Raw genomic sequence first — 53,512 nt, forward strand, 5'->3', positions numbered from 1 at the left:
GCTCGGACCATCTGGTACGCGCCTGGAGCCGAACCTACGGACTGCCAACCCTGGTAACCAACTGCTCGAACAACTACGGCCCGTGCCACTTCCCTGAGAAGCTCATTCCACTGATCATTCTCAATGCACTGGAAGGCAAGCCACTGCCCATCTATGGCAAAGGCGATCAGGTACGTGACTGGCTGTATGTCGAAGACCACGCTCGCGCGCTCTACAAAGTCGTGACCGAAGGCGAGATCGGCGAGACCTACAACATCGGCGGTCATAACGAAAAGCAGAACATCGAAGTAGTGCACACCGTTTGCGCCCTGCTCGACCAATTGCGTCCGGACTCGGCCTACCGCCCGCACGCGGACCTGATTACTTATGTACAGGACCGCCCCGGCCACGACCTGCGTTACGCCATCGATGCGAGCAAGATCCAGCGCGAGCTGGGCTGGGTCCCGGAAGAAAGCTTCGAATCCGGCATCCGTAAAACCGTCCAGTGGTACCTCGATAATCCTGAATGGGTGGCGCATGTGAAAAGCGGCAGCTATCAACAATGGATCGACAAGAACTACGCAGGACGCTCGGATAAATAATGAAAATTCTTCTGCTGGGTAAAAACGGTCAGGTGGGCTGGGAGCTGCAACGCTCGCTCACCGTATTGGGCGAAGTCATCGCTCTGGATCGCCATACCGTGGCAACGGCCTACGGTGAGCTTTCAGGCGACCTTTCGGATCTGGACGGGCTGCGGAACACGATACGTCGCGTCCAACCGCAAATCATCGTCAACGCTGCGGCCTACACAGCCGTTGATAAAGCCGAGACCGATCGGGAACTTGCACGTACGGTCAACGCCCTAGCCTCCCAAGTTCTGGCAGAAGAAGCATTGAAACTGGACGCCCTGCTGGTCCACTACTCCACGGACTATGTATTTGACGGTACGGGGACTACAGCCTGGAAGGAAACCGACAACGTGGCGCCGGGCAATTACTATGGCGCGACCAAGCTTGAAGGCGAGCAGCTCATCATTGCGACGGGCTGCAAACACCTGATCTTCCGCACCAGCTGGGTCTATGCAGCGCGCGGCAACAACTTCGCCAAAACCATGCTGCGCCTGGCCAGGGATCGCACCTCACTTAACGTGATCGCCGACCAGATCGGCGCGCCAACCGGTGCCGACCTGCTGGCAGATATCGCGACAGCCGCCTTGCAACAGGCGCTGGTTCGCCCTGAGCTCTGCGGTGTTTATCACCTTGCGCCAGCCGGCGAAGTGTCGTGGCATGCCTACGCGGAGTTCGCCATCAACTTTGCTCGCGCGCATGGGGAACCGCTGGCGGTCGAAACGATCAATCCTATCCCCACCACCGAATATCCCACTCCGGCTCAGCGTCCGTTGAACTCTCGTTTGAACACAGAGAAGCTGCGCCGTAATTTTTCCCTGCACTTGCCGGACTGGCAAAGTGGTGTAACCCGTATGCTCATGGAAGTTCTGAATAAATGACCACCATCAATCGTAAAGGCATCATCCTGGCCGGCGGCTCGGGCACTCGTCTGCATCCGCTGACCCTTGGCGTTTCCAAGCAAATGCTGCCCATCTACGACAAGCCGATGATTTTCTATCCGCTTTCGGTATTGATGCTGGCCGGTATGCGGGAAATTCTGATTATTTCCACGCCGGAAGACCTGCCATGTTTCCGTAAGCTGTTGGGCGACGGCAGCCAGTACGGGATTGAACTGACTTACGCCGAGCAGCCGAGCCCGGATGGCCTGGCGCAGGCTTTCATCATCGGCGAAGAGTTCATCGGCGACGATCCTTGCTGCCTGATCCTCGGCGACAACATTTTCTACGGTCAGCACTTCTCCGAAAACCTGCGCTCGGCCAGTCAACAGGCCAGCGGTGCGACCGTCTTCGGCTATCACGTGTCGGATCCCGAGCGTTTTGGGGTTGTCGAGTTCGATGAGACCGGTCGTGCGCTGAGCATCGAAGAAAAGCCTGCCGCTCCAAAGTCGAGCTACGCGGTGACCGGCCTGTATTTCTACGACAACCACGTCGTTGAGATCGCCAAGAGCATCAAGCCTTCCGAGCGCGGCGAACTGGAGATCACGGACGTAAACCGTGTGTATCTGGAACAAAAGAGCCTGAACGTTGAGATACTGGGCCGCGGCTTTGCCTGGCTCGATACCGGTACCCACGAGTCGCTGCTCGAAGCCAGCCACTTCGTGCATACCATCGAACAGCGTCAAGGCTGGAAGGTCGCGTGCCTGGAAGAGATCGCATACACCAACGGTTGGATCACACCGGAGCAGCTGGGTGAGCAGGCTGAGAAGCTGAAGAAGACGGGCTATGGCCAGTATCTGAAGAAGTTGCTGGATCTGGGCTCGTTCTGACATTGAGCGAAGTCATGCTGCCGGGCTGTCAACCGTATGAGCCTCCCAAGGTCGCCGTACTGTTGGCGGCTTTCAACGGTACATCCTGGATAGAAGAACAGCTCGACTCGATCCTGGCACAGGCCAGGGTCGAAGTCAGCGTATTCATCAGTGTCGATCCATCTACCGATGGAACCGAAGTCTGCTGTGCCTCTTACGCCCAGCGGCATGAAAACGTAACTCTGCTGCCACCATCGGGCCGCTTCGGCGGTGCCGCACGTAATTTTTTCCGGCTGATCCGGGATGTCGATTTATCCCCTTTCGATTACGTAGCCTTTTCCGATCAGGATGACATCTGGCTCCCTGACAAACTGGAGCGCGCCACCACTAGACTGGGGACGAAAGAATTCGATGCTTACTCGAGCAACGTCACCGCATTCTGGCCTGACGGCAAGCGGCTTCTAGTCGACAAGGCACAGCCTCAGGTTCGCTGGGATCATCTCTTCGAGGCTGCCGGCCCTGGCTGTACCTATGTGCTCAGCCAACGTCTAGCGGCTGCGTTCAAAACATCATTGCTCGAACGATGGGATGCCGCGCAGCAAGTCACACTCCATGACTGGTATTGCTACGCCTTCGCGCGCAATCATGACTTCCGCTGGTTCATCGATCCGGTTCCCACTATGGATTATCGGCAACACGCCGGTAATCAGGTTGGAGCAAACACGGGAATCGCAGCATTTGCGGCACGTTTGAAAACGATAACAAACGGCTGGTGGCCAGCTCAGGTGTTGTTGATTGCTCGACTGACCGAAGCACCCCATGGGCAGCCGCTTAAATCGAACGGGTCAACACGACTGCTGTTTCTTCAGTTGATATTCAAAGCAAATGCATGCCGAAGGAGAAGAAGGGATAAAGTCCTGTTTGTCATCGCATGCCTGGCGGCCAGCCTAAGCGTGCCAAGACACGCCGTTTCCGGTTGAACTTTCTGCATTCCAACCATCCAATCAGCGTGGCGTTAATCCTATGCTTTTCAACGGCCTTGCCCTCACTATCAGCATTTTCCTACACGCCGTTCAATGTTCGTGTGGAGCGGCTTATGTTAATGTGCGGCCTTTGTTTTTTGCGCCTTAAGGCCGCGAGCAGCCGGCCGTTGGACAGATAACCCGGTACCCAGCAAATACGTGTCCCCTAGATGGGATCGGCCTGTGATCCGCGATAAAAATGCTGCAGCGACGCAGGACCGCTCATTTCGCGAAGAGCACTCGACGATTCTGGGTCATCTCCCGGAGACGCTAGAACACTTATTAAGCAGGCTTCGCTGTAGCGGCTTGTCTGGGCTGATGCCATGCCCGCCCGCCCCGATCAGCATTTCGGAGATACGTACATATGAATGCTACACGCCTTGCAATCCCAGACGTCATCGTATTCGAGCCCAAGGTTTTCGGCGACGACCGTGGATTTTTCTTCGAGAGCTTCAACGAACGGGTGTTCGAGGAAACCGTTGGCCACCCGGTGCATTTCGTACAGGATAATCACTCTCGCTCAGTGAAAGGCGTTCTGCGTGGCATGCACTATCAGATCCAGCAGCCGCAGGGAAAGCTCGTCAGAGTGACTCAGGGAGAGGTATTCGACGTCGCAGTCGACTTGCGCAAAAGCTCGGCCACCTTTGGAAAATGGGTCGGTGTCCACCTCAGCGCTCAAAACAGAAAACAGCTTTGGATACCTGAGGGCTTCGCTCACGGGTTTGTTGTGTTGTCAGAGACCGCTGAATTTCTTTACAAGACCACCGACTACTGGGCACCACAGCATGAGCGGAGCCTGGCATGGAACGATCCGACTGTGGGAATCAGCTGGCCGTTCGAAGAAGCGCCAGCTTTGTCTGCTAAAGACCAGAAGGCCGTCAGCTTCGAAGATGCAGAGGTGTTCGCGTAGTGAATCCTCATTCAACGCCATCCGCCGGTCCCATCAGACTAGCGTCCAGCTTGTGGACCAACCGTTCACTTATCATGCAGATGACTAAGCGCGAAGTCATCGGACGTTATCGTGGTTCAGTGATGGGCTTGACTTGGTCGTTCTTCAATCCAGTCTTGATGCTTGCGGTCTATACCTTCGTGTTCTCGGAAATCTTCAGCGCACGTTGGGTGGGTGTGGACACAGGCAAAGGCGGCTTCGCCATTTTGCTCTTCGTGGGAATGATCGTGCATGGCCTCTTCGCGGAGTGCGCGAACCGAGCCCCATCCCTCGTGATGACCAACAGTAATTACGTGAAGAAGGTAGTGTTCCCGCTGGAAATTCTTCCTGTCATTACGCTCGGTTCAGCGCTGTTCCACAGCTGTATAAGCCTGCTGGTACTTGTCGCGGCGCAGTTGTTGATACTGAACACGCTGTACTGGACGGCGTTGCTCTTCCCCCTGATTCTGCTGCCACTGATTTTCGGCACCCTTGGGATCTGCTGGCTTCTTGCCTCATTAGGGGTATATCTGCGAGACGTGGGCCAAGTCATCACAGTCCTGACAACCGTCCTTCTATTTCTCTCACCTGTGCTCTACCCCATGGCTGCGCTCCCTGAAGCGTATCGTCCATGGCTACAGCTGAACCCGTTGACTTATATCATCGAAGAAAGCCGCAATGTGCTGCTGTTCGGTGGTACGCCTGACTGGTCAGATTGGGGAGTCGCATTGCTGATAAGCCTCGTAATAGCCGTTATAGGTTTCTGGTTCTTCCAAAAGACGCGCAAGGGTTTCGCTGATGTCATCTGATCAACCGGTTATCAGCGTCAAGAACGTCTCGAAGTGCTTTTACACGTATGACAAGCCGCGCGATCGTCTCAAGCAGGCGATCGTTCCTCGTCTTCAGCGCTGGTCAGGCCAGGATCCGACCACTTACGGTCGCGAGTTCTGGGCGTTGCGCGACATAAACTTTGATGTCAATAAAGGTGAAACAGTCGGCATCGTAGGCCGCAACGGATCAGGCAAGTCGACTCTGCTGCAAATTATTTGCGGAACACTGACCCCGACAATAGGCCAGATTGAAACGCGTGGTCGCGTGGCTGCATTGCTGGAACTAGGCTCTGGCTTCAACCCGGAGTTTACCGGGCGTGAAAACGTTTACCTGAACGCCGCAGTGCTAGGGCTGAGTCGCGACGAGGTTGATGACCGATTCGACGCGATTGCCGGTTTCGCCGACATCGGCGAGTTTCTCGATCAGCCGGTCAAAGCTTACTCAAGCGGCATGGCAGTACGCTTGGCTTTTGCCGTTCAGGCGCAGGTCGATCCCGAGATTCTGGTGGTCGATGAAGCGCTTTCAGTAGGCGATGCACGCTTTCAGGCCAAGTGTTTCGAGCGTCTTAGACAGCTGAAAGACAACGGCACCAGCATCCTGCTGGTGACGCACTCGAGCGAACAGGTAGTTACCCACTGCTCGCGTGCAATATTGCTGGAGAAAAGCCGGATAGAAATGATCGGCGAGTCACGCCCGGTGATCAATCGCTATACAGATATATTGTTCGGGCGTGAGAAAAGTCCTGTTACCGACAAAAGTCTGGACCTTGCTGAAGCTGAGCGCGTGGAGCTTCAGCCTTCGGCGCCTGACAACGTCGTGTTGCGTTTTGACGCAGACGCCTACGCTGAACGGTTCGGGTACAACTCGCATGAGTATCGCTGGGGAGACGGTGCCGCTACTCTTCTCGACTTTCATTTGAGCGCTTCGGGGCGCGAGTACCCTCCAAGCGTCGAGTCCGGCGAGCACATCACGCTCCAGGTGGCGATGCTGTTCAATCGGACGGTTATCAATCCGATCATCGGCTTCACGATTAAAACCAAGGAAGGCGTTACTGTTTACGGGACAAATTCTTACATGCTCGACTGCCGCGAGACTGACTTGATCGGTCTGGCGGGCTCCCGGGCGAAAGCCCTCTTGACATTCAAAAACGCACTCGCAACTGGTGATTATTTCATCTCCGTGGGAATCGCTTCTCGCCAGGGAGAAGATATTGTGCCCCATGACAGGCGGTACGACTCGATACACTTCGTGGTAGAGCCGACTCCAAAGCTTCTCGGCCTAGTTGATCTCGGCGCCTCTATAGACATTGAACCGGTAACCGTTGATGTTTGAACTGGATAAGTACGGCTACACCTTTGATTCAGACACGGCAGTTTGGGTTCGCTCTGACTACCAAGGCATTGCCTACAGTGACGGTGATAAGTCGGAGAACGAGCTGGCCGAGATCGTACGCAAAGCTCAGGACGTCTCGGTGTTTTCCAGTGAGCTTTCACTTAATTGCACGGATTGGCCAAAGCTCTATCACCTGAGTGCCAGCCGTGGAAATATATTCCGCCCCTTCGAGCACATGTTGAAAGACAGCTCAATCCTTGAAATCGGTGCTGGTTGCGGGGCAATAAGTCGATACCTTGGCGAAGCCGGCGCCCAAGTACTTTCTCTGGAGGGCAGCCCTCGCAGAGCGGCTATAGCTTCAAACCGAACTCGTGATCTGGCTAACGTCACAGTGCTTGCTGAAAGATTCGACGATTTCAAAGTCGATCAGCAGTTTGATATGGTTACCCTGATTGGTGTGCTTGAGTACGCCAGCATGTTTAGCAACGATGCGGACCCCGCATATGCCATGCTGGCTCGAATTCGCAAACTACTGAAGCCTGATGGCCGCTTGTTCATCGCCATTGAAAACCAGCTAGGGCTGAAATATTTCGCTGGTGCCCCGGAGGACCACGTCGGGGTCGCGATGTATGGGATCGAAGGCCGCTACGCAGATGGTCAGCCGAAAACCTTCGGCCGTAGGGACCTGGAACAACTGATTGCTCGGGCAGGATTTGAAACGTCCAGTTTTCTCGCTCCCTATCCAGACTATAAAATCCCTAACTCCATCATCACTGAGCGCGGATTCCACTCTGAAGAGTTTGACGCCGCCGCGTTGGCATGCCAGAACACTCGCAAAGATCCTCAGCTCCCGGCTAACACGACTTTTAATCTCGAAAAAGCATGGCCTGTTGTCATAAATAATCGTTTAGGCATGGATCTCGCCAACTCGTTTTTGGTCGTTGCCTCTCTTAACCAAGACAATCCTGTTCCTGAGTCTGCACTGGCATACCACTACAGCACCGGCCGTAGCGCTGAATACTGCAAAGGTGCTGTATTCGTCGAAACGGCAGAAGGCATCAAGGTGCGGTACCACCGTCTGTCAGGCACAACCACAACGGAGAGCGAAAGCGATCAGTTTAATTTCATTCTTCCGGCTGCTCATGACTACAGCCAAGGAGCTCTGCTAAGCCAGAAATTCCTGGAAGCCTCGACAACTGAAGGTTGGACGGTAGAAACATTCGAGCCGTTCATGCGTCTTTACCTAGACACGCTAGCACAGCTCCTCGCCGGGGAAGGTTACGCCGTGGCGCTGGATCGAGCCGATGAATGCTTGCCTGGTCATTACATTGATGCTGTTGCGCAGAACATCATCATCGACGGAAAGGGAAAACCTCACCTCATAGATATCGAGTGGGAAATGAAGGACGGGGTTGAGCTGGGACATCTGCTCATGCGCGGCCTCCTGCTGTTGATCGCTTCCGCGACGCCCTTTTATCCGACCGCTACGATGGTAAATAAACGCGATTTCATCACGCGCTTGCTAGCCAGCATCGGGATTACGGTCACCGACCACGAGCTGAACCGCTATGCAGTGCTGGAAGCTATGTTCCAGGTCAAAGTTACAGGTCGTGAAGCCACCAGCTTTTTAAACTGGTCTCCAGAAGCCACGCTTCAAAAACTGGGCTCACTAGGGAACGAACGGCCTCAGATCGCAACGCTGTACGTGGGCAACGCGGACGGCGCCTTCTCAGAGGAGCGGACCGAGAATCGCTTCGTGCATGACGGGCAGCAAACCCTTGCATTCACGGTCCCTGCAACATCGAAGTGCGGAGCGTTACGCTTCGACCCTGTGAACGCTCGACAAGCATTTTCCATTGATGCTATCAAGATTTATGTTGCCGACTCGGTCGTATGGCTCTGGCAAGACGGCATCGACCCACAACTCGACGCCGTTAAGACCACTTCACTGCACGACCCTGTTGACAACACTACGATGTTCATGGCGTTAGATGAAGATCCGTATGTGCTTCTGCCTCATGATATCAATTCGCTTATAGCTGAGAACTCGTTCAAAATACAGATCGCGTTTACTCTCTATACGGAAATGCAGATGGCTGACAGAATCCTTCAACAGGAAGAAGAACTCAAGCAAGCTCTTGAGTCCATATCGGATTTGAACCTCAAAGATCGTTCTGCCCTGAAAGCAATAGACGAAGCCCATGATGCGGCTCAGGAAAGCCGCCGTGTGGCATTGCAGGAGCTCGAGGCTGCCAACTTGGCATCTCAAGAAAGCCATCGCGTCGCGCTAGAAGAATTTGAAGCGGCCAATCTGACGGTTCAGGAGAATCACCGCCTCGCATTGGCAGAACTTGAGGCCGCCACCTTAATTGTTCAAGACAGCCACCGTCTTGCACTGGCGGAGCTGCAAGCTGCCAGCATCACAGCTCAGGAAAGCCATCGCTTGGCGTTAGCAGAACTTGAAGCCGCTAGCGTCGCTGCTCAGGAAAGCCATCGTATCGCATTGGCTGAACTTGAGTCGGCAAGCTCAGCAGCGCAAGAAAATCACCGCCGCGCGTTGATAGAGAAGGACACACATGTCCACAATTTGAATCTGCATATCATAGCTATGCAGTCGTCCTATAGCTGGAAAGTCACTGCTCCGCTAAGGAGGATGACCAGAGCATTTTTCCGAGCCAAACGCGCTGCCGCCGCTTTACCTCAGATCATTCGCCGTGGCGGGGGCATCTCCAGTACCGCGCGTAAAGCTTTCCGAGTCTGGCGACTAAGGGGCCTATCCGGCGTCATTGCCCAAGCTCGCTGGATTAAGAGCGACGCGCAGCACGTTTTCGTCGGGCAAGAAACTCGTGAGATCCCTGACCGCCACGACTATTCCCGCTGGGTCGAATATTACGACACGTTGGACGAGGTCGAGATAAAGCGGATCAACGAACATATGAATCGCTGGGTTGAATACCCGGTGATCTCTATCATTATGCCCGTTTACAACCCACCCCTGGATCTACTCAGGGAGGCGATCGACAGCGTTCGCGCTCAGCTCTATACACACTGGGAACTGTGCCTGGCTGATGATGCATCGACCAACCCGGCGGTCATTGAGTATCTGAAGTCACTTCGAACCCAGGACAAACGCATCAAGGTTGTCTTTCGAGATAGCAATGGCCATATATCTCAGGCCAGCAATTCGGCGCTGGCAGTCGCCAAAGGAGAGTTCGTCGCTCTCATGGATAATGACGACTTGTTGCCTCGTCATGCCCTGTACTGGATCGCGCGCACAATTCGCGAGAACCCTGAGGCGGGCCTGATCTATTCCGATGAAGACAAAATAGATACCGAAGGCGTTCGTAGCGCTCCTTACTTCAAGTCCGACTGGAACGAGTTTCTGTTCCGCTCCCAAAATATGATCTGCCACCTGGCTGCTTATCGTCGAGATCTAGTAAACAAGGTCGGGCAGTTTAGAGTCGGTTACGAGGGCGCGCAGGACTACGATCTTGCCTTACGCTGTGTAGACAGTCTTGAACGGAACCAGATCATCCACATCCCGCGTGTGCTCTACCATTGGCGGATCCATGCCGGAAGTACCGCAATGGCCGGCGACGAAAAACCCTACGCGGCACTCGCAGGAGTGAAGGCTCTTGACGACCACCTGCACCGCAAAGGGGACATCGGCTCGACCGAGTTGCTTCCTACCGGAATGTACAGGGTCCATTACAAGCTGCCAGAAAACCTGCCGCTGGTGAGCCTGATCATACCAACCCGAAATGCCCATGCATTGGTGAAGCAGTGTATAGACAGCATCAAAGCACTCACGACCTATCCCCATTATGAAATTATCCTGATTGATAATGGTTCGGACGAGCAGGAGTCACTGGAATATTTCGCTCAGATCGATCAGGAAGACAACATCCGTGTGCTGCGGGACAACGGCCCGTTTAACTACTCTGCGCTGAATAACGGTGCGGTGAAGATCGCAAAGGGCGAGTTGATCGGATTGATCAACAACGACATTGAAGTAATTACGCCGGACTGGTTGAGCGAGATGGTGTCAATCGCACTTCAACCCAAGGTCGGGGCGGTGGGCGCGCGGTTGTGGTACCCCGATGGCCGGCTGCAGCACGGTGGCGTCGTGGTCGGTGTGGGGGGCGTCGCAGGGCACTCCCATAAGTATCTTCCGAAAGGCGCTCATGGGTACTTCTGCAGAGCAGAGCTGATTCAGGAGTTTTCTGCTGTCACCGCAGCGTGTTTAATTATCAAGAAATCAATCTTCGACGAGGTTAGCGGCCTTAATGAAGAGAATTTGAAGATCGCTTTCAACGACGTGGATTTCTGCCTCAGAGTGCAAGAGGCTGGCTATCTGAACATTTGGACGCCGTTTGCAGAGCTTTACCATCACGAGTCTGCTACCCGCGGCCTTGAAGACACGCCACAGAAGCAGGAGAGATTCTCGCAGGAAATACAGTACATTAAGACTCGCTGGCCAAATATTCAGGTGGACTATACCTACAATCCTAACTTGACGCTGGATCACGAGGACTTTGGACTGGCTTGGCCTCCAAGAATTACAATTTAATGATAAATCTCTATCTGTCATGCAGGACATTCGACATGTATCGCAAGGGTATGCAATGAACGCCGCATATAAACGCGCCGAAAAGATAAAGGCGGCATCAAGACTGATACTGATAATTCTACCTGTCTTGAGCTTCCTAATAAGTGTCTGGTCGTGGCTACGATACGGAGTTGATATTCCGGTTTATGATGACTGGCGTCAATACAACGCGAACGATATGGGCCGCCTAGATTTAGCCTACCTGTTCACACCGCACAATGACACCTTGTATACGTTCGGATTACTGCTGGATTCTCTGGCGTTTCGTTTTCTCGACGGAAATACTGTTGCGTATCAATTTATCAGCATGATATTGGTGCTGGGAGGGCTATTGCTTCTGCAATGGAAGCTCTTGAAAAGATATGCCGGCGACACTACTTCCCTTGCAATAGCATTTTCCTTCACACTTCTGATGCTTCAGCCTGATACATACTGGGGTTGGCAGAACCTAGCTTACCATCAAGCCATACCGCTTCTGTGTGCCCTGGGAATATTCGTTATTGCCACAAGCCGAAGCCTTAACAAAATCTTGGGTCTAGCGGCGGTAATGGCATTAGGGTGCGTTTCAGGGCTATCTTACATAAGCGGTGCATTCTCAATGTTTGCGCTGAGCGCCGTTTGCATCGCGTATGGGCTGGTTACGGACAGACAGAATCGCAAAAACGTTCTGAATGTAGGCTGTGTGCTTATCATCCCCGCCGTGCTAACTACTGCGGCTCAGTTATGGGTAATCGTGGCAGTCCAACACGGCACGCACCGAGCTGACGCGCCTATGGCCTTCCCATGGGAAAGCGACTTTTGGCTGTTCATGCTTGGTAAAGTAGGAAGATCGCTGATGCTTCCCATGGCGCATCCGACTTTTTCGTTCCTAATAACGGTCGCTGCAACATGCCTGCTGGCATTTATTTGCTTTAAAAGTGTGCTCGCAGTGTCGCGAGAAAACAATTCACGTCCAACCGAGCCGCTATTCGTTTTCATCAGCCTTTGTGCGATTGTTTTCATTTATCTGCTATTGATCTCAGCGGGCCGTACAAACTTGCGCCCTGATACCACTGATGCGCCATTGGAAATTTTCACCTATGGATTTTATAGATTCCATTTTTTCTGGCTGACATTGTTATGGCCATGGATGGTGCTTTTACTACTTAACTGGCTGAAGGATGCAAAGAAAGCTGGATATCTGATTTTGCCTGCGGCGGTATTGTCTGCATGCCTATGGGCCGGAATGTGTTACTACACAAACATTATCGACAATAGCAGCTTTTATCGCGCGACAATGAAGCAGCGTACGGACGGCATTCAATGCATCCTGAATAAGATCCAACAGCCCGGACCTATCCAGTGCTCAAATATCGACCTCGGCAACATACAGAGCGGTATCAAAAATGCGCGTAATGCGGACGCGTCCTTTGCAAGAATTATTCGCCCGTTACCCATACCGATTGGCACTAACAATCCTGAGCCTGACTACCGATTGTCCGCCAACCTGGACAAGGCCGCACTGCATAACGCAGAAATATCGCACCGAGATCAAACTGGAATTAAATTGCTAACGCAGAGCGACCCGAGTCTCACATTCAAGACGACTAAAGACATCTCCAGATGTGAAATGCTGAATATCTCAGCCTCTCTCGTCACAGCCAATAGCAGCGTGGCCCAAATCTTCTACCTGGTTCCCGGTGACAACGGCTACAACGAGGTCCACTCTGTAACGACCGGAGTTGCAGCCTCTCTCGCCCCCCAGCAACTTGACTTTACAATTAGCAGCTCCACCGGCTTTGAAAATCAGATCAGGTTCGACCCGGTCACTGGAGCGCAAACACTAAATATTCTTGACTTGGAAGTTCGCTGCCGTTCCTTCCTTAACGCGAACTAACTAGGCTTTTGGAGCACGTAACAATATGAACCCGATTCCTTTATTCTCAGCGGTAGCTGCCAACGATGGCTTGGATTTCGTTACACCCATCCAAAAGGTTCTAGATAGTCATTGGTATGTTTTAGGCCAGGAAGTCGGTCTCTTTGAGGAAGAATTCGCCGCGTATGTGGGCGTAGACCACTGCATCAGCGTGGCGAACGGCTCCGATGCGCTCGAGCTGGCGCTGAAAGGCTTAGGCGTCATTCCTGAGAATCGTGTGATCGCGGTCGCGAACGCTGGCTTCTACGGCAGCACGGCGATTCATGCTGTAGGAGCACAGCCCATCTATGCGGACATCGACCCAGTTACACTGACCCTCTGCCCCACTTCACTGGCAGCCATGATTTCCGACGTAAAACCGGCCGCCATCATCGCAACTCACCTATACGGCCAACTGGCAAACATAGAAGAAATCGTGCGTGTCGCCGAGACTGCTGGCATTCCAGTTCTGGAGGACTGCGCTCAGTCCCATGGCGCACGGCGGAACGGCAAACAAGCCGGTAGCTTCGGGACGGTGGCATGCTTCAGCTTTTACCCCACCAAAAACCTAGGAGCGCTTGGTGATGGGGGTGCAGTTGTGACCGCTGACTCGGTACTCGCAGCCCGTATTCGCCAGCTTCGGCAGTATGGCTGGGACCAGAAGTATCGCGTGGCGGTACCCGGCGGACGCAACAGCCGTCTTGACGAGATGCAGGCCGCGATTCTGCGCGTCAAGCTGCCTCTGCTTGATACCTGGAATGAGCAGCGTCGTTCAATCGCCCAGCGTTACAATGCAGCGTTTGCGGGTCTAGGTCTCATCCTCCCGGCTTCTGTGGGTGATGACTACGTCGCACATCTATACGTGGTGCGTGTAAACGACAGGGCAGCGTTCAGCGCGGCCATGAAAGCTGAATCAATCAGCACGGATATTCACTATCCGATCGCCGACCACAAACAGCCGGCTTACCTCCATACCGCGCGTGCCACCCTAAGCGTCACCGAACGCGCCTGCGACACCGTTATCTCGCTGCCGTGCTTCCCCGGCCTGAGCGACGAAGAAGTCAACCGCGTCATCAGGGCCGTGACTGCGTATTTTTCCAAGGAGATGTAATTTTGCTGACATTGGTCATTCCGGTATATCGCAACGAGAGCAATCTCCCGGATTTGCTTAAGGCAGTCGCTGCTCTTGACGTGCAGCTTGAGCACGCCCTGGAAGTGGTATTCGTTGTCGACGGCAGTCCTGACCGCTGTTACGAAATTCTTCGGGAGCAGCTACCTGCCCAGCCGTTCACGTCGAAGTTAATTCTGCTTTCAAGAAACTTTGGATCGTTCATGGCTATTCGGACCGGTCTTCAACACGGTAGCGGCGATCGTTATGCGGTAATGGCTGCAGACCTGCAGGAACCGCCCGAACTCGTCCTGAGGATGAATCAGGTATTGAACGGGGGGGACGCCGACGTGGTGGTAGGCGTGCGTGAAGCTCGCCAAGACCCTTGGGCGACGCGCACCGCTTCCAGAATATTCTGGGGTTTTTACCGACGATATGTCATACCAGAGCTGCCACCCGGCGGCGTGGATATGTTCGCTTGCAACAAAGCCTTCCGAGATACACTTCTGACGCTAGAAGAGCGGCACAGCTCCTTGATTGCGCAGATTTTCTGGATGGGTTATCGCCGAGAAGTTGTAACCTATACCCGACAGGAAAGGATGCACGGCACCTCTGCATGGACCTTCCGTAAGAAAGTCAATTACCTCATGGACAGCGTGTTTTCGTTTACGGACATGCCGATCAGGCTGCTGACCAGAGTCGGCGCTTTCGGTTCTGGCCTGGCGGCGCTTTTCGGAGTAATAACGCTGATAGCGAAACTGGAAGGCATGATTGATGTGCCGGGTTACGCCATGATCATGCTCACCATAACCTTCCTCGGATGCTTGAATTTGCTAGGCTTGGGAATCGTCGGGTCCTACGCATGGCGTACCTACGAAAATACAAAGAACAGACCCTTGGCCATCCCCATGCGCGTCGAAAGATTCGGAGATACCGATGAGCACCTTTAAGGAATTTTTTGTCCATAGTCATGCTCTGTGTGAGTCCGAGAAAATCGGGAAAGACTCGCGGGTATGGGCGTTCGCGCACATTCTGCCGGGCGCAGAGCTGGGTAGTGAATGTAATGTGTGCGACAACGTATTCATCGAAAACGATGTAATCATTGGTAACCGAGTGACGCTGAAATGCGGAGTTCAGGTGTGGGACGGCATAACGATCGAGGACGATGTATTCATAGGCCCGAATGCCACTTTTACCAACGACCTGTTTCCGCGCAGTAAGGTCTACCCACAGACGTTCGCCCGCACCATTATCAGGAAGGGGGCTTCTCTGGGGGCCAATTGCACCATTCTGCCTGGCATCACCATTGGCATCAACGCTATGGTGGGCGCCGGTGCAGTAGTAACAAGGTCCGTGCCTCCCAACGCAATTGTGGTAGGTAACCCTGCAAAAATCATCGGCTATGTAAACGCCAAGCCTGTGAGCGCGAGCAATGAGGCGGCTGCTGATCCCTCTGCACCTAGTGTGACGCCGACCTCAGTGCGTAACGTCACTCTCCACAGGCTGAATGAAGTCACCGATATTCGAGGCAGCCTGTCTGCGGGTGAGTTTGAAAGATCGATCCCGTTCAAGTCCGAAAGATACTTTCTGGTGTACGACGTTCCCACTGCGGAGACACGGGGCGAGCATGCCCACCGGCTTTGCCATCAGTTTCTCGTCGCCGTAAAAGGCTCCGTTCATGTGGTGGCCGATGATGGTATAACTCGCGAAGAATTTGTTCTCGACAAGCCTAATCAAGGCATCCATCTTCCGCCGATGACGTGGGGCATTCAATATCGCTATTCCCCTGATGCAGTGCTATTGGTCTTTGCTTCACACTATTACGACTCGGCGGATTACATACGTGACTATGACGAATTCAAATCTTTGATTACCGAACAGGGGTCGCGCTGAAATTGAATCAGGCGATCTCGAAACTATTGAACAAAGGCTTTGCCCGATTCCTGATGTCAGGCGGTGTGAACACCGCCCTGACCTACGGGCTGTACCTTTTACTTTTGCTGTATTTCCCCTATGCGGTGAGTTACACCATTTCTTACATAAGCGGAATTCTGCTCGCTTACGTGTTGAATCGTTTTTTCGTTTTCAAGAGCCATAGGGGAATCCGTTCTATCCTGTTGCTTCCTCTCATTTACCTTGTCCAATACCTGTTGAGCCTTGTCATACTTTGGTGGTGGGTTGAGCAGTTGCACTTTGACGCAAGAGTAGCGCCCTTGATTGCCATTGCAATCACGCTGCCTGTTACTTTTGTTCTGTCAAAGCTGGCGTTCTCCGATAAGAATTCAGTCCAAGGGTGAACGTGCTCAGTCAAACTCAGGGGCGGGACTCCGCCATTATGGCAACAGAGCCGTTCAATGCTCCGATGGCCACCGCTGTGAATGCGTGACACTCGAACCTTACAGCCCGAGGATGCCCCTAGCGCCTGACTTTCCAACGGACCGATGTTCAGCGTTGCCGGTACCAGATATGACATATGGCTGACGCCTCAAGCGCGATGACGCTGACAGGCAGGACGAAGAGGCAGAAGGCAGCGAACCGGATGAGTCCCGCCGTAAGAAGGGCAGCGAAAGAAGCGACTAACAGGTACGGCCTACAAAAGGCATAGTGCACGCCATTGTGATACGACGCGGAATACACCATGAATCATGCAGCGCACAAACATGGAGCGAATGGACTCCTGCTCTGGTCCATAGCGGCCATTTCGTTGCGGGGAATTTCCTCTGGCAGGGCCATGACGGCTTCAATCTTTGGGACGAAGGATACCTCTGGTACGGCGCCCGACAATTACTCGCAGGCGAGATTCCGATTAGGGACTTCATGGCATATGATCCGGGACGGCACTACTGGTCAGCCGGATTTTTTTTGCTTTTCGGTGACAACGGAATCATCCCTTTACGCATAGCAGTAGCAGCCTTTCAAACATCGGGCGTATATGCGGGCTTATGGACTATTTCCGTCGGACTGCGAGAGACCACCGCAAAAAACGTTCTTTACCTGTGCATTGCCGCCATCACTCTTATGACCTGGATGTACCCACGCCATAAGATTTTTGATATCTCGATTTCAATGATGATTGTCGCAGGGATTACTTACTTACTGATCAACCCTGTAACAGTACGATATTTCTTGCTCGGCGCCCTTGTAGGCCTTGCCGCAGTATTCGGCCGCAATCACGGCGTTTATGGCGTGGCGGCCAGCTTGCTCGCCATTATCTGGCTAATGATCCGAACAGCTCAAACGTGTCATATCTGGAGGGGCCTTGCGGTCTGGGCAACGGGCGTCATCATAGGCTATACGCCAGTTTTGATTATGTGCCTGCTCATACCAGGCTATTTTGGTGCGTTTGTCGAAACCATTATTTTCATGTTTCAACAAGGTAACACCAACCTCCCCCTTCCTATACCCTGGCCATGGACGGTTGGATTTGGTGGTGCAGGCTACATCATGGAAACAAGGTGGTTCCTGATAGGGGTCTGCTTCATGGCTCTGGTAGCATTCGGCGTAGGAACACTAGGATGGATATTCAGGCAGCGACTTCGAGGTAATTATGTACGGCCCGAACTAATCGCGGCGGCCTGCACCGCACTCCCCTACGCTCACTTCGCTTTCGCCCGAGCGGATTTGGGCCATCTGGCACAAGCAATTTATCCTCTACTGCTCGGACTGCTGATCTCCTTGGCGGCACTCAGATCGTGGTTCGCACGATTGGGACTGAGCGCGCTTACCGGATCAGTGAGCCTATTCATACTGGCTGCTTGGCAGCCTGGCGTTCTGGCGCGCACTCAGGACGGATGGAGGCAACTAGATGTATCAGGCTCGACCCTGTCCATGGATGCTAGCACCGCTGAAGCAGTAGAGCTTTTGCGAGGCTTGACTGCCCGCTATGCTGCAACGGGACGGTCGGTACTTGTGGCGCCTTTTTGGCCAGGCGCCTACGCTCTGCTGGACAGGCGCGCGCCACTATGGGAAATCTATGCACTATCGCCTCGCGCTGAAAAATTCCAGCAAGCAGAAATCGAGCGTATAAAAAAAGCAGATCCAGGCTTTGCTTTGGTCATGAACGTGGCAATGGACGGGCGGGAAGAATTAAGATTTTCCAACTCTCACCGGCAGATTAACGACTACATTCGCACCCATTTTGAAATCGTTCCAGGCTCCCCAAATCCTGCGTACGAGATATATAAAGCTCCAATGAGCGCAAAGGCAGCGCCCTGAACGCGGCATACCATTTCACAACGTGTTGGGCGCGAATGCTATTTCGTGTTCGAACGCCCTAACCATATAGCGATGCCATCGCGCAGCTCCACTGACAGCACCAGAGACTGCGCGAACCATAATCCACGATATTGAAGAAAACAGGCTACTCACCTAACATTCCTACTCGCCAAACTGATCCAACCAGCTATGGCAGCTATACAGCGCAACACACCTACAGATCACCACTCTCTTTCTCACCACAAAAAGACTAAACTTTTCCTAAAAAAACTGCTAAAAGAAGGCTAACATCACCCTGGATAGTCTGTCTGTAAACTCCCGACTTTCGAAAACTCAGAACCCGCTTTATCAGCTTCTCCTTCCTACCGCGGTCAAAAAACATTAATGCCTTTACGCTACCCTCTGTCAGCAACGGATGCATCATTTTCAATATGTGGACGTTTGCATCATTCCACTTAACGAAGCGCCCTTGAAGCATTCTCCTCAACCGCATCACGCGTGCTTTAGCAGAGGAATTGGCACCGATTAAATTACTTGGATGCTGTCGATAATCAAGACTTGGCTCGCGATCATAAACCACATGACCGCCACACCCCGTAACGAGCAAGTATGTCAACCAATCGTGCGCTACCAATGATGCTTGCCCTGGTAACTTGAGAAGCAGGGTACGTGCAGACTGGTTGACAAGCATTGTATTGGCGCCCGCAATGCTCTGAACCAAAGCATTTTGAAACGAAGGCGGCCTGACGAACAGCGGCGAAAAGCCAATGACTTTGTTGTTTGCGTCTACAAGGCGGGTTCTCGAACAATACAGCGCTGGCTTTGTCTCTCCGAGCGGCAGCAGACGGGCAATACTTCGTTCCAGCTTATCAGGAAACCAAATGTCATCCTGATCGCTGAAGGCAAAGAAGTTCCCTACTACTTCCGGCCTGCGAACCAGTGAAATGAAGTTTTCTGCAAAACCAAGGCAAGGCCCTTCGAAGATAGTTAGACGGCCTTCCCCCCACAGGTTCTGATAATCGCTCAGAATCTGTCGCGTCGCGTCTGTTGACCCATCGTCGGATACATAGAGGGTCCAGTTCCTAAACGTCTGAGCGCCAAACGATTCCAGCTGTTCTCTTAGATAGGGCGCACCGTTATAAGTACACATCAGGATGGCAACGTGCGTCGGCAGCTTGAACGCGTCGGGTATTGAAGGACCACACCCTGGCGCCAGGGTCACGCTGCCTGTCATGTTCGTCCTGGTTAACCGCATTCTCAAGGAAACCTTCGTATAAAGCCCTCGAGTTTACCCGCTTGTCATATCCCAGTCAGCATAATGGAGGCACCCTCGTTGCCAATGTTAAAAAATAGCCTTTTCCTACAAAATAAAATGAACTTTTTGGTTCTCGCCCAGCACATCTGGCCCTCAGCCTCGACTCATAATGGGGAACAAACCAAAGGTTGCTTCGCTTGTTTAGGGAACTGCCCCATCACCCCAACCTAAACCGCGCCGTGTTCTCATTCAAAGCCCGGCTCCCCTGACTCAAGGTATCCGCCGCACGGTTCACCGCCCTGGCGCCGTCCAGCAGTCGCCCGGCTGCCTGGTCCACCTGCTGGATGTTGCTGCTCACTTCATCCGCGGTATATGCCTGCTCTTCGACGGCGGTGGATATCTGGGTCAAGGTATCGGTCACGCCTTGCACCGCTGTCGCGATCTCGCCCAGGCGGATGCCGAGACCGGCGACGGATTGGGCGTCCGTGACTGCCTGGCCGCACGCGGCTTCCATCAGGTTGACGGCCTGGGTCACGGTGGAGCGCAGGCTGTCTACCGTTCCGGCGATTTGTGCGGTGGACGCCTGGGTGCGTTGCGACAGGCTGCGCACTTCGTCCGCGACCACAGCGAAGCCCCGACCTTGCTCGCCGGCACGCGCGGCTTCGATGGCAGCGTTCAGCGCCAGCAGGTTGGTTTGTTCGGCGATGCCCCGGATGGCGTCGACCACGGACTGGATCTGCTGGCCTTGCTCGCTGACTCGCCCCAGTGCGGCGGCGGTGTCGGTCAGGCGCTGGTTGAGCTGTTGAATGCTGTCGGTCGTGCGCTGGCTGTCGCGACTGCTTTGCTCGGCGATCTGCCGCGTCTGGCGAGCACTGTCCGACGCCTGTTCGCAACTGCGTGCCACGCCTTGCGAAGTGGCAGCCAACTGGGTCGCGGCCGCCGCGATCTGGCTGATCTGCTGTTGCTGCTCTTCCACTTCGTTGAGCGTCCCGCTGGACTGGGCATTGAGCGTGGTGACGGCCTCCCCTACGCGCAGGGTCTCTTGATTGACGCCCAACAAACTGGTGCGCAGTTGCACGACCGCGACGTTGAGCGCCTTGCTGATGGAGGCGAGTTCGTCGCGCCCTTGCACCGACACTTCCACGCACAGGTTTCCGTCGCGCAGCGATTCGGCAAGCGTGGTGATACCGCTCGCGCTGCGGCGAATCGACGCCTGCAGGCAGGCAAACAGGTACAGGGCGGCGAGCAACAGCACGCCAAAGACAATCGCCAGTGGAATGAACGCCATGTTCGCGGCGTTGCGATGGTAATCAAGCCGCTCGTTCAGTGATGCCAGCGATTGTTTGCGCAGGTCTGCCATGCCCCCGAGGAGCGTGTCGATGCTGCGCTCGAATTCCTGCGGCTTGAGTTTGATCGTGCCACCGAAAACGCCATCGTCGAGCACTTTGAGTTCTGCATCCAGCATCGCAGCCGAAGCCTTGTACTTGTCTGCCCAGTGCGCGAGTTCAGGAGGAAGCCTGGAGAGCAGCAGATCACCGGCCTTGTGCATTTGCTCTTTGGCGTCATCGATACGGCTGCGCAAGTCGCGCATCTGCAGGCGGCTCTGCAAGCTGAACTGGCCGGAAACCACGGAAGTCTGGCCGATGCTGGAGGTCCGACCGATGCGCTCGACCAGATCCGGGATCTGCTGCGTCGACAGCTGCATCAGCAGGTAGGTTTCAAGCCAGGGATCGAGCATCAGGCCGCTGTCCATGCCAATCTGCTCGCGCAGACTCTGAACCTGACTCAAGGCTGAGGTAAAGCGATCGTAGCCATCAGGCCACCAGCCGACAGTTCGCAGTGCGGCCGTATCCATGCCAGTAACAGCCGCTTGAACGGCTTTATAACGGGCCATGGTGTCGGCGCTCGCGCCTTCATGCGCCAACACGGTGCCCAGCGACGCCAGCGCCTGCGCCATTTTGGGGCCGCCAGCGTCCACGCGCTCTATGGCGGCTTTGGCTTCGGGGGTCGGCTCACGGAGGATATCGACGGCCTTCCAGCGCGCGGCGCGATCGCGCTGCGCGGACAGTTCTGCGTCCAGGTCATCAAGCGCCCTCAGCTGTCGCGTGCCCGACTGCTCGCCGGAGATCACCGCCAGCTTGCTGCGGTAATCCTGCGAGATTACCCAGATGCTGCCCAGTAAAGGCAGCATGAATAACAGGAACAAGACCTGAAACTTGCGAGCAAACCCGAAGCGCCCCATAAGGCGCATGCCCGGCGACAAAAGACTGTTCATGTCCTGCAACTCCTTTGAGCCCGCGCTGGCGACTGACTGCGCGAGTATCATCTGACCCGAAAAGATTACCGGCAAAATGCCATACCACTACTCCCATCCAAGCAAGAACCGGACCCGTCAGGCCAGCAGGCAACATAAGCGTTTCAGAAGCGGCTACAGCCGTCTGGCGCACCACTTTGCGGCAAAGGGCTTTGAGCGAGGCAGGACTGACATACAGGCGAGGTGGGATGTTGGCGCGTAACCGGGCTGCAAAGCGTCACCTCCGGAAACAGAAGCGCGGTGCCAGGCCCGCGTCATTACCGACCTGCAGACGCCGGCGGAATGGCTTCAGAACCTAACCGATTGATCACACGCAAATATTTTTCAGAACAACGCTTGACAGGTATCCGTTATCCACGAATAATGCGCGCCACTTGGCTACATAGCTCAGTTGGTTAGAGCATAGCATTCATAATGCTGGGGTCCGGGGTTCAAGTCCCTGTGTAGCCACCAAGTACCTGCCACTAGATGCATAGCGTCTTGTGGCAAATCAAGAAGCCCGCCTTGTGCGGGCTTTCTTGTTTCTGGCAGAAGCAAATGCTGGCAACAAGCCGAGGCCCGTTTCAGCGCCGCACTCAGCCAGCTATCCCCCCAATCCTGTCGAGCGCCTGTTTAAGCTCAGCAGGGCTCAGCATCTTCAGATCAAGCGCGAACAGAGCATCAAAGCGTCGACGGATGTGCTCGACAGTAGCGTCGAAGGCTGCCTGGACCTGCTCGTCACTACCTGTGACCTCAGACGGATCCGCCAGCCCCCAATGGCTTTTTACCGCTGGCCCGAAGTACACCGGGCAGGGTTCGCCACCCGCCTTGTCACATACAGTGATGACGATGTCAGGTGGATTATCTGCAAAGCTTTCCGACCCTTTGCTGTGCAGCGTCGAGGTGTCCACTCCCAGACTTTGAAGCGTGCTGACCGCACGAGGGTTCAAGCGACCACTTGGGAAGCTGCCGGAGCTCACTGCGGTGAAACCGGCTGGGGCGATGTGATTGAACAGCCCCTCGGAAAGCACGCTGCGACAGCTGTTGGCTGTACACATGAACAGAATCTTCATCGTTTCTCCTACACAGAAAGGCTCAGTCGCACAGCCAGCGCGGCCAGCGTTGCGAGCAGGATGGGCAAAGTGATGATGCTTCCGACCTTGAAGTAGTAGCCCCACGTGATGCGGATATTCTTCTGTGCCAGAACATGCAGCCAGAGCAGCGTCGCCAGACTGCCTATCGGTGTGATTTTCGGACCCAGGTCACAGCCGATCACGTTGGCGTAGATCATTGCCTGCTGGATCAGCCCGGTCGCCTCGCTGCTCTGGATGGACAGCGCGCCGATGAGCACGCTGGGCATGTTGTTCATCACCGAAGACAGCAGCGCCGCGGTCATGCCAGTGCCAAGCGTCGCCGCCCACAGGCCATGGCTGGCAAACACGTCGAACAGCGAAGTCAGGGCATCGGTGAGTCCCGCATTGCGCAGCCCGTAGACAACCAGGTACATCCCCAGTGAAAACACGACCACTTGCCAAGGGGCGTGCGTGATGACTTTGCGCGTGGAGATCACATGCCCGCGACCGGCAATGACCAGCAGGATGATTGCGCAGGCCGCCGCTACAACGCTGATCGGAACCCCAAGCGGTTCGAGGGCGAACAGTCCCACGAGTAATAGCGACAGGACCCACCAGCCCGCGATAAACGTGGCGCGATCACGAATGGCTTCGTCCGGCATTTCCAGTTGCTGCGGCTCATACCGGGCAGGAACGTCCTTGCGATAGAACCACCAGAGCATCAGCAGCGTCGCAAGCACGCTGACCAGATTCACCGGCCACATGATCGAGGCGTATTCGCCGAAGCCCACCTTGAAAAAGTCGGCGGAAACGATGTTGACCAGATTCGACACCACCATTGGCAGGCTGGCCGTATCGGCAATGAAACCGGCCGCCATGACGAACGCCAGGGTTGAAGCAGGACCGAAGCGCAGAGCCGTAAGCATCGCAATCACGATTGGCGTCATGATCAGCGCCGCGCCATCGTTCGCGAACAGCGCCGACACCGCAGCCCCAAGCAGGATCAGCAGAACGAATAACCGCCCGCCGCTGCCGCGCCCCCAACGCGCAACATGAAGGGCTGCCCACTTGAAGAATCCAGCCTCATCCAGCAGGAGGCTGATGATGATTACAGCAATGAACGTCGCGGTGGCATTCCACACGATGTGCCACACCGTCGGAACATCGCCCAGGCTTACAACGCCCGTCAGCAGCGCAAGCCCGGCGCCGCCCGCCGCGCTCCAGCCGACCCCGAGGCCCCTGGGTTGCCAGATCACGAGTATCAGGGTGAAAACGAAAATCGCGGCAGCTGTGAGCATCGATAACCTCTGTTTGAAAATTCAGCAGCAGGCCGCCTGACGAACAGGCCGGCCGTCCATGCCTGCAAGGCGGCCGAGATCGGCATCGACCCAGCCTTGATTGGCCTTGAGCGTCAGCTCAAGAACTTCCGTCACCCAGGCCGGCAAGTCAGGATGCACGCGGTAGTAGATCCACTGGCCTTGACGGCGGTCCTGCAGTAACCCGCTGGTGCGCAACTGGGCAAGATGACGCGAAACCTTCGGCTGGTTGTCATCCAGCGCCCAGATCAGTTCACAGACACAGAGCTCACCTTCCGAGCTGAGCATCAGCATGATCCGCGCGCGGGTTTCGTCTCCCAGACACTTGAAGAGCGCAGAGGGGGAAAGAGTCATCGGAATCTCTCGCATGTGTATCGGTTGAAATACGTACATACAGATATGCGGATTAGCACATATACAGGGCAAAATGTGAAGGCTGGAGAGCCACCAAAACGGGTCCGAATAGTGCCTGACACATCTGTCGCCCACCTCGCACCGCTCTAGTCCGGGCCTGCGACATCTCAACGCGTTGACATAAAGTTAGAAATAATTTGTCTCACTATTTTCAAACCTGTTAGCATCAGAGCCCCGTGATGAGCAGACGATACCCGAGTATCGCACCTCAATGCTGTGCTGAATGAACGCTGTTCATACAGCCGCCCGTTGCAAACGATCACAATTAGAGCAGCCTTCGAGGCCTGCCAGCCCTGTTCCAGATTGCGCGCCCGCGCCCGAAAGCGGTTCCAGGTCGAACGCTGTGCCAGCCTGATGCTGGCGCGCACACGACAGGTCGAAGAACCAGCCCTCCGCTTTTGTTGAAACGATCCGGAACCTGAAAAGCCGCCGCTCATGTCCCTTTTACTCAGGGTGTATTCGGCTGCCCGCTATTCACGTTCGCTCAAGGTTTGCACAGCGTTTCAGGCTACTTGCATCGCCCCGGGGTTTTTCTTGTGAGCAGTCATAGGGGCCTCAAATGTTACTGAACAAACCTACGTCACGAAGGAAGTTCCTGCTTTCCTCGCTGATTGCCTTGCCTGCGATTGGCGTTGCCATCAAAGGTCTGAGCGCCGCTGAAGCTGCCGAGATGGTGGCGCCGAAGCTCGACGAGTACCGACCAACCTTCCTCACGCCCGAAGAGTGGGCGTTCGTCATGGCGGCCTGCGACCGCATGATCCCTGCCGGCGGCCGCGGACCTGGCGCGCTGGAAACCAACGTTCCGGTGTTCATCGACCAGCAATTGGCCAGCGACCTGGGTAGCGATATCTACCTGGAAGGCCCCTTCGAGATCAATGCGTCGCCTGACATGGGCTACCAGATCCCGTACACCCCGCAGCAGATCTACCGCAACGGCATCAAAGCGGCCGACGCCTGGTGTCAGGAGCAGCATCGCGCCGTCTTCGCCAAACTCGACGCGGCGACCCAGGACACCGTGCTGAAGAAGCTGCAATCCGGCGAAGTGAATTTCAAGGCGTATGGCGAGGACATCCTCAAGTCCAAGCTGTTCTTCGGCGAAATGCTGGCCCATGCCCAACAGGGCTATCTGTCCGACCCGATCTACGGCGGCAACAAGGGCATGAAGGCGTGGATCGCCATCGGCTTTCCGGGCGCTCGCGCCAGCTACCTGGAATGGGTCGCGCAGCACAACGTCAAGTACCCACTCGGGCCGGTCAGTCTCAGCGGCCAACGCGGCTGACACTCCATTCGCCAAGCATTCAGCAAAGGTTTTTTATGGCAACTATTACCAATGACGAAGTCGATGTCGTCGTCGTCGGCCTGGGTTGGGCTGGCTCTCTGATGAGCATCGAACTGGCCCAGGCCGGTTTGAAAGTCCGCGCCCTGGAGCGCGGTGAAGATCGCAACAACGCCGATTTCGCCTACCCGAAGCCGGCCGACCAGTACGCCTACGGCGTGCGCAACAAGATCATGGTCACACCCAAAGATGGCGCGCTGACCGTTCGCCACAATATGCAGGCCACTGCGCTACCGACCCGCAAATGGGGCGCCTTCGTGCCTGGCACAGGCGTAGGCGGTTCCGGTCTGCACTGGACCGGCGTGCTGATCCGCCCGACCGAGACCGACATCAAGCTCAAGACTTATGCGGACCAGGCCTACAAGCCCGGCATCCTGCAGGAAGACATGCGCATCGGTGACTACCCGTTCACCTGGGACGAAATCGAGCCGTACCTCGACAAGTTCGACAAGATCTGTGGGCTGTCCGGCAACACCGGCAACCTGAACGGTCGCATCATCGAAGGCGGTGATCCGTTCGAAGGCCGCCGTTCCAACCCCTACCCGCTGCCTGCGCTGGAAGACACGCTTAACAACAAGATGTTTGCCGACGTCGCGCGCAAGCTCGGTTACCACCCGTTCCCAAACCCATCGGCGAACGTGTCCCGCGCCTGGACCAACCCTTACGGTAACCAGATCGCGCCGTGCAACTACTGCGGCTATTGCAGCAAGTATCCGTGCCTGAACTATTCGAAGGCTTCGCCGCAGACTGCGGTGATGGATTCGCTCAAGCGCATGAAGAACTTCGATTACAAGTGCAACGCCAACGTTCTGAAGGTCGAGCTGCACCCGGACGGCAAGACCGCCCGTGGCGTGACCTACGCCGATCAGGACGGCAACCTGGTGTTCCAGCCTGCCGGCATCGTCGTCCTTGCCGGTTTCCAGTTCGTCAACGTGCGCCTGATGCTGCTGTCCGGCATCGGCAAGCCTTACGACCCGATCACCGAAACCGGCACTGTGGGCCGCAACTACGCGTTCCTAAGCAACGGTGGTTCGACCCTGTTCTTCAAGGACAAGGAGTTCAACCCGTTCGCCACCGCAGGCGCCACGGGCCAGATGTTCAATGACGTCTCGCCGGGCAACTTCGACGGCCCTTCGCTGGGTTTCATCGGCGGCGCGAAAATCCACAGCTCGCAAGCCACCGGCACGCCGATCGGCACGTCTCTGCCAGCCGGGACACCGGCGTGGGGCCAGGGCTGGAAAGACGGCATGCAGGACTGGTACGGACGCTCGATGAAAGTCAGCATCTCCACCGGCTGCATGTCGTATCGCGGCCATTACGTGGACCTGGATCCGACCTACAAGGACCCATGGGGCCAGCCGCTGCTGCGCATCACATTCGACTGGAAACAGAACGAACTGAAGCTCCAGCAGCACCTGCGCAAGATCGTGCTGGATATCACCAAGGAACTGAACCCGGACAGCTACAGCGAAAGCTTCCTGGGGATGGATTCGCACTGGGACATCACCAAGTACGTTTCTACCCACAACGTGGGCGGCGCGGTCATGGGCGATTCACCCAAGACCAGCGCACTGAACCGCTACCTGCAGAGCTGGGACGTGCATAACGTCTTCGTACCTGGCGGCAACGCTTTCCCGCAGAACTTCCAGGCCAACCCGACCGCGCTTATCGGCGCACTGACTCTGTTCTCGGCTCAGGCCATCAAGGAACAGTACCTGAAAAACCCTGGCCCGCTGGTTCAGGCATGAGGAGCGCGAACATGAAATCGAAAACCCGCTCTCCCCTGCTGATCCTGCTTGTTGCCTGTTTGGTGCTCGCGCTGCTGGCGTGGCTGGTCAGTGTCTTTCTGAACCGCTCAGGTGATGCTTCGGCGCAGCTGACTCAGGAAGTCACGCCAGAGCTGATCAGCAAAGGTGCCTACCTGGCGCGCGCCGGTGACTGCGTGGCGTGCCACACCAGCCACGATGGCAAACCTTTTGCCGGTGGCCATGGTATCGCGTCGCCTATCGGCACGATCTACGCGACCAACATCACCCCGGACAAAGACACCGGTATCGGTGGCTGGACCTATGGCGATTTCGAACGCGCAGTACGTCGCGGCGTAGGTCACGATGGCAGCGCGCTGTATCCCGCGATGCCGTTCCCGTCCTATGCCAAGGTGACCGACGAAGACACGCAAGCGCTGTATGCGTACTTCATGAATGGCGTGGAGCCGGTCAAGCAAGCGAACAAGGCCAATGATATTCCGTGGCCACTGTCGATTCGCTGGCCATTGGCTTACTGGCGTACGCTGTTCTCGCCGTCGCCGGAGTCGGTCGCCGTTCCGTTGGCTGCGGCCAAGTCCGGCGCGGATGCGCAGATCGCGCGTGGTGCCTACCTGGTTCAGGGTCTGGGCCACTGCGGCTCGTGCCACACGCCACGTGCGCTGACCATGCAGGAAAAAGGGCTCGACGAGAAATCCTCGGACTACCTGACCGGCGCTGTGCTCAACGATTGGTCCGTGCCTGCGCTGCGCGGCATCAAGCACTGGTCGCAGGACGAGATCGTCGACTATCTGGGCTCGGGCCGTAACGCCAAGGCCTCTGTGGCCGGTGAAATGACTGACGTGGTCGCCAACAGCACTTCGCACATGAGCGATGAAGATCTGCATGCGATGGCTGCCTACCTGAAGTCTCTCGCCGCCAGCGGTGAAGGGGTCTATCAGCATCAGGCTCAGCGCAGCGAGGCCACCACTCGCAAGCTGACCGCCGCCAAAGACCTGACCCTGGGTGAGCGGCTGTACCTGGACAACTGCGGCGCGTGCCACTTCGTAGCCGGTGACGGTGCTTCGCGGATCTTCCCGCGCCTGGACGGCGCCTCGGTGATCAACGCGGAAAACCCGACGGCGCTGATCCACGTGATCCTGGCTGGTGCCCAAACGCCATCCACCGAGCGCTCGCCATCGGTCCTGCCGATGCCAGGTTTCGCCGAGCGACTGGACGACACCGAGGTTGCGGTACTGGCGACGTTCCTGCGCCAGGGCTGGTCGAACAAGGCGCCTGCCGTGTCCGACAAGCAGGTGCATGAAGTTCGCTCGACGCTGAATGAAGGTCACCAGCAGGTGACGAAGAAGCTGGAATCGAGCAACGAGCAGTAACCACTCGACTCAAGCCCGCTCCAAACAACAAAGCCCGCGCAATGCGGGCTTTGTTGTTTCTGCTGTCGGGAGATTGATTTACGACGGCTACGCAGCCGGTCGCGGGCAAGCGCGCTCCTACGAGCAAGCGCCGCTGTTTTTGCTCTGCAATAAGGAGTTTCTGCTGGATGAGAGCCGGGCAGGAGCGTTGGTGATATCCGTCGCTGGAACAATGCATGGAACGGCTGCGGCCTGATGCTTACTAACGAAATTCATGGCCCGCTCCGGCATAGCAGATCCGAAGCGACGAGGGCCACCATTCACGAGCGCAGAGACGCCACATGTCGGGCCAGAGGATGCCTGCGAGTCTCTGCGGCGCAAGTGAGGTGAACGACGTATGGAACACGGCTTCATAGGTTTTCTGTCAGACACGACAGTGCTCGGTATTTCCATCCTCAACCTGATGCTCGCGCTATGCGCCACGGTGCTGAGCTTCATCATCGCAAGGACGGCCATTGGCTTCGTGCTCAGGCGGATCCGGGCGCGCGCCAACAAGGCGGACAATCATTTCAGCCAGATCGCGATGGAGGTGCTCTCCGGCACCAGCAACACCCTTTTGCTGCTTGCCTCGCTGCTGATCGGCGTGGGCATGCTTGATCTGCCAGAGCGTTGGCTCACCCGGGTCAGCAGTCTGTGGTTCGTGGTCGCCGCGCTTCAGGTCGGCCTGTGGGCCAACCGGGCGCTGGCACTGGCGCTGATGCGCTATTTCTACCGGCACAGCAGCAACAGCGTTTACCGCGGCAGCGCCTTGGCGACCTTGTCGCTCTGGGGCACTCGTGTACTGCTCTGGGCGGTCGTGCTGCTGGCGATGCTGTCCAATCTGGGCGTGAACATCACGGCCTTCGTCGCCAGCCTCGGTGTTGGCGGTATCGCGGTCGCTCTGGCAGTGCAGAACGTACTGGGCGACTTGTTCGCCTCGCTGTCGATTGCCGTGGATAAACCATTCGAGGTCGGCGACTTCATCGTCGTTGGATCGCTGGCAGGCACCGTCGAGCACATCGGCCTCAAGACCACGCGTATCCGCAGCCTGGGTGGCGAGCAGATCGTCATGGCTAACGCCCAGATGATCGGCACTACGATTCAGAACTACAAACGGCTGCAAGAGCGCAGGATCGTCTTCGAATTCGGTCTGACCTACGACTGCTCGCCCGAGCAGATCAGGCAGGTGCCCGAACTGGTGGAGCAGATCATTCGCCAGCAGCCTCTGGCACGCTTCGACCGGGCGCATTTCCGCGGCTTTGGCGAGAACGCGCTCGAATTCGAGAACGTCTACATCGTGCTCGACCCCGGGTACAACGTTTACATGGATATTCAGCAAGCCATCAACCTGGCCATGCTGGAAGCTTTCAACAAGCTTGGCGTGAGATTCGCGCTGCCATCGCGCACGTTGTACATGACTACCCCGCCGCCCCGCCCCGGTACCGATCCGGAAGCACAGCCGAACGCTCGTCACACGTGGCAAAACGAGCGGGTCTCACAAGCGCGCTAAAGGGTACGCCATTCAGGAGCGGACTTGTTCGAGAACACGCGGGTACATCCGATAGGCCTGTATCGGATGTACCTAGATCTTCGCGAACAGCCGGGGAATGCGCCCGCTCGGCCCTGTAACCGAAGCGCCGTCAGATCCTGAACTTGCCCACCAGGCTGTTGAACGACACGGCCAGACGTGAGAGTTCCTGACTTGAAGCGCTGGTCTGATGCGCGCCGGCGGCGGTCTGGGTCGACAGGTCCTGGATGTTGATCAGGTTGCGGTCAACCTCGCGGGCGACGTGCGATTGCTCTTCCGACGCTGTAGCGATGAGCATGTTCCGGTCGTTGATTTCGGCGATGCTCTGGGCGATTCGTTCCAGCGACTGGCCGGTGGCCTGGGCCAGCGACTGGGTGTTGCTCGCCAGCGTACGACTGTTGCCCATGGCGCGCACACCATGGTCGGCGCTGTTCTGCACGGTGCCAATCATCGCTTCGATCTCACCGGTAGACGCTTGAGTACGCGCGGCCAGTGCCCGTACTTCGTCGGCCACAACCGCAAAGCCACGACCCTGTTCGCCAGCCCGAGCTGCCTCGATTGCCGCGTTCAGCGCCAGCAGGTTGGTCTGTTCGGCAATTCCGCGAATCACGTCCAGCACTTGCCCTATGTCGCGCACCTTCCCGGCCAGTTCTTCGACCATAGTGGTCGACGAGCTGATTTCGTTACTGACGTTGTTGATGGCCTTCACCGCCTCACGCGCCTGATCCCGGCCGCTGGCCGCTTCAGTGCTTGTCAGCTTCGACGCTTCGGAGGTCGACAGCGCGTTTCGCGCCACCTCTTCCACCGCAGCGGTCATCTCCGTGACAGCGGTCGCGGCCTGTTGAATTTCGTCGTTCTGGCGGTTCAGGCCACGACTGCTTTCTTCAGTTACGGCGTTGAGTTCCTCAGCGGCCGAAGCGAGCTGATCGGCAGCGCTGGCGATCTGCTGAATGGTGTTCTTGAGGCTGTTCTGCATGTCGCCCAGTGCCGAAAGCAGCTGGCCGGCTTCATCACGGCGGGTGCTGACGATAGGCTGAGTCAAGTCACCGCTGGCCACGCGCTGGGCACTGACCACGGCTTCCGCGATCGGGCGGCTGATCGTACGGCTGATGAACATGCCAAGCACGAACGCGGCCACAAAGGCCAGGCCTACGCCGACATACAGGTTCAGGCGGGCGGTGGCTTCGGTCTTGGCGGCCGCCATTGCGCCCTCGTTGGCCTGACGGCCATTGGACGCGACGATAGTGTTGAGCTGGCTCATGATCTGGCCATAGCTCTGGTGCATGTCGCTGCTGATCAGCGCCCGCGCGCCGTCAATATCGCCGGAATCGATCCGCGCAACGATACGGTCCAGCAACGCCTGGTAGGCGGGCCAGTCGCGATCCATCTGTTCGGCCGCCGCCCGTTCATCATCGGCCAGCGGAGTGACGCGGTACTGAGCATAGGATTTTTCCGCGCTCGCCCGGTTGTCGCGCATGCTGACCAGGATTTCGTCTTTCGATGACTGGGGCGCCTTGGCAGCCGCAGCACTCAGATAGCGATAGAGATCGCGGTTCTGCGCGATAGTGTTGCTTTTGGCGTCTGCCGTTTTGGACACCGATACCAGATTGTTGGAAAAGACCGATTTGAGACTAGCGGAAATCGCGGACACGCCCTGCCCACCAACCACGCCGACGGCCAGCGTGATGAGCGCACACAGCGCGAATGCAATAAACAGCTTGGTCGACAGCTTGGCGTTGTAAAACCAGTTCATCCTGATTACCTATGGAACAGCCGCGTGGCTGCGAACATCGAGAAAGGTTGCGCGCCGCAAGGTGGCGTCAAACCTGCTATCGGCCCGTCCAGGGGTGGCTACAGGTTGTTCATCGGACATTTGCCGCCAAATTTCCTACCTTGCAGTGCCATAGCCGCAGGTGCCTGGCTTCATTCATCAGATCAATTCAGCGATGGTTTCTGACGGGTCACAGCGCCATCATCCATGAGGAATTTTTCACAGTGGTTGCGCTAGTATCGGCGGTCCTTTGTCAGCAGAGCCTCGAGTCGTGAAACCCGCCAACGTCTCCGTACGACCCTCCACCGTCCCCGCCGTTATCGCTGGCCCCATCCTGCGCCGCCAGGAGTCAGGTCGGGTGGTGCTGTGGCTGGTGGGTACGCGCAAGTTGGCGTTGACCTTACGACTGCGGGTTGCCCAGGAAACGGCGTTCACCGATTACGCGCTCGATGCCGGGCAATGTCAGGTTGTTGCAGTGGGTGGCCATGCGTTCGTGCACCTGATTGACGTACAGCTCGATGCCGAGCTGCCTCATGACACGCTGATCGACTATGACCTGCTGGTCGAAGGCGAGCGTGGCGGTATTGCCAGCTGGGCTCCGCATCTGCTGTACGGCGACGCGGAGTTCCCAAATTTCGTCGTTCGTAGTCAGATCGACCAACTGCTCCACGGTTCATGCCGCAAACCCCATCACAGCTCGGCCGAAGGCTTGTTGTGTGTCGACCGCCTGCTGGCGGAGAGCCCGCAGCCGCTTGACCGCCCGGCGCTGCTGATGATGAGCGGCGATCAGATTTACGCCGACGATGTCGCAGGCCCGATGTTGCGAGCGATTCATGCGCTGATCGAGCGCCTCGGACTGTTCGGCGAAACCCTGGAAGGCGCGGTGGTCGACGACAGTGCCGAGATTTATCGGCACCCGGCCAGCTACTACCGGCGCGCCGACCTGTTACCCGCGCTTAAAAGTAACGAAACCCTGCGCGACCGCTTTTTCGGCGGCACCAGCAAACCGGTGTTTACCAGCGCGACCGCCGATAACCACTTGGTGACTTTCGCCGAAGTCATGGCGATGTACCTGCTGGTCTGGTCGCCCACGCCGTGGGCCCTGATCGAACTGGACATGCCTGACCTGGACAGCAAAGAGCAGGAGCGCTGGGCGAGCGAGCTGGTATTGATCAATGGATTCAAGGACGGGTTGGGGGGCGTTGCCAGGGCCATGGCTCACCTGCCCTGCCTGATGATATTCGATGACCATGACATCACTGACGACTGGAACCTGTCGGCAAACTGGGAGGAAACCGCTTACGGCCATCCTTTTTCCAAGCGGATCATCGGTAACGCGCTGATTGCCTATCTGCTCTGCCAGGGCTGGGGAAACAATCCCGACGCGTTCGCCAAGGTAATCCGGGAAACAGCCGAGTTCAGTGCCGAAGCCGCCGGACACGGTCAACACTGGCAACCGCGGAGCCAGGACGTACTGATCGGGCGACTGCTGAATTTCCAGCAATGGCATTACGTGTTGCCCAGCAGCCCGGCGCTGGTAGTGCTCGACACCCGCACGCGGCGCTGGCGCAGTCAGTCGAATTTCAACCATCCCTCCGGCCTGCTGGACTGGGAAGCGCTGAGTGAACTGCAGCAGGAATTGCTCGATCACAAATCGGCGATCATCGTTTCACCGGCACCGGTGTTCGGCGTCAAACTGATCGAAGCCATCCAGCGAGTGTTCAGCTGGTGCGGCTACCCACTGCTGGTAGACGCAGAAAACTGGATGGCTCACAGGGGCGCGGCGCAGGTGATCCTGAACATCTTCCGGCACTCGCGCACGCCGGGTAACTACGTGATCCTTTCAGGTGACGTGCACTATTCATTCGTTTACGAGATTCTGATCCGCGACCGCAGCGGCGGTCCACGCATCTGGCAAGTCACCAGCAGCGGCATCAAGAACGAGTTCCCGCGTGGTTTGCTCGACACCTTCGATCGCCTCAATCGCTGGCTGTATTCGCCGCGCTCCCCGCTGAACTGGTTCACCAAGCGCCGCTTGATGAAGGTCATTCCGCGCACTCCGGAGCACAGCAAGGCGGGTGAGCGACTGTGGAATTCGGCGGGTATCGGCCAGGTTTTCTTCGATGATAAAGGCCAGCCGGCGCTCATCAACCAGCTCAACGCCAACGGCGCGCCGCCTACCTGTTTCGTCGAGCCGCAGGAGTACAAGGACGAGCGGGCCGACACTGAGCGCAGTTTTATGGAAAATGAGCGGAAAACGAGCGATAGTCGTCGCTGAACCTTCTCGCCGGTTACCGGGTCGATAGTGGTTACCGGTCAGGTTTACGGCAAACCCTGACAAGCATTACTCCTGGAGAGCGCCCCGTGATATCCAATCAACGCATAGCCAGACTCAACGCATGGGGCGCACACGGCTTTACCGCCACCGGCGTAGTCCTTGCGTTTCTGGCAACCATTGCCCTGTTTAACAACGAACCCAAGGCCTGCCTGCTCTGGCTGGGTGCCGCGCTGATCGTCGACGGTGTAGACGGCTCGCTGGCTCGCAAGGTCAACACCACGTCAGTGCTACCGCATTTCGACGGTTCGGTACTTGACCTGGTCATCGACTATCTGACGTATGTCTTCATACCGGCGCTGTTCATCTACCGCTACATTCCGGTACCGGATTACACGTTGCTGTTGAGCGTTTCGGTCATTCTGGTTTCGTCCCTGTTCTGCTTCTGCAACGTCGACATGAAAAGCAAGGACAACTACTTCCAGGGCTTCCCGGCTGCGTGGAATGTCGTGGCGCTGTGTCTGTACATCCTGTCGCCGGCACCGTGGCTGACGTTCATCACGATTATCGCCCTGGCGCTGCTGACACTGACGCGCATGAAGTTCCTGCACCCCTTCCGCGTACGGCGCTTCATGCCGATCAATATCGCCGTTACCACGGTATGGCTGCTCAGCAGCGCGCTGCTGATCATCAATCATCCGCACAATGGCCCGGTGGTCATGGGCCTGTGGCTGGCGATGTCGGCGTATTTCCTGGGGATCTGTATCTGGAGAACGTCGCTGGAATGGATCGGCAGGCTCAAGGCCTGATTCAAACGAGCCGACCGGACAGCGAGTCCGGTCGGCCTTCGAGTACTCGATCAGGACTTCGCTTGCGTCTGCGTGTCTGCGACGGTCGGAGTCTTGCCAAAATGCCAGGTGCTGACGCAGCACAGCGCCAGGCCGGCCACCGCCAGCAAGCCCCCGACGATTCCTACGTTCGCCACGCCCAACTGGCTGCTGACCACGCTGCCCAGCAGCGCCCCTCCGCCGATCCCGATATTGAAGATGCCCGAGAATAGCGCCATCGCCACGTCGGTAGCATCCGGCGCCAATGACAGCACTCTGGCTTGCAACAACAGCCCGAAGCACATCACCGCCACGCCCCAGATCACGGTAATGGTGATGAGCGCCGGCTCATGACCGGAAAGCGGCAACAGCAGCAACAGGCACCAGGAGATCATCAGAATGGCGATAATCAGCATCGCATTGGGGAAACGGCTGCTGAACAGGCTGAACAGCACCGAGCCCAACACCCCTGAACCGCCGAATACCAGCAACAGCACAGTGGTCATGTCGCCGCTCAACAGAGCGACGTTCTGGGTAAAGGGTTCAATGTAGCTGTAGGCGGTGAAGTGCGCGGTCACCACAGTCGCAGTCAGCAGATAGACCGCCATCAACCGCGAGCGCTTGAACAGCATCGGCAGGCTTTGCAGCGATCCGGAGTTCTGGCTAGGCAGCAGGGGCAGCGCCTTGGTCAGCAACACCACGACTACCGCGGCGACCGCCGCGATGCACAGGAACGTGGCACGCCAGCCAAGCGCCTCGCCGAGCATCCGGCCAAGGGGAATACCCAGCACCATGGCCAGCGAGGTGCCGGTCGCCAGCAGCCCCAGCGCCTGAACCTGCTTGCCCGGCGGGGCGATACGCACGGCAAGCGACGCGGTGACCGACCAGAACACGGCGTGGGCGAAGGCGATGCCGACGCGGCTGACCAACAGCAAGGCAAAGCTGGTGGATACCGCCGACACGATATGGCTGACCACGAACACGCCGAACACGCAGATCAGCAACTTGCGGCGTTCAATATTGCGGGTGATCAGCATCATGGGCAGCGACATCAGGGACACCACCCAGGCGTAGATCGTGAGCATCAGGCCCACTTGGGCGGTCGTCATGTCGAAGCTGACGCCAATGTTGCTCAACAGACCAATCGGCACGAACTCGGTGGTATTGAAGATGAAGGCCGCCAAGGCCAGCGCGACGACGCCAAGCCAGCTTCCGGCGTGTGCATTCGGGGGTGTAGTCATCAGGGAAACAGCGCTCAAGAAGATTCCGAACCCGAAGGTCGTTCGCCATGCAGTGACAACACACATGGCACCTGGACAACAAATCAGGCATGCAAGGCAACCACACGGCAACGCGAAAACGCACTCAAGGTTCGGGACCGAGTGCAGCACGCGATGTGGATTATTGTGGGTATTGGAGATTACAGCCGGATGCCGCGGATTTTACGTCTCGCACGGTTGGACCACAACACATCGTCCGCGACGCCATCTGGCTCATGACCGCTCGTCGATTCCGCACAGCGCAGCGGCGCGTCCTATGTCCTCTACGGCTGCGGCGAATGTCCGAGAAACCGCTGCGCATGTTCCGGGCTCGGCAGCAGGCAATGGTCATAGCGACCAAACAAGCGATAGCGGTTCAGGGCGATCCGGTTGTAGGCCCAGTCCCGCAGAAAACGCGGGAAGATGCCTAGCAGACTCAGCAATGGCCATGGCGCTGGCAGCTGCCGCATGATGTACAGGAACGCATCGGAACGCACATACACCCGTTGATTGACGATCACGGCGATAGTGTGGAATTCGTCCTGCGGCAACCCGGCCCACTTCAGCAACGCCTGGCCTTCGGGCGACTGCACCGGTGCCAACCGCAGTCGCTGCTGTGGGTCGTGGCGAATAAGGAAATTGACGACCCCGTTGCACAACTTGCAGACGCCGTCGTACAGCACGACGCATTCATCGGGGCCAAGGTAGGGAGCGGGAGTGGCTGGCATGACGTGTCTCCATTCAGCAACAACAACTGCCGAATGCGCTGCAAAACGCAAACGCCCCGCGATCCGGAATGAATCGCGAGGCGTTCAGGTTACTGCGACGACAGTGTGAATCAAACCTTTCTGACAAACTCGGACTTGAGCTTCATTGCGCCGATGCCGTCGATCTTGCAGTCGATGTCGTGGTCGCCGTCCACCAGACGGATGTTCTTGACCTTGGTTCCGACCTTGACCACCAGCGACGAACCCTTGACCTTGAGGTCCTTGATCACAGTAACGGTATCGCCGTCCTGCAAGACATTGCCGGTGGAATCCTTAATGACCTTCGCGTCTTCCGAAGCTTCGGCGCTGTCACCGTCGGCAGACCACTCATGGGCGCATTCCGGGCAGACCAGCATCGAGCCGTCTTCGTAGGTGTATTCGGAATTGCATTTCGGGCAGGACGGTAAGCTCACTGGATTCTCGCATCGAGGGGTAAAAACCATGGATTATAAAGGGCTTTTACCCGCTTGGGTGAGGGCCCGTATTACAACTGCGGCCATGATTCGCCGAGTAGATTTAGCACTGGCTGGTTGTTGCGGTATTTCTTGCGCAAAGAATGCCACACCTGCTCCAGATCGCCACAACCCTCGCCGGTGGAAGGTGGCGTGCAGGCTTCCGTCAAGTCCAGATATTGCTCGACCTCCGGGTCAAGGGTTTCTTCAGGCAGCTCGCAGCCAGGACATGCGTTGAGCACCACCTGCGTCTGGTCCAGCCAGCCGGCGTATTCCTTACCGTTCTTCGCAGTGTAGGTCGAGTAGACCCAGCCGCTGTCGGCTCCCATCCAGACCTTCACATGGTCGCCTGCCACGAGATAGGTTTTCTGCGCCGAGCACGAAGCATGAGGCGCGTCGTGAAAGTAGGCCCGACGAGTGCCCGTGATGGTGCCCTGCAACAGCGGTCGATAACCGCCGTTATCCAGCCTGACGTTTTCATCGAGGACCTCGCAGTCCATCGACTCCGCCGGCGTACCCTCCAGCAGCTGCACCTGTTGCAGCAGTACCTGAGAATGGTGATGGCCAGTAAGGGCGCCGAACAGCGTCCCCTTGAGGGTGACGGTTTCGCTCAGGTACGGGCGCAGCTTGTCGTAGCCCTCCTGGTCCAGCACCAACTGGATCAGGCGCAGATCGTCCTCGACACCCACGCCCTCATCGTCGTCGTTGCCGGTCACGCACAGCGGTTCAGCCAGCGCCAGGTAAAAGCCCACCTCCGGTTCATCGCCCGCGGTCAGGTCATCGTATTCCGGCGGCCCGGGAAACACATGGCGCTCCAGCGTGCCGCGAATGGTCACTTCGTCGGGTGCAAAGCTTGCACAGCGCTCCTCGGCTTGTATGGAAATACAGGGCAGGAGAGAAAAGGCCAGACACATCAGAAAGCGCGAGCGCAAGGTGAACCCCATGGTGCTACATCCCGGAAACACGTCGAAGCGACGCGGCCGGGAGATTAGAGCAAAGTAGTGCAGCCGTCAGCCGCGGCGGATTGAACAGGAGATGTCGTTCACATTACGCAGGCCGCCGATGCCAAAGATGGCCGTACGGCTGAACTCTGACCAGGCGTTACATAAGCAACAATCAATGGTCCGACGCTGGACAGCCTCGCCGAGCTGAGCTAAACACACAGAAAACCTGCGGTTTTGTTCCCCGGCCACTCCATGGCCAAGTCACACGCCAGATCAAACCTCATCTTTTCTTCGCCTCGCGTTGGCGGTAGCTATTCCAGCCCGCAGTAACCGCCGTCTGTCCGGTCCACCTTCAAGAGCACAACTCATGGGCATCTCCCACAACCCAGCGCTGGGCTATCGCCCGGAAATCGACGGACTGCGCGCGGTCGCCGTCCTGCCCGTCATCCTGTTCCACTCCGGTGTCGAGCTGTTTCCCGGGGGCTACGTCGGCGTCGACATTTTCTTCGTCATTTCAGGCTACCTGATCACCTCGATCATCCTTGCGGAAATGCAGGCCGGCCGGTTTTCGCTGATCAATTTCTACGAGCGCCGGGCGCGCCGCATTCTGCCCGCGCTGTTCGTGGTGATGCTGGTGTGCCTGCCGCTGGCCTGGTGGGTGCTGGACCCGGAGGATTTCAAATACTTTTCCAAGAGCCTGGTCGCCGTGCCGACCTTTTCGTCGAATCTTCTGTTCTGGCTGGAAAGCGGTTACTTCGACGCGAGCGCGGAGCTCAAACCGTTGCTGCACACCTGGACGCTGGCGGTGGAGGAACAGTACTACCTGTTCTTTCCGCTTTTTCTGATGCTGGGGTGGGGCCTGGGCCGAAAACGGCTGGTGATTGTGCTGGCGATCATCGCGATCATCAGCCTGACCATTTCCCAGACCGGCGCTCACCATGACGCCACGAGTACCTTCTACCTGCTGCATTCGCGTGCGTGGGAGCTGCTGGTCGGTTCGTTCATTGCGTTCTATTTCTCCTGGCGCCCGCAGTCGACCCACACCACCTATTGGCTCAACCAGGCGGCGACTCTGCTGGGGCTCGGACTGATCGGCTACGCCATCGTCGGCTTCGACGGCAGTACGCCGTTTCCAGGTTTCAACGCCCTGGTGCCGACCCTCGGTGCGGCATTGATCATCCTGTTCGCCGACGGGCGCACCTGGGTGGGCCGAGCCTTGAGCACTCGGGTTCTGGTTCTGATCGGCATGATCAGCTACAGCGCCTACCTGTGGCATCAGCCGGTGTTCGCGTTCGCGCGCCACAGCAGCCTGGTCGAGCCGGAGTTGCCCGTCATGCTGGCGCTCGCCGGGGTTTCACTGGTCCTGGCGTGGCTGAGCTGGCGTTTCATTGAGCAGCCCTTTCGCATCAAGGGCAGATTCAACCGCCGCCAGATTTTCAGCTTCAGCGCGACCGCATCGGTACTGTTCGTCGCGCTGGGCCTGACCGGCTACGTCAACAATGGCTTTACCCAGCGGTTCAAGGTCGACCCGGCGATCTTCGAAGAGTTTGCCGACCCGCAAGTGCGCGACCGCTGTGACCAGAACTACGACGGCAAGGGCTGGAATATCGACTTCTGTCTATTCGGCCTGGCCGACAGCTCGGCGACGCCGGACGTCGCGATGTTCGGCGACAGCCACTCCGAAGCGCTGCTGTCGACCTTCGACGCCGCCGCTCGTGAACAAGGCGAAACGCTGGTACACATTGGGCTGGGCGGTTGCCTGCCGCTGCTGGGCGCCGATGTCGTCCACGGTAATTACGACCCTGGCGTTTGCGAGGCGTTGGCCAACCGTCAGTTTGAGTACGTCAAGAAACGCAAGATCCCCAAGGTGGTACTGGTCGCACGCTGGACGCTTTATACCGATGGCGATTACGGTACCCAGAGAAAGAGCAACTACTTCCTCGTATCTCGCCAGAGCCATGAACGCAGCAAAGAGGCGTCGAGGGCGGTCTTTCAGACAGCGCTGCGGACCACCTTGCGCGCCTATCGCGAGATCGGCACCGAGGTGTTCATCGTTGCCCAGGTTCCGCAACAGATGGTCAATCCAAAAAATCTCTACTACCGTCTGGCCCGCAGCGCCTCGCAGAATGCCGATCAGAAGCTGCTGATGGTCAGCAAACTGTCGGTCCCATTCGACAAGCACGATCAGTTGCAGCGCTTTACCCGGGAAACCTTCGAGCATGAGCGGCAGCTTGATGACAACATCCGGCTGGTCACGCTCGACGATGTGTTCTGCCGCCGACAACAATGCCTGATCGGCGACATGAACTCCTGGTACAAGGACTTCAACCACCTGAACAATCATGGCGCGCGGCTGCTGGCCGGGCACATCGGCGAGATACTGGCGCAGTAGTCAGTTTCTGGCGCCAATATCCAGCTGCATCGAGAGATGTCATAAAGACATCACACATTTGCCTTATAAACGCCTCTCCGAGTTGGTTGTTTAAAAGGTCGTGTGCTGTGAAAAAACTTCTGCCTCGCTTTCTGCGCCAGCGAAACGCGACGCCGCTGCTGCGTCGCTTCAGGATTACCCAGCGCCTGGTTGTGTGTTTCGGTATCACATCAATGTTGATGGTGAGCCTGGGTATATTCAGTCTGTTGCAGATGCAGGACATCCGTAATCAGGGCGAGGCCGTGGAAAGCGGCGCCATGCCGAGTATCGCCATGGCGGACGCGATTGCTATCGGCCTGGTCAAGCTGCGCAGCGAAACCACGCGACTCGTCGCCAACGCCGATGATCCGGGTGCCGTGATCAACAGCAAGATCAATGTGGAACAGCTCAGGAACGAAGTGGAGAAAGGCTTCAGCGACTATCTGGCGCGGATCGGGAACGGCACCGAGCGCGATTCGCTGCTGGCTTTGCAGGACGCTTACAAAGCGTTCATGCCTGGCTTGCAGGATGAAATCGCGCTGATCGAACAACGCAAGATCGATGAAGCCCGCATGCTCTCCAATACCCTGCTGTCCATGCAGGGCGACCTGATGGATATGCAGGTGCAGCTGCTGCGCGAACTCAACACCCAAAGCGCCGCGACCGCAGTCGAGGCCGCCAGCGCCAGCTATGCGCGTACCCGCATCATCGCGTTGAGTGCCATCGGCCTGGCACTGGCGCTGACCCTGCTGCTGGCATGGCGCCTGAGCGTCAGCATCATTCACCCGGTGCGCCACGCCCTGCACATTGCCAGCACCATCGCCGATGGCGACCTCTCCCGGCACGACATTCCTGAAGGCAAGGACGAAACCGCGCAGCTGCTGATCATGCTCGGTCGCATGCGCACCAATCTGCATGGCACCATCGATCAGATCTACGCAGCCGCAAGTCAGCTGTCCCAGTCGGTTCAGGAGATGGGCACCATCGCCGAAGCCAGCGCCCAGAACCTTCAGTTGCAGAACAACGAGATCGAGCAGGCGGCGGTTGCCGTCAATCAGATGAGCCAGGCGGCAGTGGAAGTGGCCGGCAATGCCAGCAACACGGTAACCGAATCGCAAGCCTCGACCCAGGCGGCAGCCCAGGGCCAGATGCGCCTGTCGGCCACGATCAGCTCGATCAAGGAGCTGACCGACAATGTGCTGGACTCCTCGCAACAGGCCGAAGGGTTGGCCGAGCGGACGCAGAGCATCAGCAGCATTCTCGACGTGATCCGCGCCATCGCCAACCAGACCAATCTCCTGGCACTCAACGCAGCCATCGAAGCGGCACGCGCAGGCGAAGCCGGACGCGGATTTGCTGTTGTGGCTGATGAGGTGCGTTCCTTGGCACAGCGGACCAGCGCTTCCACCACCGAGATCGAGACGCTGATCAGCGGTGTACAACAGAGCACGCAGGAAACCGCCGAATCCCTGCGTCATACCGCGACGCAGGCGAGTCTGACGCTGGAACAGGCAGCCGCAACCGGTGAAGCCCTGACCGTCATCATCAGCTCGACCAACACCATCAACGACCGCAACCTGCTGATCGCCAGCGCCGCCGAACAACAGGCCCAGGTGGCGAGCGAGGTCGACCGCAACCTCAGCAGCATTCGTGACCTGTCCAGCCAAACCGCTTCAGGCGCGCAGCAGACAACCGTGGCGAGCAACGCGCTCTCGATGCTGGCCACCGACTTGAATGCCATGGTGCAGCGCTTCGTTCTTTGATACCGGCAAGCGCGCTCCTGCCGGACCTGCAAAACCGTAGGAGCGCATTTACCCGCGACGGCTACGCCGTAATCAGTCCTGCGGGCGGAGTCGGTACTGCGGCGGCAGTTGGTCCAATCCGCTGATCGTCACGTCCAGGCTTTTCCAGCGTCCATCCTTGATGCCGTAGATGCAGCCGTGGACCGACAGGCTCTGCCCGCGGTGCCAGGCGTTCTGCACAATGCTGGTGTGGCCGACGTTCGCCACCTGCTGGATCACGTTCAGTTCGCACAGCCGGTCGACGCGTTCTTCTTCGGTCGGCAGCTTGGCCAGCACCTCGCGGTTCTCGTAGTACAGGTCGCGGATCGAACGCAACCAGCCGTCGATCAGGCCCAGCTGGCGATCCTGCATGGACGCGCGCACACCGCCGCAGCCATAGTGGCCGGTCACCAGAATGTGTTTGACCTTCAGAACGTCGACGGCGTATTGGATCACCGAAAGGCAGTTGAGGTCGGTGTGCAGCACGACGTTCGCCACGTTACGGTGCACGAACAGGTCGCCGGGCAGCATGCCGACGATCTCGTTGGCAGGGACGCGCGCGTCCGAGCAGCCGATCCAGAGGAATTCAGGAGTTTGCTGGCGGGCCAGCTTGGCGAAGAACTCAGGGTCCTCCTGTTTGATCGCATCGGCCCAACGCTCGTTGTTATCAATCAGGTCTTGTAGATCGTTCATGCTATGACGCCTCGGTAATGATGCTGTGCGTTGGACTGGCGCCCACTGCATGAAGTCACTTACAGCGTCAGCATCCGATGCGGGCGAGGCATACGCCCGGGCAGAAAAACGGAATCTTCAAAGTTGCGGCCGGTCCACCCTACAGGCCCCAAACAACGAGGATTTGCCATGAACGATTCACGCCGCCCGTTCGATGCGCCCCAGCCGGAGTCCATCGATGATACTGAAGACCGTATGGGTTCGATGCGCGAGCTGCGCTTCGACGATGACGATACCGCCCGTATCGGCGACCTGATGCCCGAGGATGAGTTGGCGCAGCAGATCCCCGACTCGCGGGTTGCCGAGGCAGGCTTGACCGGCGCGTCTACGCCTGACCATCACCAGACTGACGACGACATGTCGCCGGAAACCCTGATCCACGAAGACGGCGCGCGTTCCCCGGACGAAATTGGCGAAGACGAGCCGGCCGATCTCGATCTGACTGTGGTCGATGAAGATGACATCGGCGGCGGTAACGGCCTGGACGAGGAAGAGTTGGCGATCGTCGATCCGCTCGACGGCCAGACCCAACGCTGACCGCCTGTCGACAGGCGCTATTCCAGCAGCGTGCAGGCCATGACAACCGCGTCTTCACGGCCGCCGACTGCTGGATAGTAATCGCGACGCCGGCCGATCTCATTGAAGCCGTAGTTTTCGTAAAGCCGATACGCGGGCCGGTTGCTGTCGCGCAGCTCCAGAAAGCACTCGCGAGCATTCAACTGGTACGCGCGCTTCATCAGGTGGTCCAACAGCTTCAGGCCCAGACCGCGCCCCTGACTTTCCGGCTTGACGGTAATGTTCAGCAGATGCGCCTCGTCGATGATGACTTGAATCACGCCATGCCCGACCTGCTGCGAGCCCTCGAACATCAACCAGATTTCGTAGGACTTGAGCCCGTCCAGAAAAATGCCGCGAGTCCATGGATGACTGAACGCGGCGTACTCGATCTTCAGCACCGCATCCAGATCGGCTTCGGTCATCGGGCGGAAGCTGATTGCATCATTCATCGTTGGTTTTCCAGCGCGTCATCAGCCGACGCATGGCTTGCCAGACATCAGCCTTGCGCTCGGGCTCGTCCATCAGCAGTTCAAGACCCGGTAGTGCCCAGGCAGTACCCAGACCGTCAATCGGCAGGTCGAGATAGTAAGACTCGGCGTCCACGTTACCGGCGAAACGCATTGCCGGCAGCCCGATAAGCCATAGACAACCGCAGGGCTCTTCCTCCAGGCGGGCCGCCACGAAACCCTGCACGAAATCCCGCGCCGCGTCGGGGCCCTGATCCATGTTGCCGCGCACCAGCAACGGCCAGCGCACCGGCTCGCCGATGATCTGCGGGCTGTCCGGCAGGCCGGCGGCGCGCAACATGTCCTTGAGCAACAGATAGGACGGGTCACGGCTCTGAAACGGCTGGCCTGTGGATAACTCCACCAGAATCAGGCAGCGTCCGGCGCGCAATAACTGCAGGGCAAAGCGCGGTGGTGGCACGACCGCAACCTTGACCGGCGCGGGCTCGACATTCTCGACCGCGGCGGGGGCAGCCGCTTTGGTTGCCGCCGACGGGCGCGGCACCTCGATCTTCGGCCGCTCGGTCTGACGCGTGACCGGCACAACATCGGCAACGGCAGGCGTAGCAGGCTCGGCTTTCACCCGCGCGACCTGTGCCGGCTCATCGACCGGCACCGGCAACGGCGCGAGCAGTTCCAGCCGGGACGGCGCGGCGAAAGGCAGTTCGGTGCGCGGCAGCCAGCTGACCACTTGCATCGAGGTCAGGTAGGCGCGGCGACGGGACTCGTTGAGCAAGGGTCGACCACCAGGGGATAAGTTAAGCGCGCAATTCTAGGCGCTGCGCCGGAAATCGTCGAGCAGCGATCCGCCGCAGGAAAATGCCGATCAAGTTTGTGCTTTCGTACAGGGAACGCGCCGGGAGGTGAAATCTTGCCAGGTCGATGAAGTACAATCGCCGCCTTTCACTTGCCAACAATCGGCCTAACAATGATCGAACCCAAGCGCGTCCTGCGCGCCCTTGCCGAGCACTGGGCGTTACTCGAGCCTTTGTGCGAACACTTCGACCAGGGCACCCTGAGCCTGAGCGAGTTGCGTCAGCAATTGGCCGTTCAGCAACAGGAGAGCACTGCGCAGGACATCACCAACCTGCTCGACGTCTGGATTCGTCTGGACATTCTGGTCCCCGTCGCCAAAAGCCCGAACCGCTTCGAGCTCAATGCGCAGATCCACGACTTTCTGTCTTATCTGCGCCGCGAGCATCGACTCGGTCTGTGCCTGGAAATCGAAGCCTACCTGCGCCATCTGGAGCGGCTGGCCGGTTACATTCAGGACGCGTTCGATATACGCGATGCCAACGACCTGGCGCGGCAACTGCGCCTACTCGACATGCGCGTGCGCGACGTGCTGAAAAAGCTCGCCAACGACGAACAGGCACTGGTCGCCGTGGCCGATCGGGCCAAGACCAGCGACCGGCAGATCCCGCTGCGTCAGCGTTATGCCGAGGTGCTGGCAACCTGGGACGAATACGTCGAGCCCATGATCCAGCTGGTCAATGCCGACGGCGCGTTCGAGCAAGGTGTTCGCAAGGTCGAAAACGTTCTGCTGCGCCTGCTGAGTGAGCAGCAGCGCCTCGGCCATCTGGTCGACGACGACATGCTGCTGCGCACGCACGCGCGGATTCTGGAAATGCAGACCAGCGCCCAGCTCACCCTGCGCCATGCCCGCGAACTGCTGCTGCCGCTGCGCGAAGAAGCCCGTCGCCATAACGCCGTGACCCGTGGCGCCGCGCTGGCGCTGTCAGCGATTCGCCGCAAGGGTCTGGATGCCGTGCCGCAAGCGGCGATGCCACTGTTCACTCGTCCGCAGAGCACCTTCCTCGGCAATGCAAGCCAGGTTGAGGCTTACGTCTATGCCCTGGCGCGCTTCGAGCCCAAGCCGGCGAAGTTTCCCAAGGCCAGCAGCACGCGCAAGGGAGAACCGCCGAGCGCGCCCCGCACCGTCAAAGAGATGCTGGAACGTTGCGAACAGGCCTTGCCACTGCCTGACCTGATGGTCTGGCTGCTGGACCAGGAGCCGAACGGCGAAACCGAAGAATTATTGTACTGGTTCTCGCGCCTGTCGCGTGACAAGCGCTTTGCCCGCGAACGCCTTGAGCGCCGCGAATACTTCACCCGGGAGCACCGCGTCAGCCTGCGCTCCTTTGCCCTGCTCGCCGGTCAGAGCGAGCAGCCAGAGAATTCCGAGAGCACTGTTCATGCATCTTGATCTATCCGAAATGTCCCAGCTGGCGCCGATCTTTCGCGAGCTGTTCAAGGGCTATCACATCAGCCGTCGCGATCCCGAGCTGTACGCTCAGCTCTCCAATTTTCAGGACCAGTACCGGACGCTGTTCAAGGCGCTGGGCTTTGAGCTGGTGTGCGACACCCGCGGCTTTTACTACTTCGTGCCTGAACTGGCCGCCGCGCAGGTCAACAAGACCGCGCAAAGGCTGGCGCTGTTCACCTTCATTCTGGTCGAGCATCTGGCCGACCAGGGACGCGATCCCATCGCCGTGCTCGACGGCGGCAGTCTGGGCCGCGACGAACTGCCTTCGATGCTGGAGAAATATCGCGATCTGTTCCTGCAGGCTGAAGTCCAGACCGTTGAAGAACTGGAAGAGAAAATCCTGCGCCGCATGACCCAGCTCGGCTTTGCCAGTGAAGAGGTTGGCGCTTACCGCTTCCTGCCACCGATGCATCGTTTCCTGGATGTATGCCTTTCGGTGCAACAGGACCGCGATCTGGCGGCGAGTCTGCACAGCGCACTGCCGCTGCCGACCCCGGTGCTCATCGATGACGACAGCGATGAAAAGCTGCTGGAAACCGATGACCCGCTGGATCTGGCCGAGTTTGAAGGCCAGGACCAGGAAACCGAAGAGCAGGCGCTGGCCCGCGCCATCGCGGATGAACAGGAGATGAATGCATGAGCCAGGAACGCTATGGCATTCGCCGTTTCGCCTTGCTGAACACCGCCGGTTACAGCCTCGGGTTGTTTCCGCTGGAACACCCGCTGTCTGTGTATGGCGCGAACAACCTGGGCAAGAGTGCCTCGATCAACGCGCTGCAGTTCCCGATTCTTGCCCGCATGTCGGACATGAGCTTCGGCAAGTACAGCCTTGAACAGTCGCGCCGTTTCTATTTCGCGTCCGACACCAGCTACATTCTTGTGGAAGTCGCCCTGCCCCACGGCCCGCACGTCATTGGCGTGGTCGGGCGCGGGCCGGGTGGCGGTTTCGGCCACCAGTTCTTCGCCTACGCGGGTGAGCTGGATCTGGGCCACTACCAGAAAGACGACACCTGCCTGCGCCAGAAAGAATTGTTCAGCAATCTGGAAAGCCATGGTCTGAAGGCATATGAACTCAAGCCTGACGAGTTGCGTCGCCTGTTGGTGGGCGGTCATACGTCGATCCCTCTGGACCTGACGCTGATCCCGCTGCGCTCGACCAGCGAGCAGAGCCTCAAGTCCTTCCGCGCCTTGTTCATCAACCTGCTGCACATGCGTGAAATCACCGCCGCCAAGCTCAAGCAACTGTTCCTCGATGCGTTCGAGCACAGCCTGCGTTCCGGTAGCGTCGATTACATTGCCGCCTGCGAAGAGGCTTTCCGCGATGTGCGTCGTATGGAGCAGGACTACAACTCGCTGGTACTGGCCGGTCCTCTGGTCGAAGCACTCGCAGCGGGCGTCAAGCAGCGCGATATCCTGCGCGGCAAGCTGCATCGGCTCTCGCCGTTGCTGGATTCGTTGCTGGGCAGCTGGTCCGATTACTCGGGCGCGCGCAAGGAAGAACTGGTCATCCAGGCCGAGCACTACCGCGCTCAGCAAGACGCCATGCAGAACGATCAGCGCAACAGCACTCAGGAGCTGATGCGCCTCGAACGCGAGATAAGCAGCATTCAGCGATGGCTGGGCGAGCTCTCCGTGCTGAAGAATCGCTTCGCGCTGGTCGACGACGTCAAAATCCTGGAGCAGCAATTGCTCGCCGCCAAGGATGCACACGACGAATTGGCAGGAGCACTGGCTCAGTCTCGTCAGTTCAGCGCGGAAGATCTGGACGAGCGTCTGCGTGACCTCGAAAAACGCTTGAAGTCGGTCCGGCAGCAACTCGACCACGCCGATAACAACAGCTATGCACGTCTGCGCGAAGAGTTTTCGCAACCTGATGTCGAGCGCTTGATGCGGCTGTTCAACGGCGCGCTATTCAGCCTGCCGCTTGGCGAACAAGGTATTGCGCTGGACGAGGGCGACGCGTGGGTGAAATCGCTGGAAACCGTCCTCGATGGGTTCAAGGGCGAACAATTCCAGGTGCCCGGCCTTTCGATCAACCTGTCCAGCATCGAGCCACCAGCGCTTCAGGCACTGGCCGACCGCGCAGCGCTGCGTGATCAGAAAGAGCGTCTGGAAAAGGAACTCAAGCAGCTCAAGACCCAGCAGGCCGTTGCAGCCGACCGTTCTGCGGGCAAGAACCAGACCGAAGCGCTGTATCAGCAGGTTCTGGATGCTCAGAAGGCTCTGGAAGATTTCCGGCGCTGCCAGACGCTGACGGCGGAAGAACCCGGCAAGCTGGAAGAACTGGCACAGATGGAAGCGGCGCAGGACGAGCTCAAACGCTCCAGCGACGCGTTCACTGAACGCGTCCAGCAACTGTCGGCGAAGCTGCAACTGGTGGCGCGCCAGATCGGCGACCTGGAATCAAAGCAGCGTACGCTGGATGACGCGTTGCGCCGTCGCCAATTGCTGCCGGCAGATATGCCGTTCGGTACGCCATTCATGGAACCGGTCGACGACTCCATGGAAAACCTGCTGCCGCTGCTCAATGACTATCAGGACAGCTGGCAGGCCCTGTTACGCAGCGACGGCCAGATCGAAGCGCTGTACGCGCAGGTACGCCTCAAGGGTGTGGCGAAGTTCGACAGCGAGGACGATGTCGAACGGCGTCTGCATCTGCTGATCAATGCCTATGCGCACCGCACCGACGAGGCGCTGACTCTGGGCAAGGCGCGGCGCGCCGCAGTAACGGACATTGCGCGCACCCTGCGCAATATCCGCAGCGACTACGACAGCCTCGAGCATCAGCTGGCGCTGTTCAACCGCGAGATCAACAAGCGTCAGGTATCCAACCTTGCGAGCTTCCGTATCGTTCTGGCTCCCAACAAGGAAGCGCTCAAGCATATCGACCAGATCATCCACAGCGCCGGCCAGTATGAAGAAGGTGAGACGCTCTCGGTGTTCGATCTGAGCCAGAGCGCGGAGCAAGACAACAAGAACGAAGAAGCCAAGGAATACCTGGCGCGACTGGTAGCGGCCAACCATAACCAGCTGGGCCTGAAGGACCTGTTCGAACTTGCGTTCGAGATCACCAAGGTCAATGGCCAGCCTGTTATTCACACCGATATCGACGGAGCGGCATCCAATGGTACGACCATGACCATCAAGGCGCTGACCAACATGTATCTGTTGTTGCACTTGATGGATCGTGATCTGGCCGGCCGAGTGCGTCTGCCGTATTACCTCGATGAAGCAGCCGACATCGACGAGAAGAACCAGGCAGCACTGCTGGAAACCAGCCTGCAGCTGGGCTTCGTGCCGATCCTGGCGAGCGTTAAACCTCAGGTCTCGGCGCATGTGGCGATCGACCTTGAAGGCGGCAGCGGCCCCAACGGGATCTACATCGACGAGGCGGACTGGAAGCACATACGCCGCCGTGAAGAGGCTCTGCCACAAGTGGTGGCGGCGCTTGAAGACGCTGCAGTGGAATGATTGAACTGAAGTAGCAGAAGGCCGCATGAGAATGCGGCCTTTTTTTGCGCCTGTAAAAGCGTGCTCGCTCGCGGCCATCCTTCGCGGTGTGCCTGACACAGCGCGTCGTACCTGCCGCGGGCAAGCGCGCTCCTGCACAGCGAGCTGCCGCGAGGGCGACGGTATCGGACTAGGGTGCGAGCGGTGTTGTGGGAGCGGACCGGAGTTTTCTGTCTTGCCGGAAAAGACAAAACCCCTGACTGCATGCGCAATCAGGGGTTTCGGAATGAATCTTGACGATGACCTACTCTCACATGGGGAAACCCCACACTACCATCGGCGATGCATCGTTTCACTGCTGAGTTCGGGATGGGATCAGGTGGTTCCAATGCTCTATGGTCGTCAAGAAATTCGGTGTGCCGGGACGTCGTTACCGACGCTCCAGCGAATCGGGTATGTGATGTTTGTGAGCTGCAGTTTTCGGTGTGTGTCGTCTTCACAGTCACCGCAATCTGGTCGTTTCTTTCGAAGCGTGCAGATTGCTTGGGTGTTATATGGTCAAGCCTCACGGGCAATTAGTATGGGTTAGCTCAACGCCTCACAGCGCTTACACACCCCACCTATCAACGTCGTAGTCTTCGACGGCCCTTCAGGGAACTCAAGGTTCCAGTGAGATCTCATCTTGAGGCAAGTTTCCCGCTTAGATGCTTTCAGCGGTTATCTTTTCCGAACATAGCTACCCGGCAATGCCACTGGCGTGACAACCGGAACACCAGAGGTTCGTCCACTCCGGTCCTCTCGTACTAGGAGCAGCCCCTCTCAAATCTCAAACGTCCACGGCAGATAGGGACCGAACTGTCTCACGACGTTCTAAACCCAGCTCGCGTACCACTTTAAATGGCGAACAGCCATACCCTTGGGACCGGCTTCAGCCCCAGGATGTGATGAGCCGACATCGAGGTGCCAAACACCGCCGTCGATATGAACTCTTGGGCGGTATCAGCCTGTTATCCCCGGAGTACCTTTTATCCGTTGAGCGATGGCCCTTCCATACAGAACCACCGGATCACTAAGACCTACTTTCGTACCTGCTCGACGTGTCTGTCTCGCAGTCAAGCGCGCTTTTGCCTTTATACTCTACGACCGATTTCCGACCGGTCTGAGCGCACCTTCGTACTCCTCCGTTACTCTTTAGGAGGAGACCGCCCCAGTCAAACTACCCACCATACACTGTCCTCGATCCGGATAACGGACCTGAGTTAGAACCTCAAAGTTGCCAGGGTGGTATTTCAAGGATGGCTCCACGCAGACTGGCGTCCACGCTTCACAGCCTCCCACCTATCCTACACAAGCAAATTCAAAGTCCAGTGCAAAGCTATAGTAAAGGTTCACGGGGTCTTTCCGTCTAGCCGCGGATACACTGCATCTTCACAGCGATTTCAATTTCACTGAGTCTCGGGTGGAGACAGCGCCGCCATCGTTACGCCATTCGTGCAGGTCGGAACTTACCCGACAAGGAATTTCGCTACCTTAGGACCGTTATAGTTACGGCCGCCGTTTACCGGGGCTTCGATCAAGAGCTTCGCTTGCGCTAACCCCATCAATTAACCTTCCGGCACCGGGCAGGCGTCACACCCTATACGTCCACTTTCGTGTTTGCAGAGTGCTGTGTTTTTAATAAACAGTCGCAGCGGCCTGGTATCTTCGACCGGCGAGGGCTTACGCAGTAAATGCTTCACCTTCACCGGCGCACCTTCTCCCGAAGTTACGGTGCCATTTTGCCTAGTTCCTTCACCCGAGTTCTCTCAAGCGCCTTGGTATTCTCTACCCAACCACCTGTGTCGGTTTGGGGTACGGTTCCTGGTTACCTGAAGCTTAGAAGCTTTTCTTGGAAGCATGGCATCAACCACTTCGCGTCCTAAAGGACACTCGTCATCAGCTCTCGGCCTTAGGATCCCGGATTTACCTAAGATCCCAGCCTACCACCTTAAACTTGGACAACCAACGCCAAGCTGGCCTAGCCTTCTCCGTCCCTCCATCGCAGTAACCAGAAGTACAGGAATATTAACCTGTTTGCCATCGACTACGCTTTTCAGCCTCGCCTTAGGAACCGACTAACCCTGCGTCGATTAACGTTGCGCAGGAAACCTTGGTCTTTCGGCGTGGGTGTTTTTCACACCCATTGTCGTTACTCATGTCAGCATTCGCACTTCTGATACCTCCAGCAAGCTTCTCAACTCACCTTCACAGGCTTACAGAACGCTCCTCTACCGCATCATCAAAAGATGATACCCGTAGCTTCGGTGCATGGTTTGAGCCCCGTTACATCTTCCGCGCAGGCCGACTCGACTAGTGAGCTATTACGCTTTCTTTAAAGGGTGGCTGCTTCTAAGCCAACCTCCTAGCTGTCTAAGCCTTCCCACATCGTTTCCCACTTAACCATGACTTTGGGACCTTAGCTGACGGTCTGGGTTGTTTCCCTTTTCACGACGGACGTTAGCACCCGCCGTGTGTCTCCCATGCTCGGCACTTGTAGGTATTCGGAGTTTGCATCGGTTTGGTAAGTCGGGATGACCCCCTAGCCGAAACAGTGCTCTACCCCCTACAGTGATACATGAGGCGCTACCTAAATAGCTTTCGAGGAGAACCAGCTATCTCCGAGCTTGATTAGCCTTTCACTCCGATCCACAGGTCATCCGCTAACTTTTCAACGGTAGTCGGTTCGGTCCTCCAGTCAGTGTTACCTAACCTTCAACCTGCCCATGGATAGATCGCCCGGTTTCGGGTCTATTCCCAGCGACTAGACGCCCTATTAAGACTCGCTTTCGCTACGCCTCCCCTATTCGGTTAAGCT

Annotated in this window: 38 protein-coding genes, 1 tRNA gene, 2 rRNA genes and 4 pseudogenes (2 of these 45 only partly in view); 29 read left to right on the forward strand and 16 right to left on the reverse strand. The window is 57.5% G+C overall.

The window, feature by feature from the left end:
* The 14 genes from rfbB to J3P77_RS18480 form a co-directional block, all read left to right on the forward strand.
* Nucleotides 1–581, forward strand: the 3' portion of a protein-coding gene (gene rfbB / locus J3P77_RS18415; RefSeq protein WP_434678010.1) for a dTDP-glucose 4,6-dehydratase. Its footprint begins 493 nt before the window's first position; only the last 581 of its 1,074 coding nucleotides appear in the window; the start codon falls outside the window, past its left edge; the stop codon is at nt 579–581.
* Complete coding sequence (gene rfbD, locus J3P77_RS18420) at nt 581–1,486, forward strand: dTDP-4-dehydrorhamnose reductase (RefSeq protein WP_434678011.1); 906 nt, start codon at nt 581–583, stop codon at nt 1,484–1,486. Before rfbB ends, rfbD begins: the two co-directional genes overlap by 1 nt.
* The gene (gene rfbA, locus J3P77_RS18425; protein WP_434678012.1) at nt 1,483–2,373 is read left to right on the forward strand and encodes a glucose-1-phosphate thymidylyltransferase RfbA; all 891 of its coding nucleotides are present in this window, start codon (nt 1,483–1,485) and stop codon (nt 2,371–2,373) included. The genes rfbD and rfbA overlap by 4 nt, the downstream gene beginning before the upstream one ends.
* Nucleotides 2,374–2,387: 14 nt before the next feature.
* Nucleotides 2,388–3,332, forward strand: a complete 945-nt coding sequence (locus J3P77_RS18430; protein ID WP_434682061.1) for a glycosyltransferase — start codon at nt 2,388–2,390, stop codon at nt 3,330–3,332.
* Between the two features lie 406 nt (nt 3,333–3,738).
* Nucleotides 3,739–4,284 (forward strand): dTDP-4-dehydrorhamnose 3,5-epimerase, encoded by a 546-nt coding sequence (gene rfbC / locus J3P77_RS18435; protein WP_434678013.1) that lies wholly within the window; start codon nt 3,739–3,741, stop codon nt 4,282–4,284.
* Complete coding sequence (locus tag J3P77_RS18440; protein ID WP_434678014.1) at nt 4,284–5,111, forward strand: ABC transporter permease; 828 nt, start codon at nt 4,284–4,286, stop codon at nt 5,109–5,111. Before rfbC ends, J3P77_RS18440 begins: the two co-directional genes overlap by 1 nt.
* Nucleotides 5,101–6,465, forward strand: a complete 1,365-nt coding sequence (locus J3P77_RS18445) for an ABC transporter ATP-binding protein (protein WP_434678015.1) — start codon at nt 5,101–5,103, stop codon at nt 6,463–6,465. Before J3P77_RS18440 ends, J3P77_RS18445 begins: the two co-directional genes overlap by 11 nt.
* Nucleotides 6,458–11,035 carry a glycosyltransferase gene (locus J3P77_RS18450; RefSeq protein WP_434678016.1) on the forward strand — a complete coding sequence of 1,526 codons (4,578 nt, stop codon included), beginning with the start codon at nt 6,458–6,460 and terminating at the stop codon, nt 11,033–11,035. The genes J3P77_RS18445 and J3P77_RS18450 overlap by 8 nt, the downstream gene beginning before the upstream one ends.
* Before the next feature lie 55 nt (nt 11,036–11,090).
* On the forward strand, nt 11,091–12,950 hold the full coding sequence (locus tag J3P77_RS18455) for a hypothetical protein (protein ID WP_434678017.1): 1,860 nt from the start codon (nt 11,091–11,093) through the stop codon (nt 12,948–12,950).
* Between the two features lie 25 nt (nt 12,951–12,975).
* Nucleotides 12,976–14,079, forward strand: a complete 1,104-nt coding sequence (locus J3P77_RS18460; RefSeq protein ID WP_434678018.1) for a DegT/DnrJ/EryC1/StrS family aminotransferase — start codon at nt 12,976–12,978, stop codon at nt 14,077–14,079.
* 2 nt (nt 14,080–14,081) lie between these two features.
* Nucleotides 14,082–15,026: a glycosyltransferase family 2 protein gene (locus J3P77_RS18465; RefSeq protein WP_434678019.1), complete on the forward strand. Its 945-nt coding sequence runs from the start codon at nt 14,082–14,084 to the stop codon at nt 15,024–15,026.
* Entirely contained in the window at nt 15,013–15,969 is a 957-nt protein-coding gene (locus J3P77_RS18470) for a WxcM-like domain-containing protein (RefSeq protein WP_434678020.1), read from the forward strand. Before J3P77_RS18465 ends, J3P77_RS18470 begins: the two co-directional genes overlap by 14 nt.
* Before the next feature lie 53 nt (nt 15,970–16,022).
* Nucleotides 16,023–16,373 (forward strand): GtrA family protein, encoded by a 351-nt coding sequence (locus tag J3P77_RS18475; RefSeq protein ID WP_434682062.1) that lies wholly within the window; start codon nt 16,023–16,025, stop codon nt 16,371–16,373.
* A 520-nt stretch (nt 16,374–16,893) separates the two neighbouring features.
* Nucleotides 16,894–18,291, forward strand: a complete 1,398-nt coding sequence (locus J3P77_RS18480) for a hypothetical protein (RefSeq protein WP_434678021.1) — start codon at nt 16,894–16,896, stop codon at nt 18,289–18,291.
* A 250-nt stretch (nt 18,292–18,541) separates the two neighbouring features.
* Here the strand turns inward: J3P77_RS18480 and J3P77_RS18485 are convergent, their stop codons facing one another.
* Nucleotides 18,542–19,441 carry a glycosyltransferase family 2 protein gene (locus J3P77_RS18485; RefSeq protein WP_434682063.1) on the reverse strand — a complete coding sequence of 300 codons (900 nt, stop codon included), beginning with the start codon at nt 19,439–19,441 and terminating at the stop codon, nt 18,542–18,544.
* A 322-nt stretch (nt 19,442–19,763) separates the two neighbouring features.
* Nucleotides 19,764–21,821, reverse strand: a complete 2,058-nt coding sequence (locus J3P77_RS18490) for a methyl-accepting chemotaxis protein (RefSeq protein WP_434678022.1) — start codon at nt 21,819–21,821, stop codon at nt 19,764–19,766.
* Nucleotides 21,822–22,236: 415 nt separating this feature from the next.
* On the opposite strand from J3P77_RS18490, the gene J3P77_RS18495 reads away from it, so the two are divergent.
* Nucleotides 22,237–22,313: transfer RNA gene (locus J3P77_RS18495), tRNA-Met, on the forward strand.
* A 122-nt stretch (nt 22,314–22,435) separates the two neighbouring features.
* Here the strand turns inward: J3P77_RS18495 and J3P77_RS18500 are convergent.
* The 3 genes from J3P77_RS18500 to J3P77_RS18510 are packed head-to-tail and all read right to left on the reverse strand — an operon-like array spanning nt 22,436 to nt 24,582.
* Entirely contained in the window at nt 22,436–22,912 is a 477-nt protein-coding gene (locus J3P77_RS18500; RefSeq protein ID WP_434678023.1) for an arsenate reductase ArsC, read from the reverse strand.
* A gap of 8 nt (nt 22,913–22,920) precedes the next feature.
* Nucleotides 22,921–24,210 carry an arsenic transporter gene (locus tag J3P77_RS18505; protein ID WP_434678024.1) on the reverse strand — a complete coding sequence of 430 codons (1,290 nt, stop codon included), beginning with the start codon at nt 24,208–24,210 and terminating at the stop codon, nt 22,921–22,923.
* 21 nt (nt 24,211–24,231) lie between these two features.
* Nucleotides 24,232–24,582, reverse strand: a complete 351-nt coding sequence (locus J3P77_RS18510; protein WP_434678025.1) for a metalloregulator ArsR/SmtB family transcription factor — start codon at nt 24,580–24,582, stop codon at nt 24,232–24,234.
* Between the two features lie 619 nt (nt 24,583–25,201).
* On the opposite strand from J3P77_RS18510, the gene J3P77_RS18515 reads away from it, so the two are divergent.
* From J3P77_RS18515 to J3P77_RS18530, 4 genes are all read left to right on the forward strand, one after another.
* Nucleotides 25,202–25,921 (forward strand): gluconate 2-dehydrogenase subunit 3 family protein, encoded by a 720-nt coding sequence (locus J3P77_RS18515; protein ID WP_434678026.1) that lies wholly within the window; start codon nt 25,202–25,204, stop codon nt 25,919–25,921.
* Nucleotides 25,922–25,956: 35 nt separating this feature from the next.
* On the forward strand, nt 25,957–27,726 hold the full coding sequence (locus tag J3P77_RS18520; RefSeq protein ID WP_434678027.1) for a GMC family oxidoreductase: 1,770 nt from the start codon (nt 25,957–25,959) through the stop codon (nt 27,724–27,726).
* An 11-nt stretch (nt 27,727–27,737) separates the two neighbouring features.
* Nucleotides 27,738–29,114, forward strand: coding sequence for a c-type cytochrome (locus tag J3P77_RS18525; RefSeq protein WP_434678028.1), 1,377 nt, complete (start codon nt 27,738–27,740; stop codon nt 29,112–29,114).
* 376 nt (nt 29,115–29,490) lie between these two features.
* Nucleotides 29,491–30,642, forward strand: a complete 1,152-nt coding sequence (locus tag J3P77_RS18530; RefSeq protein ID WP_434678029.1) for a mechanosensitive ion channel family protein — start codon at nt 29,491–29,493, stop codon at nt 30,640–30,642.
* Nucleotides 30,643–30,772: 130 nt separating this feature from the next.
* Here the strand turns inward: J3P77_RS18530 and J3P77_RS18535 are convergent, their stop codons facing one another.
* Both J3P77_RS18535 and J3P77_RS18540 read right to left on the reverse strand, forming a co-directional pair.
* Nucleotides 30,773–31,636, reverse strand: a complete 864-nt coding sequence (locus J3P77_RS18535) for a methyl-accepting chemotaxis protein (RefSeq protein WP_434682064.1) — start codon at nt 31,634–31,636, stop codon at nt 30,773–30,775.
* 42 nt (nt 31,637–31,678) lie between these two features.
* Nucleotides 31,679–32,413, reverse strand: a pseudogene (locus J3P77_RS18540) (MCP four helix bundle domain-containing protein); the annotation flags it as partial.
* Nucleotides 32,414–32,702: 289 nt separating this feature from the next.
* Between J3P77_RS18540 and J3P77_RS18545 the strand changes: the two are divergent.
* The 3 genes and pseudogenes from J3P77_RS18545 to pcsA all read left to right on the forward strand — a co-directional run.
* Nucleotides 32,703–33,822, forward strand: a pseudogene (locus J3P77_RS18545) (alkaline phosphatase family protein); the annotation flags it as partial.
* A gap of 71 nt (nt 33,823–33,893) precedes the next feature.
* Nucleotides 33,894–34,709, forward strand: a pseudogene (locus tag J3P77_RS18550) (alkaline phosphatase family protein); the annotation flags it as partial.
* A gap of 86 nt (nt 34,710–34,795) precedes the next feature.
* Nucleotides 34,796–35,515, forward strand: coding sequence for a phosphatidylcholine synthase (gene pcsA / locus J3P77_RS18555; RefSeq protein ID WP_434678030.1), 720 nt, complete (start codon nt 34,796–34,798; stop codon nt 35,513–35,515).
* Nucleotides 35,516–35,565: 50 nt separating this feature from the next.
* Here pcsA and J3P77_RS18560 read toward each other — a convergent pair whose 3' ends face one another.
* From J3P77_RS18560 to J3P77_RS18575, 4 genes are all read right to left on the reverse strand, one after another.
* Nucleotides 35,566–36,777, reverse strand: a complete 1,212-nt coding sequence (locus J3P77_RS18560) for a sugar transporter (RefSeq protein ID WP_434682066.1) — start codon at nt 36,775–36,777, stop codon at nt 35,566–35,568.
* Between the two features lie 299 nt (nt 36,778–37,076).
* Nucleotides 37,077–37,520, reverse strand: a complete 444-nt coding sequence (locus tag J3P77_RS18565) for a thiol-disulfide oxidoreductase DCC family protein (RefSeq protein WP_434678031.1) — start codon at nt 37,518–37,520, stop codon at nt 37,077–37,079.
* A 110-nt stretch (nt 37,521–37,630) separates the two neighbouring features.
* A complete protein-coding gene (locus tag J3P77_RS18570; protein WP_434678032.1) occupies nt 37,631–38,002 on the reverse strand; it encodes a zinc ribbon domain-containing protein YjdM in 372 nt (123 codons plus the stop codon).
* Nucleotides 38,003–38,043: 41 nt separating this feature from the next.
* Nucleotides 38,044–38,955, reverse strand: coding sequence for a DUF4431 domain-containing protein (locus J3P77_RS18575; protein WP_434678033.1), 912 nt, complete (start codon nt 38,953–38,955; stop codon nt 38,044–38,046).
* A gap of 367 nt (nt 38,956–39,322) precedes the next feature.
* On the opposite strand from J3P77_RS18575, the gene J3P77_RS18580 reads away from it, so the two are divergent.
* The 3 genes and pseudogenes from J3P77_RS18580 to J3P77_RS18590 all read left to right on the forward strand — a co-directional run bounded on the left by J3P77_RS18580 (nt 39,323) and on the right by J3P77_RS18590 (nt 43,128).
* A complete protein-coding gene (locus J3P77_RS18580) occupies nt 39,323–41,347 on the forward strand; it encodes an acyltransferase family protein (protein WP_434678034.1) in 2,025 nt (674 codons plus the stop codon).
* A 218-nt stretch (nt 41,348–41,565) separates the two neighbouring features.
* Nucleotides 41,566–41,997 (forward strand): annotated as a pseudogene (locus J3P77_RS18585) (MCP four helix bundle domain-containing protein); the annotation flags it as partial.
* Nucleotides 41,983–43,128, forward strand: a complete 1,146-nt coding sequence (locus J3P77_RS18590) for a methyl-accepting chemotaxis protein (protein ID WP_434682067.1) — start codon at nt 41,983–41,985, stop codon at nt 43,126–43,128. The pseudogene J3P77_RS18585 and the gene J3P77_RS18590, both read left to right, overlap by 15 nt.
* Nucleotides 43,129–43,200: 72 nt before the next feature.
* Here the strand turns inward: J3P77_RS18590 and can are convergent, their stop codons facing one another.
* Complete coding sequence (gene can, locus J3P77_RS18595) at nt 43,201–43,839, reverse strand: carbonate dehydratase (protein ID WP_434678035.1); 639 nt, start codon at nt 43,837–43,839, stop codon at nt 43,201–43,203.
* A gap of 168 nt (nt 43,840–44,007) precedes the next feature.
* Here can and J3P77_RS18600 point away from each other — a divergent pair, with 168 nt between their 5' ends.
* Nucleotides 44,008–44,415 (forward strand): serine kinase/phosphatase, encoded by a 408-nt coding sequence (locus J3P77_RS18600; protein ID WP_434678036.1) that lies wholly within the window; start codon nt 44,008–44,010, stop codon nt 44,413–44,415.
* Nucleotides 44,416–44,432: 17 nt separating this feature from the next.
* On the opposite strand, the gene rimI is transcribed toward J3P77_RS18600, so the two are convergent.
* Together rimI and J3P77_RS18610 are read right to left on the reverse strand one after the other, a co-directional pair.
* On the reverse strand, nt 44,433–44,885 hold the full coding sequence (gene rimI / locus J3P77_RS18605; protein WP_434678037.1) for a ribosomal protein S18-alanine N-acetyltransferase: 453 nt from the start codon (nt 44,883–44,885) through the stop codon (nt 44,433–44,435).
* Nucleotides 44,878–45,678, reverse strand: a complete 801-nt coding sequence (locus J3P77_RS18610; protein WP_434678038.1) for an energy transducer TonB — start codon at nt 45,676–45,678, stop codon at nt 44,878–44,880. Before J3P77_RS18610 ends, rimI begins: the two co-directional genes overlap by 8 nt.
* Before the next feature lie 192 nt (nt 45,679–45,870).
* Here J3P77_RS18610 and mksB point away from each other — a divergent pair, with 192 nt between their 5' ends.
* Genes mksB through mksF form a run of 3 tightly spaced genes read left to right on the forward strand, consistent with a single transcriptional unit; the run spans nt 45,871 to nt 50,679 of the window.
* Nucleotides 45,871–47,148 carry an Mks condensin complex protein MksB gene (gene mksB / locus J3P77_RS18615; RefSeq protein ID WP_434678039.1) on the forward strand — a complete coding sequence of 426 codons (1,278 nt, stop codon included), beginning with the start codon at nt 45,871–45,873 and terminating at the stop codon, nt 47,146–47,148.
* A complete protein-coding gene (gene mksE / locus J3P77_RS18620; RefSeq protein ID WP_434678040.1) occupies nt 47,138–47,848 on the forward strand; it encodes an Mks condensin complex protein MksE in 711 nt (236 codons plus the stop codon). Before mksB ends, mksE begins: the two co-directional genes overlap by 11 nt.
* The gene (mksF, locus tag J3P77_RS18625; protein WP_434678041.1) at nt 47,845–50,679 is read left to right on the forward strand and encodes an Mks condensin complex protein MksF; all 2,835 of its coding nucleotides are present in this window, start codon (nt 47,845–47,847) and stop codon (nt 50,677–50,679) included. The genes mksE and mksF overlap by 4 nt, the downstream gene beginning before the upstream one ends.
* Nucleotides 50,680–50,949: 270 nt before the next feature.
* Here mksF and rrf read toward each other — a convergent pair.
* Nucleotides 50,950–51,065 (reverse strand): 5S ribosomal RNA (gene rrf / locus J3P77_RS18630).
* Nucleotides 51,066–51,212: 147 nt separating this feature from the next.
* Nucleotides 51,213–53,512 (reverse strand): 23S ribosomal RNA (locus J3P77_RS18635); it runs 593 nt beyond the window's last position.

Source organism: Pseudomonas sp. R1-18, from assembly GCF_051132095.1.
GTDB lineage: Bacteria > Pseudomonadota > Gammaproteobacteria > Pseudomonadales > Pseudomonadaceae > Aquipseudomonas.

Coding starts and splice junctions, on each gene's coding strand:
- J3P77_RS18580 (WP_434678034.1), top strand. CDS start 39,323: ATGGGCATCTCCCACAACCCAGCGCTGGGCTATCGCCCGGAAATCGAC.
- can (WP_434678035.1), bottom strand. CDS start 43,839: ATGAACGATCTACAAGACCTGATTGATAACAACGAGCGTTGGGCCGAT.
- J3P77_RS18575 (WP_434678033.1), bottom strand. CDS start 38,955: ATGGGGTTCACCTTGCGCTCGCGCTTTCTGATGTGTCTGGCCTTTTCT.
- J3P77_RS18470 (WP_434678020.1), top strand. CDS start 15,013: ATGAGCACCTTTAAGGAATTTTTTGTCCATAGTCATGCTCTGTGTGAG.
- J3P77_RS18485 (WP_434682063.1), bottom strand. CDS start 19,441: ATGTGTACTTATAACGGTGCGCCCTATCTAAGAGAACAGCTGGAATCG.
- J3P77_RS18475 (WP_434682062.1), top strand. CDS start 16,023: ATGTCAGGCGGTGTGAACACCGCCCTGACCTACGGGCTGTACCTTTTA.
- J3P77_RS18515 (WP_434678026.1), top strand. CDS start 25,202: ATGTTACTGAACAAACCTACGTCACGAAGGAAGTTCCTGCTTTCCTCG.
- J3P77_RS18490 (WP_434678022.1), bottom strand. CDS start 21,821: ATGAACAGTCTTTTGTCGCCGGGCATGCGCCTTATGGGGCGCTTCGGG.
- rfbD (WP_434678011.1), top strand. CDS start 581: ATGAAAATTCTTCTGCTGGGTAAAAACGGTCAGGTGGGCTGGGAGCTG.
- J3P77_RS18565 (WP_434678031.1), bottom strand. CDS start 37,520: ATGCCAGCCACTCCCGCTCCCTACCTTGGCCCCGATGAATGCGTCGTG.
- J3P77_RS18520 (WP_434678027.1), top strand. CDS start 25,957: ATGGCAACTATTACCAATGACGAAGTCGATGTCGTCGTCGTCGGCCTG.
- J3P77_RS18455 (WP_434678017.1), top strand. CDS start 11,091: ATGAACGCCGCATATAAACGCGCCGAAAAGATAAAGGCGGCATCAAGA.
- rfbC (WP_434678013.1), top strand. CDS start 3,739: ATGAATGCTACACGCCTTGCAATCCCAGACGTCATCGTATTCGAGCCC.
- J3P77_RS18530 (WP_434678029.1), top strand. CDS start 29,491: ATGGAACACGGCTTCATAGGTTTTCTGTCAGACACGACAGTGCTCGGT.
- J3P77_RS18430 (WP_434682061.1), top strand. CDS start 2,388: ATGCTGCCGGGCTGTCAACCGTATGAGCCTCCCAAGGTCGCCGTACTG.
- mksB (WP_434678039.1), top strand. CDS start 45,871: ATGATCGAACCCAAGCGCGTCCTGCGCGCCCTTGCCGAGCACTGGGCG.
- J3P77_RS18505 (WP_434678024.1), bottom strand. CDS start 24,210: ATGCTCACAGCTGCCGCGATTTTCGTTTTCACCCTGATACTCGTGATC.
- rimI (WP_434678037.1), bottom strand. CDS start 44,885: ATGAATGATGCAATCAGCTTCCGCCCGATGACCGAAGCCGATCTGGAT.
- mksE (WP_434678040.1), top strand. CDS start 47,138: ATGCATCTTGATCTATCCGAAATGTCCCAGCTGGCGCCGATCTTTCGC.
- J3P77_RS18590 (WP_434682067.1), top strand. CDS start 41,983: ATGCAGGTGCAGCTGCTGCGCGAACTCAACACCCAAAGCGCCGCGACC.
- J3P77_RS18450 (WP_434678016.1), top strand. CDS start 6,458: ATGTTTGAACTGGATAAGTACGGCTACACCTTTGATTCAGACACGGCA.
- J3P77_RS18525 (WP_434678028.1), top strand. CDS start 27,738: ATGAAATCGAAAACCCGCTCTCCCCTGCTGATCCTGCTTGTTGCCTGT.
- rfbA (WP_434678012.1), top strand. CDS start 1,483: ATGACCACCATCAATCGTAAAGGCATCATCCTGGCCGGCGGCTCGGGC.
- J3P77_RS18510 (WP_434678025.1), bottom strand. CDS start 24,582: ATGACTCTTTCCCCCTCTGCGCTCTTCAAGTGTCTGGGAGACGAAACC.
- J3P77_RS18460 (WP_434678018.1), top strand. CDS start 12,976: ATGAACCCGATTCCTTTATTCTCAGCGGTAGCTGCCAACGATGGCTTG.
- mksF (WP_434678041.1), top strand. CDS start 47,845: ATGAGCCAGGAACGCTATGGCATTCGCCGTTTCGCCTTGCTGAACACC.
- J3P77_RS18535 (WP_434682064.1), bottom strand. CDS start 31,636: ATGCAGAACAGCCTCAAGAACACCATTCAGCAGATCGCCAGCGCTGCC.
- J3P77_RS18600 (WP_434678036.1), top strand. CDS start 44,008: ATGAACGATTCACGCCGCCCGTTCGATGCGCCCCAGCCGGAGTCCATC.
- J3P77_RS18570 (WP_434678032.1), bottom strand. CDS start 38,002: ATGGTTTTTACCCCTCGATGCGAGAATCCAGTGAGCTTACCGTCCTGC.
- J3P77_RS18500 (WP_434678023.1), bottom strand. CDS start 22,912: ATGAAGATTCTGTTCATGTGTACAGCCAACAGCTGTCGCAGCGTGCTT.
- J3P77_RS18480 (WP_434678021.1), top strand. CDS start 16,894: ATGGCATATGATCCGGGACGGCACTACTGGTCAGCCGGATTTTTTTTG.
- J3P77_RS18445 (WP_434678015.1), top strand. CDS start 5,101: ATGTCATCTGATCAACCGGTTATCAGCGTCAAGAACGTCTCGAAGTGC.